Below are 41,789 nucleotides of genomic sequence, written 5' to 3'. Positions count from 1 at the left end.
TAGGGAAGCTCTGAACAAGTCTCCCCATATCGGCGACACTATCAGGATCTGATCGAGGTCGCGGTACATGACGCAGCTTGAGCTTCTCCGACGCCGAGCATGCCGGCAAGCGCAAGCGGACCCGCCGCGAGGTGTTCCTTGCGCAGATGGACTAGGTGGTGCCGTGGAGCGCGCTGCTATCGCAGATCCAGCCGCACTATCCGACGGCCGGCCGAGGCCGGCATCCGTATGCGCTGGAGACGATGCTGCGCATCCACTTCCTGCAGCATTGGTATGCGCTGAGCGACCCGGCGATGGAGGAGGCGCTGTATGAGATCGCCTCGATGCGGCAGTTCGCGCGGTTGTCGTTTCTGGAGGCGATCCCGGATGAGACGACGATCCTCAACTTCCGGCATCTGCTGGAACGACATGGAGTGGCGCCGAAGCTGCTTGAGGCGGTGAACCGTCACCTTCAGGGCAAGGGCTTGTTGCTGCGGCAGGGAACGATCCTGGACGCCACGATCATCGAGACGCCGAGTTCGACGAAGAACAGCAGCGGCACGCGCGACCCGGCGATGCACCAGACCAAGAAGGCCAGCAATGGTTCTTCGGGATGAAGGTGCACATCGGGGTGGATCGGGACCCGGGCTTGGTGCACACGGTGGTGTCGACCGCCGCCAACGTGGCCGATGTGACGCAGGCGGAGAAGCTGCTGCACGGCAAGGAACGCGAGGTCTACGCCGACGCGGGATACACCGGGGCGGACAAGCGCGAGGAACTGAAGGGCAAGCGCCTGTGCTGGAACATTGCCGAGCGGCGCAGCCGGATCAAGGCGCTACCGGAGGGCGAGTTGAAGACCCTGAGCGAATTCATCGAGCACATGGTGGCCAAGGTACGCGCGCGGGTGGAGCATCCCTTCCGGGTGATCAAGCTGCAGTTCGGCCACCGGAAGGTGCGCTATCGAGGGCTGGTCAAGAACGATGCGCAGTTGCCCGTGTTGTTTGCCTTGTCGAATCTGTGGATGGCGCGCGGGCGCTTGTTGACGATGACGGGGAAGATGCGTCCGAGGACTGGAAAGAAGGGAGTTTTTCAGCACATTCCGGCCTGAAATAGCCTGAATGAGGAGAAATATACGGATCCATCTGCCGGTCAACCAGCCGCGTCCGAAGGCGCTATGTGGATCGGCCGGTTGTTCAGAGTTTCCCTAGTCGCTCGTGTTCGAACCGGCGCATACGGTATCGACAGGTGAACCAAGACCTTGAGGCTGCAAGAATGGCGGCCAATCATGCAGCTACAGATGTTGCCGCCGGAGGCAATACTGTACGGGCTCATGTCAATGGCACGGGTGCCATGACCGGTCATGACCGCCTCCTTTTGCCCAATCCAATAGCCATCGAGATAGGAGTTCACACGCTGGCTTCACTGTAGCCGCTTTTGAGAATAAGCTAGGAACTTAGCGTGCGGCATGGCGTGGCCAATGTCAGATTTCCTTCAGAATCCCAAATCTTTCTCCGAATTTTCCAGCCTTGTGAGTGTCCAGCTTTCCAGCACGGCGGATAGTGCGGAGCTGGGCCAGTTCGATCACATTCGCTCTGTAATCATTGCTCGCGTCGAAGCTGTGGTATCGAATGTCAAGCAAGCGAAGCAGACCTTCGCTTGCGGTGAGCATGATCTTGCGTGGGTAATACTTACCGATGCAGCCATGGAAGCTCGCGCAATAGATGACGCCCTTCAAGCAGCGTGGATCGCTCCGCGCACCATGGCTGCACAGAGAGGGAGGAGAGCGACGACACGTGCTTTTGAAGAACGCAGGGCTACCGCCGCAGCTCAATTTCTCGGAAGCCCTGCAAGTTTCAGCACGCAAAGGGATGCGATAGTTCTGCTGGAGACTTTGATGGAAAAGCAGTCTCTAGCCGTCGGCCCCAATGCGCGAACCAAGCTTTACGCTGCGCACCCTGGCGTCAAGGAAAAGATTGCATCACTTCCGAGAGCACCAAAACTGAAATCCTAGGCCGAGCGCTTCTTCCAAGGAAGCTGGGAGCGTTGAAAGGCCCTACGCGAATCATAAGCCTGAATTCTGAAGTAATAGTCAACCTTGGTCATGTACGTCACAACGGTCTCAAAAAGCGCCGCATAAGTCGCTTCATCTTCACGGTAGAGCATTCCGATGGCGACCCTTCTATATCTCCGACTCTTTCGGGCGTTGCAATTGAAACCTACTCCTTGCCCATCCGTGATCTTGCTCACCCAATGTTTAACTAGTAAATAAGCAATAGCCGCATCATTCCTCACCTTTCTTCCATCAAAAAAAATCAGAAAGTGAGTATGAGGCCCCTTCTCGACGCCCAACTCCTGCTTCCATGCACACCAAAGGAACGCGTGCTTGAACGGGCCCGTCTTGAGATATCGCAAAAACTTTTCGCGGTCTTTAGCTATTTTTTCGTAGGAACATGCACTCTCATCGTAAAAGCTCCGATAAAATCCAAGGCTATTGCGATAGGAAAGATCAATGCGAACAGCGAGGATCCTACGGTATCGTTGGCGCAGTTCCGAGATATCCCTCCGTATGTTGGCAGCGTTTCTTTGCATGGTCCGACGCTCATTGTCCATTGCCCTGACGAAGCCGGCTTCTTTGGCACCTTCTCGAATCGACTGGATGACCGCATTGAGACAGATAACATCTTCCGGAAAAACGCGACCTCTTTGATCGGATAGCAATTGCAAATGCTTGGTGAAGAGATGCCAAACCGGGTTCAACTTATGCCCCTTAAAATGAGCTTCGACCTCGAATTCGTTGATCTTCAAGCAGCGGATGAACTTCTCGCCAAGCGGAGGCATTTGCAACCAAGCAAGTGACCCGCGGGTCCGAACCTCGAAAATCTCTCCTGTCGATGAAATGATGGAATTGATCGTATCTATCACCCTGATAAATTCTGTCGCAGTACGGGTGCGGTGCACCGGGATCGGCTTTTCTTTGTCCCAATTCTCTCCTTGTTCGACAATCGCGCTATAGACCGAATATTTAATTAACCTTGGTCGTCGCAATACTGAAGCTTGCTCTTTTTTGATATCGACCATCCACCTTTACCTCTGTAGCCAGCAATATGGCGCCTAGTGAAATGATCTGCCGTTCTTCTAACAACGTACGATCCCCTGGATAACGACGGCGAAACGCGTCAATATTACCAAGTATCATTCAACTTCTAACAAATCACTGCACTGCAAGTTATGTAAAGTTATTGATCCAAGATCTAGCGGCGATAGCTGACCCTCTTCAATAGCCAAGCTTCAACCTCATGCTCAAAGAACCCCACTGTTGCTTTGGATAGACGAATAGGTTCAGGGAGCGTCGGATCGTAATACGGCGACCTCGGATTCCTCATGGCGTAAAGAGTAGAGCGGCTGATTCCAAGTTTTTTCACCATCTCACTATGGCGAAGAATCTGAATTTTATTTTCCATGGAACGCGTCTTTGTGGCGAGCATTGAAGGTAAGTCAATTACCGACAGGCGGGAAACCCATCAGCCAAAATTCATTATTTATCTTTGGCAAACATGGAGGCTATCAGCGTTTGAAAACCTCGCATCGATTGGCGTGGACTCAACTTGACACGGCTGGACGTAACTTCACGCCCTCCACAAGCCCTTACTAGCGCTGCGTCTCAGCTGACCTGCGTAGTTGCTACTCTGTGAGCCTTCCCGCGCTGGCCAAGGCACGGGCCAAGCGCGGCACCAAGGCGGCTAGATTGAAGCGGCGGTTGAACCGATAGGCGTGCGCAGCTAGGTAGCGCGCCGTACTTCAGGAAGTCCAGCGCGTGGCTGGCATGAGTGTGTCCGCACTGCGGACCATGAAGCCGGCAGGCCATCTGGCTTGAATCAAGGCCTCGACACATTGCGCCTCGGAGCCGTATCGGCTCAGAAAAGCCGAAATCGAAAGCCCCGTCTGGACTGGATCCGATTGAACGTCATCGCCGTATCTCACTGAAGACCCTGCATTTATAAACCAAGGCAGCATCACCAGCTGAGACACAGCGCTAATCAGGCCAACAAGCGAGATAGAGGAATTCCCTGATCTCGCTATAAAGCGAATCCAGCCATCACTGGCTTCGCTTACACTCTGTTGGCGCTGGCGTTATTGCTTCTTAGTTTTCCGCTCCTCGTACAATGCTTCCTCTGCATCAAAATGAGCAGCACGGCTCATTTGCATTTCAGCCCCTTCGTCGTCCGAAGGAGTCTGGACAGGCTCCGCACTAACCTGGGATCTACGCGAATTTTCATGAGCGATCGCCGAATCGTTCGAGCCCGCCCACTGAGCCAGGGTAATAGCGTCCTCCCTGCGGTACTCCCTTATCAGTTCGCCGACGTTCTTCACTGAACAATTGTAAAAATTGATATCTACAGGACTGAGTGTTTGACGGACCATTGCGGCGTACTCGACCGGAGATGCCCGAAGCGCAGCCTCATATACCCGTTCCGCAGCCGCATTCACTTCGTCTTGTATCTCATCATTTCGATCGGATGCAATTCGCTTCATCAACGCACATGGCACTGGAGAGTCTCTGGCGATCAAGGCGTCAAGCTGACTTATGGCCAATCTTGTTTCTTCCATGTACTTGGTTTGGGCTATTCCTCTTTCTTTGGCGGCCTCAGCTTGCCTCTGCATTTCTTGCGCATGAGCCGTTTTGATGATGACATCATTGATTAGCAGCGCGGGGTTTGCTTTGCACCCCTCAGCAATTGCCTGTTCATATATCTTGCCTTGGGGATCACCCAAGTGAATCTCCACAAGATTGAAGCTAGCCTTTTGGATCGTAAGCTGCTGTGCAACTTGCTGCATTAAATCGTCAACTGGAATCTTTCCTGCGTTGTATGCGGCGCAGCTTGCATACCGAGGATGAAGTCCATTCATTTCGTAGTCCTCTTGAACCGCCAAGCGAAATACGTCAGCGATGGATGCAGCTCTATTTTCCATACACTTAGCAAGCATGCTTTTCAGGACTTCATTAGTCCGGGCCTTGTCCCGCATCAATACATTTCGAAAGTATAATTCAATATCTGTATTGCCTTTATAATTTGAATTGGCAACATTAAAGGCAACACCAAGGATGTTGGTTAGCTCGCCATATTCGCCCCTATTGCGGGCATCAGCTGCACTCGCACATGTCAATTTCGAGTCCAGATCAATAGCTGGTAGCTTACCAGCTGAGCAGGCGGACACCGTTATTAGTGCCGCAATAGCGGCGACCAGATTAAAATTAATACCACCCCTAAATTTTCTTTTATATAAAACCCCCACTGTACTTTCCTGAATTTCTTGTCGCTTTTCATTTAACCTCGCGATTCGCATTTTTTCAGTTCCATCTTGATGGCCAAATCGATAATTTCTAGCTTTTTTCATCGCCCCCGATGAGGTTTCACGCAAGTATTCAGTCAGCAAAAAAACTGATGCCAACACAATACTGACACTCCTTCTTTTCATTGGATTCCCCTTGTTAGTTTTACTGGTCACTGCGGAGTTCCTTGGCGCGAGAACCGCATCAGGCACCACCATTGCTAATCTTAGTATGTCGAATGGTGGTATTCAAACCGGGACCATCCTGCGATGGCTCGGGCAGCTCACGAAACTCGGTTAGTCACCGTCTTTGCCGGCAACGTCCGGCGATTGAGGAAGGAGCGTGGGCTGTCGCAGGAAGAACTTGCCGAGGCGGCCGGTGTCCACAGGACCTACATCGGCATGCTTGAGCGTGGCGAAAAGAATGTGACGATCTACAACATCGAGCGCATCGCGCTGGCGCTTCGGGTTCGTCCCGGATCACTTCTTGACTGAAGGCAATCCCGTGGCCGGCCCCTTGGGGCTCGGCCACTGTGCGTGAGACAGGACGAGTTGATGCCTGGGCTTTGCCGGTCCGGCCCCCAAAGCGGATGCCAGCCCTACAGCAATCCCCGGGCAGCCATCGAGACCGCCTGATCAGCTGCCGAGGCCTCGGCACGGCCGCTGGGGTGGTTGTGGGCCACCATGAGGGCTGCCGCGTTCAAGGCCAGCGCGCGCTGGACCACGATGCGTGGGTGCACCTCCGCCCCGTCCACCGAGCCGGAGAACAGCCCGCTCCACTGCGATGAGCCGGTGCCGTGTATCAAGAAAGGCCACCTCAAAATGCTCCCGAGCCTCGTTGCCCAGCCGCAACCGGAAGAATCGGCCGCACGTACCAGGATCGCTCATCAGCACGCAGGACCTACTGGCCCGGCTTTCAAGGATGCGCAGCGCGCGCGCGATCACCTTGTCCTGGCGAACACGGTCGGCTTCATCTTCTGGCGTGCCGGCCGATGGCGCTTGATCCATTGGTGTCGTCATCAGGCCACCAGCGTCATCACTTCGTCCCAGGCCCGTTGCTTGATCGCTGCCCCTTGACCGAACCAGGCCGCGTCGCGGCGGTGATCATCGCTGCGCGCGCGGCGATGGTGATCGATGAACTCGGTCACGCTGTTGAGCAAGCCCCAAGCCGTACCGCGACTTGAGGCCATCAGTGCACCGCGCCCACCGCCCTCGTACAGAGAGCGCACGTTAGCCAACGCTTGCTCGTTCACTACCGCGGCCTTGCCGTCAGGCGCGGCGTAGGTCAGCACCCGTCGCAGCAGCACTTCCACCGAGTCCGGATCCACCGGTCTCTCCACCAGTGCCTTCATCCTGGCCACGAACCCATCCCAGGACGAGACGGTGATGCCCAGCTGGCGCTTCACTACGTCCGGATCGAACTGGCTGCGGTGCGGCACCTTGATGGCTCCGGAGGCGTTGCCCAGTGCGATGGACAGGGTGTTGTTGCAGACCACCCGGACCGACGTGAACTGCGCCGTGGTCGCCAAAGTGCCGTCGCAGGCGGTAGCCAGCAGCAGGTAGCCATTTACCTTGTCCCGTCCTTTCAGCGTCGCGCTCTGCCCAGTCCGGGCCAGCGCCCAGAACTTGCGGCCCTCGCGCAGCACGCCAGCCGTTTCCAGTTCGAAGTCGTTGCTGGAGGTCAGGTCCCGATAAAACTCCAGGATCTGGCCCGGCTGCACGACCTGGAAGCGCTTGGACACCACCGACAGGGGCAAACGAGTATCCGAGCGGTAAAGCACCTTTTGCTCCGGGAAAGCATGGATCACGCCAAGGTTGTGGCTACCCGCAACGTAGCGCACCTCCGCCTCCTCTATCTTCCAGTCCATGCCCGCCTGCCGTTTCCATACGTCGATGGGCTGCCGCGGTGCCAGGCGGTTACCCAAGCCGTGCCAGGGTATTTCTCCGGCGTAGGCCATCGTTTCGATCAAGTGCATATCTGTCTCCTCGTTGTTGACGGCACAAACGCACAAGGCCCGGACGATGCCGGGCCTTGTGCGGGGTACCAGGGTGGGTTGAATCAGCCGAACGGATCGACCAGGTCACCACATCTGCTGCAGGCCGCGCTCGCCGTGCATTTCATGACGCCAGCAAGAACAGCCGTGGCCACGACCATCACGCAATAGATCAGTTCGACCTTGCTCCTCATGCTCATTTGCTCCTGCAAGGACGCTACCGGCGCAGCGTCATACGCGAAGCCGGCATCAACCAGCTTCAAGGAGGTGATATGGGTTTGAAATTTCGTCGAATCGCGATCTACGCAGGATCACCGAATATATTCAGCCAGGTAAACGTCACAGTTCTTGTTCAGCGAGGAATGGCCCACGTTTCCTTCAATGGTCAGCGCGACGAGCAAGCGGAACAGCAAGCCTTGCTCGACCAACAGTCGATTCACCGCATGCCTGAACTGATGCTCAAACCATCGCCGTCCACATCGGGTCTCGTCATCGGGTAGACCTAGAGCGTGTTATGAACTTTGAAGGATAGCGGCAGCGTTGCTGAGCATGAGGACGGTGAAGACGACGAAGTGCAGGCCGGCCAAGGTTTCCGGCAGGCGTTCGTAGTCACGTGCGAGCCGTCGAAATCGATTGACCCATCCGAAGCTGCGCTCGACGACCCAGCGCCGGGGAAGCAACACGAATCCGTTCTTGGCCTCGGGAAGTTTTACCACGTGCAGTTCGATTCCTTCTTCCCTGGCCGCTTGTGCCGGCTCCTCCCCGGTGTACCCTTGATCCACGAAGGCCAGTTTTACGGTTTCGCCCGTGACGTGCTGCACTTCCTGCACCAGCGATCGCACCTGAGCGCGCTCTTGCTCGTTGGCCGGCGTGACTTGCACAGCAAGCAAATGTCCGAGCGTGTCCACCGCCATGTGCACCTTGCTGCCCTTCTTGCGCTTGTAGGGCGCCTCTAAAAACCCCCCTCGCTTTGGCATCATAGCGGTCTCAAAAGATAGCCGAGGCCTCGCAATGATCAGCTTGTTTGCCGGACACGAGCGCGAGTCCAAGCGGCAGCAGATCGGCGATCCGTTGGTGTTGCTATCGCGGCATATCGACTTCGGGGCGATCGCCAAGGCGGTGGATGCGAAGCTGTCTCTGAACACCGGCACGCGCGGCGGCCGTCCGGCCTGGCCGACGGAGGTCATGGTCAAGCTGCTGCTGTTGCAGCAGCTGTACAACCTTTCCGACGATGCGCTGGAGTATCAGGTGCTGGATCGGCGCAGCTTCCAGCAGTTCCTCGGGCTGGAGCACAGCGGCAAGGTACCCGACGCCAAAACGATCTGGGTGTGGCGCGAACGGCTCAAGACCAAGGACCTGATGGGGGACATCAGCGCGGCGATCAGCCAGCAGCTGCAGCGGGCCGGGTTCATTGCCCGTGGCGGTCAGATCATCGATGCCAGCATCGTCAGCGCCCCGATCCAGCGCAACACGCGCGAGGAGAACGCGCAGATCAAGCAGGGAGGCGAGGTCGGCCCGGACTGGAGCGATGCCAAGCGCGCGCAGAAGGACGTGCAGGCGCGTTGGACCAGGAAGCATGGCGTGGCGTTCTACGGTTACAAGCTGCACGCCAGCACGGATCGGCGCTGGGGCTTCATCCGCCGCTACGACGTGAGCGCGGCCAACGTGCACGACAGCCGCCACTTCGAGCAGGTGCTGGACCCGGACAACACCGGTCGCACGGTATGGGCCGATAGCGGGTATGCCGACGCGGCGCGGGAAGCAGGCCTGAAACAGCGCGGCTACTACCCTGCGATCCAGCACCAGGGCCAGGCACGCAAGCCCTTGAGCGAGGCAGCAAAGCGCCGCAACCGTCGGATCGCCAAGGATCGTGTGTTTGGCGAACACCCGTTTGCGCGCCTAGCCCAACAAGGCGGCAAGTGCTTACGCAGTATCGGCTTGGCGCGGGCGAAGGTGGTGATCGGACTGAAGGTCGCCAGCCATAACCTGATGCGGCTGGCACGGCTGCAGGACCGGGCCATGGTGCCAGCGTGATCGAAGGAGGTGGCCGAACGGCCACCTCCCCCAATCGCCTACGCAAAGCCGATCTAGTGCTGCTCCCAGGCAGGTCGGATGAGCGAATGCGTGCTCATCTCAGCGACATGGCAGGTTGTTCGAGGTGCCCTGTAGCCGTCGTAACCGGCGCGCGGGCCACTCTCACAGGTGGATTGCAGCGTTCGCCCGTCCAGGATGACGGCGCTGGGCTGGCCTTTTTTCCCTTGAGACACACGCAAGATGGAGCGCAGGTCGTTGACCATGGCCTCAAAACACCCCGCTTGCAGCCAACGCTGGGTTTGTTGATAGACCGCCTCCCAAGGCGGGAAGTCGTTGGGTAGCAGGCGCCACGGTGCTCCGGCACGTGCCATCCATCGCAACGCATTGAACATCGCCCGTAACGCGTACTTGCGCTGCGGTGCTTGCTCGGTCATCAGGCTCAGGTATGGCGCGGCGAACGCCCACTCTTCGTCGGAAATGTCGGTCGGATACGGGCGCTTGCTTTGCATCCAGCTACGATAGCGGCATCGACTCAAAGTTCATAACACGCTCTAAGCATTTGCAAGTGAATGATGTGCTTAGCGTGCAATTCTCGGAATCGAGGTTATTAGAGGTGCCCTTATAACGTGAGAACGGAGGGGGCCTCAGCCTCCGTTCCCTGTTGAAAGCGTGCCAGCTCGTCTGGAAAACTTGGACAGATAGGTATAGATCACAGGCGTCGTGTAAACCGTAAGCAACTGCGACAGCATGAGCCCTCCCAGCACGCAGATGCCCAAAGGGCGGCGCAGCTCGGCGCCGGCGCCATGCCCGAAGGCCAAGGGAAGCGCGCCGAGCAGCGCCGCGAGTGTGGTCATCAGGATCGGGCGGAAACGAAGTACCGCTGCGCGCCTGATTGCGTCCTGCGGCGTCAGACCGTCCTCCCGCTCGGCGGCCAAGGCAAAGTCCACCATCATGATTCCGTTTTTCTTCACTATACCGATCAGAACGATCAATCCGATCATCGCTATCAAGGACAACTCCGTTCCCGTCAGCGCGAGGATACCGAGTCCACCAACACTCGCGGACGGTAATGTCGAGATGATCGTCAACGGATGGACAAGGCTTTCGTAGAAAATTCCCAGGACAATGTAAACCACAAGCAGCGCCGAACAAATGAGCAGGGGCTGATTGCTCATGGATGCGTTGAACGCCTGCGCCGTCCCCTGGAACATCCCGGTCAGCCCTTGTGGTCGCCGCAGTTCCTTCGCCTTCATCTCTATCGCCGACACCGCGTCTCCGATGGACGCGCTATCGGCTAGGTTGAAGGACACGGTAACGGCTGGGAACTGGCCATCCCTGTTGATCACCAAGGGCGCAGTGGCATCTTCGAGAGATGCGAAGCTCCGCAATGGCACCGGCTGCCCGCCCTCGGAATCGATATACACTGAATCCAGTGAATGTTCATCCAGGCGATATTCCGGATCCGCTTCCATCACGACGCGGTAAATATTCGAGCGCACCTCGAAACGTGCCACCTGCCGCTGTCCAAACGCGTCATAGAGCGTGTTATCCACGCTTGCTACGTCTACGCCAAGCGTCGCCATCCGCTGCCGGTCAAGCACTAGGCGTATCTGCGGTGCATCAGGCTCCATGTCACTGTTCACATCCCGGAGCTGCGGCAACGACTCGATCGCATGGATGAACGTTGGCGCCCAGCCACGCAGCACATCAATGTCTGGATGGCGAAGCGTGTACTGAAACTGCGTCTTGCTGACCCGCATCCCCAGTTGCACGTCCTGCCGGGCCTGTAGGTGAAGGGATACGTCTTGTTCCATGCCCTTCGCAACCTTCTTGAGCCTAGCCATGACCTCGTAAACGGATTCGCTCCGCTCCTGCAGCGGCAGTAGGTCCATCAGCAGCCGCCCGGCATTCGGAGTTGGATTGCCTTCCACGTAGAAGTAGACATTCCTGACTGCCGGGTCCTCCCGCATGCGTTCCGCCAGCTTGCGGGTACTGGCGACGAGGGCATCATGCGGCATGTCCAGCGGACCTTCGACGATTCCGTTGATCATTCCATTGTCCTGCTGCGGGAAGAACCCCTTTGGAATCCATAAATAAATGAACACGCTCAACAGAACACAGGCGATCGTCACCCCGAGCATGGTGCGCGGATGGCGAAGCGCAATTGAAAGCGATTTCTCGTACCCCGACTGCACCCAGGCGATTGCCCGCTGCGGCGCCTTCACGGTTGCGGCACTGCTGCGCGTGCCACGCGGCGCCAGCAGGTATGCACACAGCATAGGAGTCAGTGTCAGCGATACCAGCCCGGAAACGAGAACGGCGACCGAAGCCGTCACCGCAAATTCTCGAAACAATCGCCCAACCAGCCCGCCCATGAGCAGCAGAGGAATGAACACCGCCACTAGCGACAGCGTCATCGAGAAGATGGTAAACGCGATCTCCCGCGTTCCCTCGGCGGCGGCAGAGACCCCGTCGCGCCCTGCCTCGATGTAACGCAGCGCGTTTTCCACCACCACCACGGCATCGTCGACAACGAACCCGATAACCACGGTGATGGCCATCAACGATACATTGTTCAGTGTATAGCCCAACCCTGACATGACCGCGAAAGTGGCGAACACCGAAATGGGAATGGTCAACGCAGGGATGAAGGTCGCGCGCCAGTCACCCAGAAACGTCCAGATGACCAGCACGACCATCGCCACGGAAAGCAGGAGATCAAGCTGCAGGCTCCGGATGGACGACTTCACCGTACCAGTACGGTCACCCAGCGCCACAATGCGCACACCCGCGGGGAGGCCAGCCGATATCTGTGGAAGTTCTGCAAGAACTCGGTCTACCGTTGCGACGACGTTGTGTCCGGGTTGCTTCTGGAGCTCCACAGTCACCGCCGGATGGCCATTCACCCACCCAGCCACATGGCGGTCCTCTGCCGCCCACGCAATATGTGCGACATCGCCCAAGCTGACTTCCTGGCCATCCCGAAAGGACACGACGAGCGCCGCATAGGCAGCGGGATCGTCGAGCTGGTCGGTCGTTTCGATCATCAGGTTGCTCGCGGCCCCATCTAGCGCCCCCTTCGGGATATTGGACGTGGCGTTGGCGATGCTCCTGCGCACCTGCTCCAGTGTCACTCCAAGCCGAGCGATACGGTCCAGGTCCACGTCCACGCGCACGGCGGGCCTGCGCATGCCATGGAAGTAGATCTGGCCTACGCCCGCTACGCGGCTGAGTTCGGTTGCGACGTATCCTTCAGCTAGATCACCCAACTCCGTTCCAGGAACGGTGTCCGAGTAAAGCGCGACGGTCAGCAGGCGAGCATCGCTGGGGGCCGACTTCTCGAAGGTCGGCGGTTGCGGCATCTGCGACGGCAGGTCTGCCGCGGCCGAGCTCAGCGCGGCCTGTACATCCATGGCTACGCTGTCTACATCACGGTCGAGATCGAATTCGAGATCGATTAGCGTACTTCCAGGCTGACTGCTGGAGGTCACCGCCACCAGTCCGGGAATCCTCGACAGTGCACGCTCGAGGGGAACCGTCACTGACGATGCCATGGTCTGGGCGCTTGCACCAGGCATGCCCGCAGACACCGAAATGCCCGGCACTTCCACCTGGGGAACACTCGAGACCGGTAGGCCCGCGTAAGCCATGATGCCTACGCCCAACACCCCCGCAGCCAGCAGCGTAGTGGCGATACCGCGGGTGATGAATACATCCAGGAATTTCGAGGCGACCCGCATCAGGGGCGATCCGTTCCGGCGACGTCCGTGCCAACGATACGAACAACGTCTCCGTCGGTGACTTCGTGCATGCCGCTTGTAATGATTCGATCACCCACAGACAGGCCACGGGCCACGGCGCAACGGGACGCCGTGCACGCTCCTCTGGAAACACGCAGACGCTCCACTATGCCCTTGCCCGAAACGCGCAGCACCTCCCACCCAGCGTCACCACGCAGGAGCGAAGATACTGGCACGGTAGGGACGTCATGCAGCGGGGCCAGATGTAGCCTGACCTTGACGAACTGACCAGGCCAGAGCTGCTCATCAACGTTTTCGAATTCCGCGTCCAGGCGGATCATGCCCGTCGCTGGATTGATGCCGTTATCAATGGTACTCAAGTGGCCAACCGCCAGAGTCGTTGAGCTTGTGGCGTCAAGTACCTCAACCTTCATCGCGCCTTTCCCTTTCTGCTTCCGGATATCCGGCAGCTGGTCGGCGCGGACGGAAAACTCCACGCGGATGGGATGGATTTGATTGATGGTGACAAGTTCACGCTCCTCGTCATCCAACACGACGTTGCCGATATCGATCTTCTTCACACCCACACGGCCGGAAAGCGGCGACCGCACCAAGGTGTCGGACAGAGATGAGGCCGCCGCAGCAATGGTGGCGCGGTCGAAAGACACCTGTTGCACTGCACTCTCGGTCTTCGCCTCAAGCTCATCGACGGCTTGGCGGGAGACCAGCTGTGCGGGAGCCAACTCCCTCACGCGCGACAGCTCACGGCGGCGCTGTTCCAAGGTTGCCTGGTCGAGCGCTTCCTGTGCGCGGGCCTGGGCAAGCTGCGCGCGTAACCGCCTGTCATCGATGCGGAACAGGGGTTGTCCTGCCCGCACCTCCTCCCCCGCGGTGAATAGAATCTCTTCAATCCTTCCGCTCACCCGCGAACGCACGTGGATGGTATTGAACGCCACCGTGTTCCCTGGTGCTTCGATCGATGCAGGAATATCCGAAGCTACTGCTACCTGTATCTCGACCTCGGGAGGAGCGACAGGCGAGGCCGCCGCTGCGTCTGCTCTTTCCGTGCCGCGAAGTGCCCAAGCACCAATAGCCAATACCACGACTGTGCCTGCACCAAGGCACCATCGCCGCAACGAGCGCGCCTTGCTACGGGGGAGTGCGCTGCAGTGCGAACTATCCCCCTGGTTTCCCAGTTCGCTGCCGGCATTCATACAGCAACGTCTCTCATTCCCGAAGGTACTGCATAGCCATCGGCATGCACGTTCAGTGGCCGGGCAAGCCCGAGATGTTCGCGCAGGGTCGTGCCCTCGTATCGCGTCCGGAAAAGACCACGTCGCTGAAGTTCGGGAATGACCTGATCCACAAACTCGGACAAGCAGTCCGGAAGGTGTGGCGGCATGATGTTGAATCCATCCGCGGCCCCCGCTTCAACCCATGCGGCCATCTGATCGACAACGTCAGCAACCGTACCAAGAACAACACGATGGCCGCGTCCGCCGGCAACGGCCTTGTACAGCTGGCGAACCGTCAATCCTTCGCGTCGCGCTTGGTCATAAACCAGTTGCTGGCGACTCTTGCTGCCCTCGGTGGCCGCCAGTTCCGGCAGTCGCTCGTCCAGTGGGAGCAGGGAAGCATCGACGCCCAACCTATCGCTGAGCAGGCCCAGCCCCACTTTCTCGTCGATGAGGTCCTGCAGCTCCCCGTAGCGATCTTCTGCATGCGCCCGGCTCTGGCCGATGACAGGGAAAAGTCCGGGCAGGATCTTCATCGCATCCGGATCCCGCCCCTTCCCCGCGGCCTGCCGCTTCATCGACCCATACAGCTCCCTCGCCTGCTCCAGGGTTTGTTGGGCGGTGAACATCACCTCAGCGAAAGCGGCAGCGAAATCCTGTCCGTCCGCAGAGGATCCTGCCTGGACGATGACCGGATGCCCTTGCGGACTCCTTGCGACGTTGAGTGGACCATCGACTCGGAAGAACTCCCCGTGGTGTCCCAGGATATGGAGCTTGCGGGGATCGAAATACTGGCCACCGGCCTTGTCATACAGGAACGCGTCGTCTTCCCAGCTGTCCCACAGCCCCTGCACAACGCCCAGGAACTCGCGTGCGCGACGGTACCTCGTTGCATGCTCCAACTGTGTATCCAGGTTGAAGTTGCGTGCCTCGGCATCGCTGGCCGACGTCACCACGTTCCACCCAGCGCGCCCTTGACTGAGGAAGTCCAACGAGGCGAACTTACGAGCGACATTGAACGGCTCGTTGTATGTGGTGGACAACGTAGCAACCAAGCCGATCCGCTGCGTATGGACCGCCAGGGCAGACAGAAGCGTAATGGGCTCGAAATGGACCATGCGGCCCCACCGGCTAAGCTCATCGGCATCCTTGTAATGCGTACGGATCCCAGCGCCGTCGGAGAGGAACACCAAGTCGAACAGACCGCGCTCGGCGGTCTGTACGAGCTGGCGGTAGTAGTTGAAATCCAGCCCCCCGTCGGGCCTCGCCCGCGGGTGCCGCCAAGCGGCCACATGATGGCCTGGGGCAGGCAGGAAGGCACCTAGATGCATCATCGTCTTCCTTAGCATTGCAGCTTCTTCCTTAGTTGTTGAGCACGCGGATTGGAGTGCCTGCCAGCCAGGCCTCTATGTCTTCAACGGCTTGGCCGAAGTACGCGGCATAATTACGTTGGGTCACGTAGCCTAGGTGGGGCGAGGCCAGCACGTTGGGCAGAACCCGGAAGGGATCATCGGCAGGCAGCGGCTCATGGTCGTGCACATCCAAAGCCGCGCCGGCGATGCTTCGCGTCATCAATGCATCCAGTAATGCTTCGCGGTCCACCAAGCCGGCGCGCGATGTGTTGACCAGCAAGGCGTGGGGCTGCATTGCCGCCAGCTCTGGCCTCCCCACGATGCCGCGGGTACGCTCGCTCAGCACAAGGTGCAGCGTGACGAAGTCACTTTCCGCGAACAGCACTTCTTTGGATGAAGCAAGGATGGCGCCTTCGGCCGCGGCGCGCTTCTCGTCCAAATTCGGGCTCCAGGCCAGTACCTGCATACCAAAGGCTTTGGCAACGCGACACACGCGCTTGCCTATCTTGCCAAGGCCTAGGATGCCCAGCGTACGTCCTTCGAGATCAGCGCCCACCGAGCTCTGCCAAGGTCCGTTGCTGCGCATGGCATCGCGCTCCTCACCCAGGTGACGTGCCAGGGCCAACAGCAGAGCCCAGGTCAGCTCTGCCGGCGGTGCCGATTCACTCGCCGTGCCACATACCACAATTCCGCGTGCCGCTGCAGCAGCCTGGTCGATCGATGTGTTGCGCATGCCGCTGGTCACGATAAGCTTCAACTCAGGTAGCTGCTCCAATATGTGTGCGGGAAGCGGCGTGCGCTCTCGCATCACCACAACCATATTTGCATCACGCAGGGCACTGATCAGCTCCCCATCGTGCTCGACGTGATGGGACATGAATACCAAGTCCACGCTGTCGCCCAGCCGCTTCCAGCTGCCGTCCGCTTTCGCGGCGCCCTGGTAGTCGTCCAGCACAATGCACTTCAGTCTGCTCATTGGTTCATGTCCTGCGTGTTGAAGGAAGTAGGCACTAGCCCAAGCCCTGCGGCATCCGGGAACGCTACATATCCATTGGTGATGGTGATTCCCTGGTAAGGATCATTCTCCAGGCAGAGATGGCCATCAAGGTCGATCCAGTCCGCCATACCGCCCAACTGCGCCATGGCGGTGACGCCTACCGTGCTCTCCGGCTTGCAGCCAAGCATCACCTGCATTCCGCACGCGTGCGCCACGTTGATCAAGCCCATTGCATTCCTCAGGCCACCACACTTTATCAACTTGATGTTCACCGCATCGGCGCAACCTCGCAGTGCGAGTGCGTCCTGCGAGGTCGAGCAGGATTCGTCCGCGATGATCGTGATATCCACCCTGTCTTTGACGAACCGCATTCCGTCCAAATCACCTGCCGCGACGGGCTGCTCAATGGCACAGACCCCCATCCGGGACAGCCGTTCCGCACAACGCACGGCCTGTTCAGCTGACCATGCGCCGTTGGCATCGACCAGGATGTCTCCACCGTGCACGGCGTGGACTGCTTGGATGCGCCCATAGTCGGGGTCGGTTCCCACCTTCAGCTTGATCCGTGGCCATGCGCGGAGGCTGCCGGCGGCGCTCGCCGCGCGCTCTGGCGACATCATGCCGATGGATGAAAAGGTTGGCGGTAGCGGCTTGGCCGCCAGGCCCAGCATGGAACGCACAGGGAGTCCCGCTGCTTTTCCCATCAGATCGTGCAGGGCCATGTCGATGGCCGCGAGCACGGTCGGAACCTTGCTCAATGGACCGGAAATCTCATCCAGCAGCATCTGCAGCTGGAAAGGATCACGTCCCTTGAGCATTGCCGTCGCTACGGTAAGGCCGGCGTCAATCATGTCCAGACTTGTTCCATAGTCCTTGGCCGGGACGGCGACACCCACCGCTTCAAATCCCTGCCAGCAGATGTTTACCTTCCGGTGTTCGAGGACCGAACGAACGCCCTTGTGGGTCAGTACCGGCTCGACAAGTTTCAGTTTCAACGCTTCCCATGTTGCTTCCATGCCCCTACTCCTCCTGGATCGTCTGGATGGAAACGCGCGATGCCATCTTCTCAACGCGTGCGCGGGCTTCCTCCCTGCTGGTTCCTTGCGCGATGACATGTCCGGCGCGATCACGCGATGAGGCTACGGTGGAAATGCAGTCACCTACCGCCACGTCGATCCGCACCTCCACGCTGCCCGGCACGGCCATGGCCGCGTCCACGCCTTCGATGCAGGCCACTCGTCCCACTGGCGGCAGCAGGAAAGCGATCTCTGCGTACGCGGTGGGCAGTGGCGCCTGCGTCCATGCCGAAACCTGCCTGCAAGCCCATGCCATCGCTAGTCCCTTCAAGCTGAATCCAAAACAGCACTTGACCAGCTCATTGATGCGATCGCCGCCTACGCGGTTGTGTGACTCGATGATGCGCGGACCACGCGACGTCAACTTGATCTCGGTGTGGGTCGGACCGTTCCTCAAGCCCATCACATCCAAAAACCGCAGGACGAGCTCCGCTACGTCTTCCTTGGCCGCCCCGTCCAGCACCGAGGGCATGCGATGCCCTATTTCGACGAAGCGCGCATTGGTCATCTTGTCCGTCATCGCAAGGATGTGATGCGTCCCATCGAAGCTGAAGGCTTCGACGCTGATCTCCTGGCCTGACAGGAACTCCTCCATGAGCAGACGCGACGCGCCAGCAGTGCCAAGGGCATCCATTGCATCGCGCACATCCTGCGCTGTACTGACCAGGTAGATTCCCCGGCTTCCCGCGCCATCTGCGGGCTTGATGATTGACGCGCCATGCGATCCAAGAAAGGCGAGCGCATCCTCTTCGCCCTCCAACTGGCAAAACTGCACCGGGCTCACCCCAGCGTCGGCTAGCCTTCGACGCATAATCACCTTGTCCTTGAACGCCTCCACCGTTGCCACCGACTCACCCGCCATGCCAAGTGCTTCGTTGACCCAGGACGCTGGCACGAGGCCATCTTCGGTCAGTGAAATCACGGCATCCACAGGCATGGCCCCGTGCAGTGCCTTGGCTACCGGGATGATCAAGGAAGCGTTGGAATAATCAGCAATGAACGCCTGCTCCACGAAGGGCAGGAACCCTTGCTTGAACCCGCCATGGTTGTTGATGTTCAGCAGACGGATGCCAAGCGAGGCGGCGTCCTCCATCATCTCCTGGCCTTCGCGGCCACCTCCGATCAGCAACAAGCGCGGCGCGTTTCCAGCGTGCGGCGCAGAAGTAGCAGCCACCTCCCCGCTTTCCTCACGCATGGTGGCCAGCCTGCAGGGCTGGAACCTGCTCCATGAGGGCTGCCACAGTCATGCATGCTTGGCGCAGGGAAAAAGAGGTGAAGCCTTCTGGCCTGACCAGCGTGGAAGGCGGCGGCAATGGCGCACCATGGCCGACGCCACTGCGGGGCAGGAAGCGTCGCAGGAAATACGGCGATACCGATGGTCCGGTCGCCAGCCAGCGGGAAACTACATCTGACACCCCTGCCATGGCCTTCTCTGCAGGCAGCGCCCCGGCACGATCGCGCACCTTAGCAATCAAGTCAGCCACTGCCTCGCTGTCGCCCTCACTGGCTGCGGTCGGGCACAGCATGAAGATCGATGCGGGAATCAGTACGAACAGGACCGGGTCCAGATCCTGGAACCGACGAACCAGCATGTCCGCTGTCCTGCGCGCAATCTTCGCCCGCGAACTCCTAGCGAAATATCCATTCTGCACGGGGGGATACCCGGCCATGTCCCGCGCTCCCCAGTGGAAGTGCGGGTTGAACGAACAATCCGTGCGGTAGGATGCATCCAGGCACCGTGGGTAGTGAGTTCCCAGGAATGCCGCAATTAGTTGCACTGCTGGTGCTGCAACCACCGGCAGGTAGGCAGGATGCTGGGGCATGGCCGAGAAAAAGGCCTCGGGCTGAGCCACGGCACGAAACGGCAGCAGCGCGGTCTCTACCAGCTCCCCGGTACTCGCGTAGTAGTGCGGGCCCATCTTCCAGCCCGGACCATGACGGACGATGTCCTGCCTGGTCACGACGGCTGCTAGGTCCACTTGGCGATCGAATACCGATTGCAGGGCCACGCGTGGGTTGGGCTGTGCGGCGGCCTCCTCCACGCAAGCTTCCAGGATTCTGCGCAGCCGATCCTCGTGTGCTAGCAGAGCGTCTGCCTCCATGACAAAGTTGAACCGCGACAGGCGCTCCATCCGTTGCCGGTGCAAGCGGCTCAGCGGCAGCAGTTCATCCCCAACGGCCGCTTTGACCAGCGGCGTGAACAGGGAGGAGCTTCGGTTACGCTCGACGAAACGCTGGCCATCCCAGGTATGCAGGCGGCATGGCGATCGCTGGCCTTCTTCCACCAGCGATCCTGGAAGGTATACGACATCCCCCTGGTCCAGCGCTTCGTTTTCGGTCTGGTTGAAACCGTAGATGAGGGGATAGCCCAACCCTTCCGCGGCTGCGGCCCAGTTGAAATCTGGCGCTCCCGCCTGGCAGCGTGCAATGGCTTCCCAGTTACCCAGGTGTCCTGTACGCGGTGGCAGCAGGCATGGGTCGGACTGAATCACGTCCAGGAGATGTCCGATGGGTATCGTGGTCTGGCCCAAGTGGAGCCAGTCGAAGCCCGCCCTACGCTGCAACAGGGCATCAAGGCGTTCCGGGGAGAGTATCTGCTGCGCAGGTCCCTCACCGACCAAGCCTAATGCCTGGATTAGCTCGATGGGAGAGCGTGGCGTTCTAAGCGGAAGTGCAACCGTCATGGCGCTGCATCCGCCAGGACCATCGGCAACAACCTGCGCCGGTAGGAAACCAGGGCATCTCCTGCGGAAGCCTGCGAAAGCTGTTCAACCTGGGCAATCATGATGGTGTGGTCCGAGTACGGATGACGTCCGATTACGCGGCAAGAGAGTCGGATCAGCGCATCTGGCAGGACGGGGATCCCGTGTGGTCCGTGGACGAATCCGGCATCAAGGAACTTGTTCACGCTGCGCGTCGCGAACTTGCGAGCCAGCGGTTCATGGTGACCCTGCAGGATGTTGAGGACGATGCGCTGCGCCTGCTGGAATGCGCCATGGCAGGCCGCCTCATGCGACAGGCAGACAAGGACGGTGGCGGGAGACAAGGACACGGCGACGAAGGAACTCGCGGTGAAGCCGACCGGTCTCTGCTCCTGGTCCAACGTGGTAACGATCAGCACGCCGCATGGGACGTGCTGCAGCGCCTGTTTGACGCGATCCGGTTCCATCAGGTGCTTTCCAAGTCAGGTGTTGCAGGCGGGGAGTAAGACACTTCCATGAGACGGGAGAGGATCCGCGGCAGCAGGCCGCCATCGCGGAGGATGTCGACTTCATCGCTGGAATCCAGGCGGGTGATGGCATCCTGGTGCCGGATCTTCCCGCTGTTGGAGATGATTGTTACCCGCATGGGTGTGGCGATGCCGATGCTTTCCCCTGCCACCGGGCGTATTGCGATATACCCGGACCAGTCCATGTCCTCCTCTGGAGTGCACAACTGAACGGGAAGCACGCCCATGGCGATCAGGTTGGAGCGATGGATCCTTTCGAACGAGCGGGCCAGCACGGCTGTCACGCCCAGCAGCGCCGGTGCACGTGCCGCCCAGTCGCGCGAGGAGCCCACTCCATAGTTCTCACCGGCTACGATGACCATGGGGACGCCCGCCGCGGCGTACCTGCCGGCGATATCGAAAACGGTCCCCACTTGCTCCGAAGGCTGGTGGATTGTCATTCCACCCCGCCGCCCATCGGCCAGCAGGTGGTTGTGCAGTCGTGGGTTGGCAAAAGCGCCACGCACCATGACTTCGTGGTTGCTGCGCCGCGAACCATAGGAATTGAAGGCGGAAAAGGCAACTCCTCGCCCTGTCAGATAGGTTCCCGCGGGTGAGTCCGGTGCGATCATGCCTACCGGCGAAATGTGGTCGGTGGAGATGTCGTCACCCAGTACCAACAGCGCCCTTGCCCCCTCCACCACACTGCTGCCCTGCGGCCTATCGGCATCGAAGTACGGCGGGCGGCGCAGGTAATCCGACGCCTCCCGCCATGGGAACAAGCCTCCACGCTTCTGCAACGACTCCATCGGCGCCTGGCTGGCCGGAAAGGACGATGCCACCAGTACTGCCGTCTTCAATGCAGCTACCTCCTCATCCGATGGCCAGATCTGGCGCAGGAACACCGGCCCCTGTCTGCCCATGCCGAGCGCATCCTGTTCGACATCAAGGTCAAGCGTACCCGCGAGCGCAAATGCCACGACCAGCGCCGGTGACGCCAGGTAGTTCGCCTTAAGCAGCGGATGGATGCGACCGGGAAAATTCCGGTTCCCGCTGGACACGGATGCAGCCGCAATGCCGTACTGTTCGATGGCACGCGCCATCTCTCCATGGAGCTCACCGCCCCCCCCATTGCAGGTAGCGCATGCAAAGCCCACCACGTGGAAGCCCAAGGCCTCCATCGGCTCGATTAGTCCGGCGTCCCGCATGTAGCGCACCACGGCCTGCGAGCCGGGGGCGAAGCTCGTCTTCACGTGTGGACGTACGCGCAGGCCGCATGCCACGGCATTGCGGGCGAGCAGACCGGCGGTCAGCATTGCCGTGGGGTTGGCCGTATGGGTACAGGACGTGATCGCAGCCAGTGCGATGGCACCGTCGGCCAAGCCCACCGCCGGTGGCGCACCTGCAGAGCGGGGCAGCGATGCAGGCAGCGCCTTCAATGGCAGCCACTCGTGCGGATTGCTGGGTCCGGCAACGCAGCGCTCCACCGCATCCAGGTCGAACACCAACGTGCGGGGATAGCGTGCAGCCCCCCCCCCTCCATGGGCCCACAGCCCCTGGTGACGGTAGTAGCGCTCGACAAGCGCACAATGCGCCTTCGATCGCCCGGTGATTTCCAAGTAGGCAACGGTGCGTTCGTCAACGGCGAAGTACGCCCCCATCGCGCCGTACTCCGGTGCCATATTGGCGATGGTGCAGCGTTCCGGTACATCCAGCGAACGGACACCTTCACCGAAGAACTCAAGCAGGTCACCTACCACGCCCGCCTTGCGCAGATGGTTGGTCAACCCCAGCACGAGGTCGGCAGACGAGATGCCCGGACCGAGCGAACCGCGCAACGCTATCCCGACGATACGAGGAAACGGCATCCTGACCGGCATTCCTGCCATGAGCGCCTCCGCCTCCAGCCCGCCCACGCCCCAGCCGAGGATTCCCATCCCATTGGCCATGGTGGTATGGCTGTCCGTGCCGATCACTGAGTCCGGGTAGAGCACCGAGCGTCCTGCCTGGTCCTGCCGCACCACTAAGGTGGCCAACTGCTCCATGTTGATCTGGTGGACGATGCCCTGCCCCGAGGGAATCACGTTCACCCGGTCGAACGCGCCGGCCGCCCATGCCAGAAAATCATAACGCTCTTGATTACGCAGCATCTCCAGCTTCTGGTTAGCCGCGAGTGCGTCCCGGGTCCCGGCCGACTCAACGATGAGCGAATGGTCAACTACAATGTCGGTCTTCAGCACGGGGTTGACCACGCAAGGGTCCCTTCCCGCAGCCGCCAGTTCATCGCGAAGTGCCGCCAGGTCAGCTAGCGCCGGGATGCCCGTGTAGTCCTGCATGATCAGCCTTGCAGGCAGGAACGCAATTTCCAGTCCATGCGGTTGCCGGCCGCCTGCCAGCTCTACGGCCGCCTGCATCGCCGCACCAAACTGGTCGTTACGCAACAGGAACTCAATGAGCAGCAGGGCCGTGCATGGCAGCGCCGAAGCGACGAGGCCATGTCCAGCCAGAAACGCAGGTATATCCACCGCGGGTTCCGGCACCCCATCGGCGGCGGGCGGGGGTGGGGGCGGAGCCGGCTCCAGAAGCATGCTCATTAACCGCGCACCCCGATTTCGAGGCGACGGCCACGCTCGCCGGTGTACTTGAGCAGCGGACGAATGAGGACGTTGTTCTCCATCTGCTCCATGACCTGGGCAAGCCAGCCGGCCATGCGGGAGACCACGAAGAGCGGAACTGCCAAGTCGTCGGGCAGCCCCAGCTTTCGGTACAACAGGCCGGAATAGAGGTCGACGTTCGCCTCCACGCCATGCCGTGCATAGGGGCGCATGGCATCCACCACGGCCTGGATGGTCTCGAAGGCACTGGTATCGCCCGACTCGCGGCTGACGCGCCACGCCGCATCCCGAAGGTGGCGAACGCGTGGATCCTCCGTGCGGTAGACACGGTGCCCGAACCCCATGACAGGCTTCCCGCTAGCAAAGCACGCCTCGACGTACGCTGCAGCACGCTCCGGCCTGCCCACCTCGTCCACAAGTTTCATGACCTCCTCTGCGGCGCCTCCGTGGAGATTGCCGGAGAACGCGGCGATGGCGGCGGTGATGGCGGCATGTACCCCCGCCCTGCACCCGATCACAACACGCGCGGTAAAGGCCGAAGCATTCGAACTATGTTCTGCATGGACAATAAGGTCGCGGTCCATCATCGCCACTGAAAGATCATCGGGCATCCTGCCTGAAAGCATGTGCAGCAATGCTGCGGTAAATGGCGTACCCACGCCGGGAATGCGTAATTCCATCCCACGCCTCGCACAGTGGTGGGCAGCGACCAGCACCGGCACTTGTGCAAGCAATCGCAACCCAGCATCGCGCATGCCACGGGTGTCGTCGTCGGCCAACCGGTCTTGCATCGATCCGAGGAACGACACGCCAGTCCTAAGTGCCTCCATCGGGTGCACTGATGCCATGCTTCGCGCTAGGGCAATGGCCTCGGGTGGGGTCGCCATCCGGGCATCGGCCAACAGCCGACCCAACTCGTCATGCTGCTGCACCGTTGGCAGTTCACCCTCGACCAGCAGGTGACAGACATCCTCGAAGGATGCAGCACCGACCAGGTCATGCAGGCTGTAGCCTCGATACTCCAGATGGCCGGCCTCGCCATCGATGCGCGAGATCCGGCTGCGATCGAAGTAGATGCCGCTTAACCCGCGATGCACCGGTTCCTCCCCTGCCACCGAGGATTCCTTTCCATCATTGGGTACCGCCACCGACGCCTGTCCGCCTGCGTGGTGCTCAATGAAGTCGATGATCGACTGCACCGAGGACAGCTCAACCATCCGGTTGTCCGATATTTCCACGTCGAACGCCTTCTCCAGCGCCAGCATCAGCGCTGCATGGCGCAGCGAGTCCCACTGCTGGATAGACTGGTATTCCAGCCCCGCGTGTGCATGGCTGGCGTCGATCCCTAGTACCGACGCTACAACCGCACGCACTTCTTGCTCCCTTTCCACCCCACGGGTGTGTGCATCCCTCGGGAAGCCCCCTGTCGTTGCGCCATATACGTCCATTTTTTCAACCACTCCCTTGGCTATAGAAACCGAGCATGGCCACGCCGTAGTGGCGCGGGTGTGCCATTACAAAAGCAAGCAGGAAGAACACGATCCCGACCAGGCTGCTCGCTAGGAACGCCAGCGACAACGAAACGCCCTCTAAATGGGAGATGAGCGGCATCAGGCAACCGCCGACGGCGGCCAGGAACAGATTCCGAAATGAGGCGATCCGGCCCCTCAATGTCGCATCGCTGCGCACCTGGAGTGCCCCAAGAAGCACCACACAGGACACCGTGTTTGCCGCCCCCACGACGCCTAGCAGGAGCACCGCACTTGGGCGCGAGTCACACAGTGCAAGTGCGGCGAAGCACAGGCTCTGTACGCCAAGGCCGGCCATCACGCTGCCACGCTCACCCAACCGGCGCGCCAGTGCATCCACCCCAAAAGCCGTCAGCATCGCTCCCAACGCAAAGGCACCATCGAGCACCGAGAGCCAGTAGGCATCGCCTCCGAAACGGGCGGCGACCGTTGGCGCCAGCAGTAGGTTGACTAGGCTGACCAGGATGAAATCACCTGCGCACAAGAACACCAGCCAGCAGGTGGCGGCATTGGTGCGCAGGTTGGCCGCGGCCTCCAGCCAGCTTCGTACGATCCATCCCAGCGCCATGAACCACGAACCAGCCCTGTGCCGCACGCCGCGTGAGACCGGCTTGATTAGGAGCAGTACCAGCGCCGATAGCAGGAAGCCGGCTGCATTCAACCAGAGCGAGAACCGGATCCCGCCCGTGGCCAGCACCGGCCCTACCGCCGCTATGCCCAGCAACTGGCCCGCCTGCAGGCTGATGCTGTTGTGGCTGTTGAAGCGCACCAGTTGGGACTTGCCCACCACTTCCGGAATCAGGGCAAACTGCGCCGCCCGGTAGAAGGGCTTGGCTGCCTGCAGTACCAGTGACGTGGCCACAAGGAAAAGCGCTTGGCGTGAGCCACCAAGCACCATTCCGGTGGTGAACAAGGCCAACGAGCGCACGATGGTAGATGCGACGCAGCTCCAGCGGGGATCAGTTCGATCCACCCATGGGCCTGCTACCAGCTGGAATAGGAACGTGGCGATGAACTCGAGCACAATGACGATGCCATAGCTTGCCGCCGACCCTGTTTCGTCATAAAGGACCTTGCCGATGGTCAGCGTGTACATACCACTGCCAAAGTTGGTGATAAAGGTCGAGGCCAGCAGTACTCGCGCGCCAATGCTTGCCTGCGTCATGAGACGATGAAGTTGATCGCGGCGACAGCCTCCTGAGCCCTCAGCACGGCCTCTTCGGCCGTCGATGCCCTGGCCAGCACCGAAGCACCTCGTGAGAACGAATCATGCACGGCGCCTATCCGCTGGCCCGGCGCCACCATCGCGTCGGCACGCACAACCCCGGGCATGCTGATGGCTTGCTCCAGACCTTCAATACGGTCCAGGACACCCTCGCAGGAAGGGGACGTGAACTGTATCGATGCAAATGCCGAACCATCGAGCACAGGCACCTCGGGCAGTACGCTTTCCCCGGCTACCTGCCGCACCCACAGTTGGTAAGGGTCGGCGCCGCCCAGCAGCGCGATCATCTCAGCGATCCGGTCTCCCCCCAGTCGCGTGTGTGTCTCAATCACACGCGGCCCCTCCGCACACATCATGACTTCTGTATGTGAAGGCCCGCACTGCAGCCCAACGGCATCGAGCGTGGATTTGACCAGAGCGTGGATGCGCTGCCGCGCCCCCTCCTCGAAGATCGCAGGCAGGCAGTGCCCTGTCTCGATGCAGGTTTGCGGTGACTTGAACTTTCGCGTGATGCACATGATCCGGTGCACGCCGCCTTCCGAGAAGGCCTCCACGCTCCATTCTTCCCCTGCCAGGAATTTTTCGACCAGCACGGGTTGGCCCCCGGCCCACGCCCTGAACCAAGCGAGGGCCGCCGGAAGCTCCTCCAATGATTTAACTACAGACACGCCCAGGCTTCCCCGGGCAGAGAGCGGCTTGATGACGACAGGGCAGCCATGCTCGGCGGCAAATTCCCGGATCGACGCCTCATCGTCTGCTGCGACTATGCGGCTGGCTGTGTCGTCAATGCCCAGCGACCGAAGCCGCTCGCGCATGGCGAACTTGTCGTGCGTAGTGTGGATCACATCGCGACCATGGAAGGGCAGCGCCAGTCGTTCGGCCATATCCACTGCGATCTTCTCCGCCGTCTCGGTGAATCCCCCGATGGCGTCAATCGGATCGAATGTGTTGATCAACTGTCCGCACTGCAGCCACTCTTCCACGCTAGCATCCGGAGGCAGGACGATTACGCGCTGGTACCCAGAAAGATCCTCTGCTGTCCGCGAGGCGCCTCCGACCAAGATCAGGCTGAAACGCACGTCCAGCCCCCGGCTTCGAGCGAAGATTTCGCGCGAGCGCCCCACCATGAGAATATGCTTCATTCTGGAGTTCCTGCCGCTTCCTGGGTAACGTCTGCACGCAGGGCTTTCCGGTCGATCTTTCCATTGCTGTTCAGCGGCATGGTCGCGATGTGGACCACCCTTGAAGGCACCATGTAGCCGGGCACGCGTCTCCGCAGATCGAGCAGCACCTCGGCTACTTCTCTCCCTTCGGCCATCGTAACCACGGCCAGCAGCTGGTCGCCGCCCTCGGTGATCTCGTGGTACACAACTGCTTCGACACAACCGGCGTTGCGCAGTGCGGATTCAACGTCGCCAAGCTCCACTCGGTAACCGTTGATCTTCACCTGCTGGTCGGCACGGCCCCTGTACTGCAGCAATCCGGTCGCCGCGCAACTGACGATGTCACCGGTCCGGTAGAAGCGTCCCCCGGCGTCCTGCGCCGGCGGCACCGCCACGAACCGGGCAGTGTCCAACTCAGGTGCCCGCCAGTAACCGGAGAACATCTGGGGGCCACGTACGCACAGCTCTCCGGGCTTATCCCGCGCCACCAGTTGCCCCTGCGCATCAACAACCACCTGCTCCATCCCCGGGTACAGCGTGCCAAGGGGTACGATTTCGCCATCACCAACGCCGCCAATATCAGCCCAAGGATAGCGTGCGCACGCAATGGTCAACTCGGTGGGTCCGTACAGGTTTTCCAAACGTGAACACGGCGCCGCCCGTTGCCATGCTCTGGCCACGCCATAGGTGAGCGCTTCGCCGCAGAACAGACTTAAGCGAAGGCTGGGCATCTGCCCTTCGCGCAGTTTGTTTCTGCGCATCAACCCTATTGCCAATGAAGGCACCGAGAACCACACCGTGATGCCATTGCGCTCAATAGCCTCGGCCGGCGCCAGCAGTTCCAGCGGACGCAACACGCAAAGCGCAGCGCCATGGCTCCACGCCATGAACATGTCGAATACAGAAAGATCGAACGTAAGCTCGAACGTCTGGCTGAGGCGATCATTTGGACCAATCGCATAGATCGCCTGGCTTGTCTGCATGAAGCTGCAGACATTGCGATGGGAGATTGGCACCCCTTTCGGCTCCCCGGTGCTTCCAGACGTGAAAAGCAGGTAAGCGAGTGCCTCCCCGCTTTCCACCTGCGCCGGCACCGCCCCGCGATCCGGTGCCCCGCGATTGGCTGCATCCAGCTGGGTGCGGGGCACCAACCGTGGCTGGCCGTTCATCAGAAGGCAAATCTCGGCAACTAGAGCCGCGTCGCTGTCCTCGTACACCAGCACATCCAGCTCAGCAAGTTCGACCATTTTCGCCGTACGGCGCGCAGGGAACCGCCTGTTCAGTGGAACGAATGCACCACCTGCCCAGAGCGCCGCCAGGGTGCCGATGAAGCCGATCTCGTCGCGACCGGAAAGCACCCCGACACGCTGTACCTGGGAGCCGATCTTTCGATGAAGGGCGGCAGCCCAACTGCTGGCTTCGTACGCAAGCGCCGCGTAGCTCCACGTGCGCGCACCTACCACCAAGGCATCTCGCTCCGGAGCCCGTGCCACGCTGCGAAGGAAGCCTTCCAGCAGACCAGCGCCTGCATGCGCCTCCTGCCCTTCGTCTATCTCGTGTAGCTTGACAGTGTCTGTGCGGGACGCTGTTGCTCCGTAATGCTCAACCGAATCCATGTGCGTTGATGCTCATACCGCATTACCATGCCCTCGATTATTGTTGGTCGCTCCCGAGAGCGGCAATACCGCGATGCTGTGCAACGCACACACCTGTGCCCGCATGCAGTGCCTAACACAGCACCTAGCGAATGGTGTCGTGTTTATTCACAAATTTATGCGATGAACTCTACATACTGGGCCGTTACCATCATCCGAGCCTATGTCCGCCATGCCCACTTGCACGCGCCCCGTACCGGAAGTAGTATCAAAGGCAGTGAAATCGGGGCGCGCGCATCTTTGGTGACAGCCTCGATCCACGGGCTATCAAGGAAGGCGAGAACAGATGGAACAGATTGCCGATAGGATTCGTGCCGCCCGAACCCTCAAAGGAATGTCTCAACAAAGGCTTGCGGTTATCCTGGGCGTGCATCGCGCTACAGTGGCCCACTGGGAAAGAGATTCCGGATTCACCCCGACGCTGGATAACCTTAGAGAGCTGAGCCGAGCGTTGGATGTGCGGATCGACTGGCTTATCTGCGGCGACGTGGAGCAACCGACCAGTTCATCCGATGACATTTCCGATCAGGCGCATGCCACACCGCGCAGCCATCTTGAAAGCCGCCTGCTTCAGTTGTCCAAACACCTGCCCATGTCGTTTCTCGGCTCCATCATCAGCATGATGGAGAGCGTGGCGGGCTATCTCGGGTGACCTCAGGCGAGCCGGAAGCGAGGGAACGAGGGGTAGGAAAGGACTGCTCGGGCATGATGGAACATCCAGCGGCCTGAACACAGGGGACACCCAGCGTCTTCCGGCCAGGGCAGCAACTCTCCGGTCCGACCCGGTCAGCGCTCGCAGACCACGCTCACGACCATGCAGTTGTGCAAGTAGTCGCTTCAAAAATTGGCGCCGCCTTCTACCAGCACGTTCGGTAGTCCAAGTCGTAGGCGTGGCGCAGGCACGCGTAGCCCTTGTTGACCCCGTTCGCCGCGCAGCTTCAGCAGCGGGCGGTGCAGGCGCTTGAGGCTGCTCTGGAGCAGGCGGCCGAGCGATTCGATCGCTCGTTGACCGCTGCCGACCAGACGCTGCAGCAAGCCACCCAGCGCTACGCGCAAGCCCAGCAATCACTCGAAGCCACAGCGATGCGGCGCATGTGGATGGGGTCCATTGCCATGCTGGCGGCGGCCATCATGGGATTATGCGGCGTGAGGGTACGTCCTCTACAGCGCCAAGGCGACGCTGGCCGAGGCCGAACAGCGCCGCGCGAAGATCGCGTACCTGGATCGCGTGGCGGGCCGACCTGGTCCCCTGCGGCGAAGACAGGCTCTGCGCCGATATCGAGAAGAAGGGGCCGCGCTCCGGCGACCATGGCCAGTATCGGGTCATCACATTGCGCCAATCCAATCGGCGCTGAGCCAATCCACGGGTCCTGCTGTTACACCCGTCGCCTGGGGAAGCTTGTCAACCGCGCTGGAGCGCGAACCACGTACCGTGGTCTTGCCTGAACTGCAGGCGGACGTTCCCCAGCAGGGGAAAAGGAACAGTGTGATGGAGATTAAAGCAAAGGTCATGGCAATGGTCGTCTTCGCAGGGGTGGCCCTGTCCTTCCAGGCCCATGCGCAATCGTGCTGCCCATCGGGTGGGCATGGCGTGCCGGCGGCCACGGGGCTGGGGGAAAGCGCTCCCCGCGCGGCCAACCTCGCCACCGATTCGGCGTGGCGGATCTACGAGTTCCAACGCGACGGCGTCACCTATCTGCAGATCAACGACGCCACCGGCGTGGTCCGGGCTGCGGTCGGGCGCATCAACGAGACGTTGTGGGTGCTTCCCATGGGCAAGGACGTGACCCGTGTGTCGCTGTCGGCTACGCCTGCCGCCCCGGGGCGCGTGGTCTACCAGACTGGGGATTTCGTGGTCTGGTTGCGATCGGATGCGAAGGGCGATGCCTGGGTGGTCACTTCGCGAGATTGATCCCGACGCCGACGCGCTCGGAGACGAGAAAGCTCAAGGCCAACGCATGGCGGCGCCGACAGGTGCCGCCATGCGTCTTGAGCCGGACCGACAGTTCCCGATCGGACTCGGGATGTTCACGCCGCACCGCGTTGAGCACGGACGCATCAGCGGTGATGCGCACGACGATCCCCTGCATGCCCCGCACCCGCCATACCCGGGCCTGGATCAAGTGGGTTCGCGCAACGGGCAACGTTTCCACAGCATTGAGTACGCAGCGATAGGCCACCAGTTGCAGACCCAGCGAAAGCTGTCGGGGATCGCCTCGCATCCGCCAGCGGAATTCCGTGTTGCACAGGTTGGCGAAGCTGACCGAGCGCAGGGTGTGATACAAGCCATGCGTTTCGATGCCCAGCGGATAGAGGGCCGTGACGTACTCATCGAGCAGTTGCGCCTGGATCACCCCGGTGCGCGTCATCTGCATTGCCGCCGAGTGGTGTCCCTGGGAGCGCAGGTACTCCACAACATCCCTGCGCATCCGATTGATCTGCACGGTTAGATCGGTGTAGTCGACCACCCGCTTGCGCAGGGTGCGCTCTGCGGACAGGTAGCCGGCCTGTGCGAATTCTAGTGCCTGCTCCCGCACGCGCCCGAAATCGCGCACTTGCCGGTAGGCAGCAGAGAGGCGCGAGCCGAACGCAAACAGGCCGGTGGCGGTGACCGCGAGCAGGATCTGCACCGCGAAAGCCTGTGGGTCGTGCATGCCGACTTCGACGGCCTTGGGCAGCGACAGGGCCACCGCGACGTTCGCCAGTACCACGCCCAGTGCCGCACCGCGCCATCCATGGCGCAGGGTGAGCGCGATGGCGGGCACAACCAGCAACACCCTAAGTAACTGCCGCAGCACGGTGTCGCCGATGAGAGTGATAGCGACGAACAGAAGCGCCACCACCGCGACGGAAGCCAGGCATTCATGCAGCAGATGGGACGGCCGGCGCAAGGCTTCGTCGCGGCGCAGCCAAAGGAGCGCCGGTAGGACGAACATCAATGTGCCCAGGTAGTCGCCCAGCCAGTACCGGATCAGCGTGTCGATCGGCGCCGGCCCTGACGGGCCACCCAGCGCGGCATTGAGCGCCATGTTGCACAGCGTGCTCCATAAGGCGGTCACCAGCGCGAGTGGTAGCAGCCAGTGGTCCTTGCGCGTCAAATCGGGAATATGAAAGCGTGCCGTGACGGGAAGCAGCGAGACCGCGGGCATCAAGAGGAACGGGCTCAGGTATGCCCAGGTGGTGCTGGTACCCCAGTCATCAACCCTCGGCACGCGCAGCACCAGCAGGGCCGCGGCGTCACCCGCCAACAACCAGGGCCATCGCCGCGCGGGCAAGAACAGCAAGCTGGCAACGCGCAATCCCGCCGGCAGGTACCACTGATCCACGGAGCATCGCCAAGCCAGCAGGAACGCGGCGCAGTAGCCCACGCTCAGCAAGGCGCCTTTGGCAATGTCTTTTACAGCGGCCATTCGACCATCCGTGGCGTGTCAGAGCCACTGTACAAGCCGCGCGCGCTGCAGCAGTAGACATTTGGCAGTTACCCAAGGCCATCCGGTGGATCCTGGCTTGCAGGAGGTGGCCTCCACGGAACCAGAGCGGTTCACTAGACTCTTGGATAGGTTCTTACGGAAGCTGGCTGAGGCTTACATCGCTCCATTGGTTCTCAGCGTGTCTACAGAATAGGATTGGGGACCGGTCGCCACGTTGAGCCTCCATGGCACAATTGATTCGGAGATGGGGCAGTCAGGGAATTGGCAGGGGGCGAAGCGAGTGACTACCGTAACCAGCGAAGTCGGTTCAGCTGAAAAATTTTCTTTTCCTACAAGTGCGTGGGTGCGCTTGCTGAGGAGTTATGGGCCAACTTCGAGCAATCTTACGATGTTCGATGAGTACGTCATTGGCGCGATCGGGCGAGCGAAAGTCCAACCGATCCGTCTTTCCACTCCGATGCTCGACGACATGATTCGGCATATTGAGTCGAAGGTGGAGGGCTCGCTCTTGATCGCCGGCACAGCGGGCGATGGCAAGACCTACCACTGCCGGGCACTGTGGAACCACATCGGCGGTGACCCCAAAGTCTGGGCGGGCAAAGAGAACGTGAAGGAACATCGCCTAGCCGATAGTCGCCTAGCAGTGTTCATCAAGGATCTTTCCGAATTCAATGGCCAGGAGAGCGACCTGCCGCTGCAGCGCCTCGAAAGGTCGGTTCTGGAAGGCGACGACTCCGAAGTCGTAATCCTGGCGGCCAACCATGGCCAACTGCTCGATCGCCTGCGCGACCTAGGTAAACGGCAGGATCGCATGCATCCGCTCCGCAAGCCCTTGCAGGAGAGCTTCCTGCAAGCAGGGGCCGCGCCCGACCGCTTGGCTGTATTCGACCTCAGCCGCTCCACCAGCCGCAAGACGCTCGACGAAGTCGCCAAGGCAGTTGCCGGACATCCCGAATGGGAAAACTGCTCTCGCTGCTCCTTGAGGGCAGGTGGGAATGTCTGCCCGATCGACGAGAACCGCCGCCGCCTTCTCGGAGAAGCCGATAGCGGGCAGCTCGCGCGCCGGCTCGGCGACTTGGTCGAGATCGCCAGACTCAATGGGCTACATCTTCCGGTGCGCGATCTGCTAGCACTGTGCTCCAACATGGTCCTCGGTTACGCAGATGCAAAGTTGGCAAAAGAGAACCTGATGACTTGCGCGGACGTGCCCAAGATCCAAGAGGGCAACCACATCGGCAAGGCCAGCATCTACGCCAACGCATTCGGGGCCAACCTGCCTAAGCGACGGGCTTCTGATCGCCCCGTATTCAAGGCTATGGCGAGTTTCGGTGTGGGTGAGGAGACGACCAACGCGGCTGATGGTTTGCTGGTCTACGGTAAGGACGATTCGCGGTTGCAGGCCGACTTCGCGCGTCTAGTAGCCGTTGACCCGATCTATGGCGCGACGGCGGACTTCCGCGCGGCTCAGGACGCCTACTTGGAAGGCTATGAAGGCGCGCGCTTGGATGGCGGCTCCGCTGAGTTCATGGAGATGCTTGAGGACCAGCGTCGCCGGCTCTACTTCAGCCTGCCTGAATCCGAGCCCGGCTACCCCCGCTGGTCAATGACGGCCTTTCGCTTCGCTGGCGAGTATCTGGACATCATTGAGTCGCTCAAGGCCAAGAAGGCGGTGAACGACAACACTCGCGGGCGTATTGCGCGTGGCCTTAACCGGGTCATGACCGGCCTGCTCTTGGAGAACGTTGACCGCATCTTCATTGCCAGTTCCGGCGGATTCACGCAAAGCCGCGTGAGTGTGCTTTGCGATCATGAAACGCCATCGCGCAGGCAGGGTGGCGTAGGCATGGCCATCAAGTACAACGAGGATTCTGGCCGCCTTCAGCTCGACGTATCGCTCTCGCCAAGCCCTGGCAACTCAGTCGCCTTCGACCTCACGCCTATCCGGCATGAGTTTCTCGCGCGGGTGGCCGAGGGCGCGCTGCCAGCAAGCTTTTCCAATGAGTGCCTTGAAGACCTTCTGGCCTTCAAGACCAAGCTGCTGCGCAAGGCCGAGATCGTCCGTAGGGCTGGCTTTGCCGGCGACGACGACGAAGTCGGCGGGGAAGCATCCGCATTGACGCTGAATTTCATCGACATCGAGCCGGGAGGCCGTGGGTTCGCCCGCCCCGTGACCGTGAGGACTCCGGCATGAACGAGATCCTCAAACGGCCTGAGATCAAAAGCGTCGATTTTTGCGTCGACGAGAACATCTGGGGGCACCGTCTCTACGACGAGCAACTCCCTCATTTGACGGTGCTCGAATTTCTCGGCGCACTGGGCTCGAACCTCGACAAGCCGCTTCGCCCCCAAGAGGGCCTTGGTGGTGCCTTCAAGTTCCAGCCGCAGCGCCAAATCCGTCTCCGCGGCCTGCTTTTCAACAACCCCTACGTTGAGTCCATCTCCGAAAGCGCACAACCGGATGAGGAGAAATGGCGGCAGTGGTTCGGGCGCTTTGCCCATGGGGCAACGGGCAACGGTGACGGCGTTGACGACATGGCCTACCTACGCAATTCGTTCGCGAGCTTCGACGATTTCGCTAAGGCCGTGGAACTGCTGCGCTCCTCTTCCTTCGAGTCGCGCAGCAACAAGCGCTGGAGTTCAAAATTTGTCTTTCCCTTCGGCCCGGACGCCCTCTACGAGGACTTGGAGATCGACTCAAAGGGCAAAATGAGTAACGACCGGCGCTTCTTCGCGCGTACTGGCGAGCTGCTCTACCTGATGCTCACGCGGTCGAAGCGCGGCGCAGAACTGGGTGACTTGCTGGCTAAGCGCCTGTTCGACCGCGAGGCGCCGATGAACCGGCTCGCGCGAGCAATGCAAGGTACGTCACAGCGCGCGGATGAAGCCCGGCAGTCTGGCTATCTGCCTGAAGCCGCTAACCCGCGATTTGATCAAATTTGCAATGACTGGCTGTCGATTCTGGCGAGAGATATGCCGATCTATGACGCCTTGGAGCACCTGATCGTCATCTCGGGGCTCAACATGCTGCTCTACTTCCTTGAGCGGGCGAAGCGCGTAGCTGGCGACGATGATCCGATCGAGATCATCTGCGAGATTGTTTCCAAAGAGCGCACGAAGGTTCGCACGCTTTCCGGCGACAGCTACCAGCTCAACCAAGGCCTTCCCGCCAAGGCGGTGCGCGCCCATGTCGAGTCGATCCGCATGGATGCCGGCTGGACCGAGGCCGCCTCCAGTGAGTTCCCGGAAGCTGAGCGGGTGAGGCTCATGCGCGAGCGCTTCCAGTGGCCATCAGCCGATGGGGGCGACGACGAGGACTACTCGGGCGAGAGCCCCGAAACCTTAGTCGAAAAGCTCACCGAGCTTGCCCTTGCGCGGCATCAGCAGCACGTCGGCAAGATTCACGCTTCCTGGTCGCGGGCGATTGGCCTCAGCTCCCGCCGCCTCTCGCGGCGCACCCGCTACGCCCCCAACGATAGGCTTTTAAAGTCGATCGTGGTGGCCATCGTCGACGACCCTATGCAGTTCGACGAGTTCCTGACTGAGGCTAAAAAGCGCTATGGCCTCATCCTCGGCGACGCCGAAGGCGCGCGCTTGGTCGACGCGAAACTCGTAGACCAAGAGGAACTCAGTGAGAACCGGGACAACCTTGAAGCTCGGCTTGTGGGATTGGGCCTGGTCCGCAGGCTCTCCGATTCCTGCTCGTTTGTCGAAAATCCATTCGCGAAGGAAGCGGCCGCATGCTGACCGACCGCATTATTGGCCGCGTCGGCGCGGACATCTTAGCCAAGCGGGTTTCCAATCCCGGCCAGTCCGGCGATTCTGCCGCGTTGTTCCGGCTCGACAAGCTCTCGTCCAGCCAGATTGCGGCTGTGGCGCGAGCGATCCTCGCTAATCCTGACCTGCTGGCTCGCGTGGATCTCATGATCCCCGAGGCCTTGGTTGATGCCCAAAGCCTGCCGCCTGAGATCCTCATTCCGCATAACGCCGGCTACGTCCGCAACAACGCTGCGACCGTCAAGGCTGCAATCCTGACTGCTAACGGCAACGAGCACAACTTGGCCGACACGCTCGGCCACGTCATGGCCATCGGCGCCAAGGAGATGCGTGCCGACCCTGAATCCTGGGTCGAGGCTGCCTTGCACACCGGTGGGCTCGCGCCGGTGCCGGATGACCGCTCGGTGTTCCATGCGGCCTTGGGCGGATTGCTCGCCTCCTCTGAGCTCTCACTCGTCCAGCTTGGCGAGTTCTGCTCCGAAATTGTCGAGGCCATGTCTATCCGTGGGCTTGCCATCCGTGATGCCCTGGGCTTTGCAATGCCGCGTGCCGGTTTGCCCCGCGACACAGGGTTCTTCTCCAATGCAAAGAGCTTCGGACCGCTTCGCAAGCCCTGGCAGAAGGCCTTCGCCAAGCTCTTCACGCAGCGCGCGCCGCTGTTAAAGAAACTTCGCCAGAACGGCCAGCCGCTGGATTCCGACGAGCTAATTGAGCGCATTGAGGCCAATGCGGCTGAGATCACGGATGCCGCGCGCCTTGCGCTTGTTGCTTTCGTCAACGCTCCCGCGGGAGACCAGGAGGTGTCTTCCGCTCTGGCTCAGTTCGAGTGGGAGGCCGACGGCGTCTACCTCGCCTTCGACAAGCCCAAGGAGAAACAATTCGGATTGGCTGACTCGACCATCCGCTTCCTCGACCACGATTGCGACCAAGAGAATTCGCTCGACCTCGAGGGCCGCCAGCTCTTGGAAGATTTGAAGTCGCGCGAGCGGCGCTCCGACTTTAACGAAGACGATGAGGAGTTCTTCATCAAGTACCGCCGGCTACTTGAGCAAGATGCCAAGCTATGCGCGCGCTGGGAGAAGGCTCTCTATGGCAAGCCCATCGAATGCAACGACTTTTTCGATGGTTTCGCGCGCGTAGTGAACAGCCTACATGCGGGGCTGCGCGAGACCGAAGGCGAGCGCATCTTGCGCTTCACCGTGACCAAGGGTCGCAAGGAGTGGCGTGAGCGCTTCAATTACGACGCCGGCAGCTACTTCTCGGCGATGTATCGTGGCTTGAAGGAGCTCATGGGTTCCAAGGCCGATTGGAAGGTTGAGCGTCTCGGAAATGCGAGCCTCCCCGATCCGCTTTTCGATTATGAGGCCTTCTTTGCCAAGGAGAAGGAGCTCCGCAGCGACAAGAAAAACAAGATGCGGCCGAATTCATCGCTCTCGCGCATGGCCTTGCAGATCAAGTTCGATGTGGCGCTAATCCAGTTCTTCAATGGCAAAGAGAATGTGCTCGCCAGGACCCAGCTCTTGTGGAGCTACAAACCCACCTCGATTGGCCTGTCGATGGTCGCAGATATGCGCCGCCTTTTGGAGAAGGGGGCGGCCGGTTGCACAGAAGTCCCGCGCCGCCTAGTAAGCAAGAAGGGTGGGGTGCAAAATGTCTCGCTACTCGACACCGGCACGTTGGAGGCCACCTATTCCACCGACGCGGGTTCCTTGGTCCCAGCGGCCAGCAGGCTCCGCAGCCTGCGCCACGAGATAAAGGGCCGGATCAAGGACCTCGCGGAAGGCGGCTATCTAACTCCGCCGCAGCGCGACGAGGTCAAGGCATCCTGGGACAAGTTCGAGGAGGACTACATCAAGGCGATGGAGGACTTCGTCTCTATCGGCCTTCATGGCGAGGCCGTCATGCGCCAGGCGGAATCCTTCGGCGCCCTGATGGCGACCCTTATGTCCCAAGCGCGCGGCGACGTGTGCCGCTCGCGTCTGGTCTCCGAGATTCTTTCGGTAGGCACGGCCCGCGTGGCTGGCGACAACCCCGCGCTGATCATCCCGCCATGGCATCCGGAGCGCATGAAGGCGTTGGCAGTGAAGTCCCGACGTGTCGCCGGATTTGCCACCCACTTGCTCTCCAGCGGCAACATCCTCTATGGAGACCGCGAAATCTTCATGCGCGAGTTCTCCGACGAGATCGCCCATCCGTTCTATCCGGAGATCGCTGTCCTCAACCGGGCCGGCGCGCCGACGCTGGTGTCTGAGAGCAGCACGGTCAACGGCTATAGCCTCTTGGAATCGCCCACGCGGGGCAATCAGGATGCAATGACCGATGTGGACCCAGCTGCCGCTGCCAAGCAAGTACGAGAGCTCTTGGAGCGCTACGTTGGCTTGCAGCCTCATGAGGCATCGAACCTGAGCGTCGTACTTTACAACGCCGATGCGGCCGAGCTGCCGCTGGCTACCGTGCGGGAGCTCTCGTCGATTCAGGAGGACGGGAAGCTTCAATGCAGCGTGTCGGTGCGTCACTCGGATCCGGCAAAGCTGCGCAGCGTCTACGGTGAGCTGGTCAACAAGGCCGGAGACGATCCGGACTTGCCCGTAGTCAGTGAGACCAGCGACAACTTCATCTCCAGGTTACGCATTTCGGTAACGCCGATCTCGGCCACGCCGAGCGAGAGCGCCCAGGGGTTCAAGGCCTTCGATGTAGCTTTCCTGCATGACGTGGTCTCGCGGGCGGCGCAGTCCGAATGGCTTTCTGTCGCCTGGACGAACGATCGGCCGAATTTGGAGCACGCTCCCTCGCGCTGGTCCTACCGCAGTGTCTCGGGCGAGAATGAACTGAAATCCACTACCTTCTTGGCCTGCCCTTGGCAGACGGCCTCGGGCTGGGCCTATGTGTCCGCAGTGGCTGCCGTGTGCCGCCAGCTTGATGCATTGCCTGGCGAACGCTTCCTGCCAGCCCGGCGCATCTCGCTGCAAAGCCCCGCGCTGGCCAGCATGATCAAGGACGCCCATGACTTGGCCGAGTGGGTCGCCACTTATGACGAGCTGCTCGACAAACGCCAACTTCAGCACAACGACATCACCGTCGTCCGCTATCGCCGCGGCTCCACTAACGGCCGCAATATGATCGTAAGCTCGACCTCCGAACTGCGTCTGCTAGGCGTACTAGTGCGCCGCCGCTTGGACGAGCTGAATTTGCAACTCGATGCTTCCGAGGTCCAGGCCGCCGCTGACAAGGCCAAGCGCGATGCGCTATCGGTCTCCGGCGATATCGTTTTGCGCGCAGCCAAGCGCGGCGTATCCGCAGGCGAAATGATCGGCCTGGTGCTTAGCCGCTATTTGCTCGCAGAGGAGTTCAGAGCCGCCGCTGGCGGGGGTCAGATATTGACGGCGTACTTCCTGCTCGACGACTACGCAAGCTGGCTCTCGCAGCCAGAGAGCCGTATCGCCGACATCCTTGCGCTCAATGTCGAGGAACGGGAGGAGCGCGTTCGCGTAGTGATCTCAATCGTCGAATCCAAATATGTCGCCGCCGACGGCTTGGCCAAGGCGCGCCGCGACTCCAAGGACCAGCTCCTGACCACTCTCGGCATGTTCCGCGAGGCGCTTTTCGGCGACCCCGGCCGGCTTGACCGGGACGTGTGGTTAGCCCGCCTGGCCGATATGCTCATTGACGCCGACATCCCGCCAGGCATGACGGGTCTGATGGAGCGCGCGCGCTCGAAGCTTCGTGAGGGTGATGTAGATATCTCGCTGCGGGGCTACTCCCACGTCTACGTTCACACCTCGGACGCCGGCTCGGTTTCCGCCTCCGACCAGGAGCTTTTGGAGGATTCCGACGGCGTGAAATCCTGGCAAGAGGTCTTCGATCGGTCCGATCTGCGAAAGCTCGCCGAGGCCTATGCCAAAGGCGCCGGCGGACTCGACGCCCGCGCTGCGCTGGGACCCCACCAGCCCTGGGATGGGCATGACTTCAAAAGGCCTGCCCCGCGCGTGCCATGGCTCGCCGCCATGGGCCAACTAGCTAGCGGGGTCGGCGTGCTGCTGGAAGAGGCTCCAGAGCAAGCCACCGCCGCGTCTCCGGGCACTAGCCTGGCGCAAGAGCCTTCGCCGCCTGCGCAAATCCTGGCCAAAGCCGACACCGTGCCGCCGGCTTCGGCCCCAAGCCCTGCGCTGACCGCCAACCTTGGCGCCGCTTTCTCAGGACTGGTTGCCTCCAAGTTCGCGGGCGGCGCGCAGTCCGACGTTGAGCGGGAGGACTGGGCTCAGGAAGTCACCAAGAAGCTCAAGGCCGCGCTTAACAGTTACGGGCTACAGGCGGCCATTTTGGGGACGCGTCTGACCCCCAATGGTTGCTTGGTGCGCCTAGCTGGCTCCGACCGGCTGCGCGTCGAAGACATTGAGAACAAGCGCACCCAGCTTCTGACCACGCACGCGATCAATCTCGTCACTGTCCAGCCCAAGCCCGGCGAGATTGTGGTGACGGTCGCCGGCTCCAAACGCCAGTCCGTGTCGCTCTGGGAGCTGTGGTCTCGCCGTGAGCTCAACCGCAACGTCGCCGGCATCAATACGTCATTCCTCTTGGGCCTCCAAGAGATCAACGGCGCACTGCTGTATCTGAACCTTGGCTCGGAGTTTGGCGGGCTCTCGTCTCACGAGCCGCATTCGCTGGTGGCAGGTGCAACCGGTAGCGGCAAATCGGTGCTGATTCAGGCGCTGATCTTGGACATCGCCGCAACTAACCCGAAGGACTTGGCGCAGCTTATCTTGATAGATCCCAAGATGGGCGTCGACTACGCGCCCTTGGCGGACTTGCCGCACATGCGCGACGAGATCGTGACGACAAAGGAGAAAGCGGCGGAAGTTCTCAAGACTTTAGTGCAGGAGATGGAAGAACGTTATCGCCTATTCGCCAAGGCTCGTGCACGTGACTTGCCGACCTACAATGCGAAAGTCTCGGCCGACGAACGTTTGCCCATGGTCTTCCTGATCCATGACGAGTTCGCGGACTGGATGCTCGACGATGGGTACAAGTCTGCAGTGGGCGCTGCTGTACAGCGACTCGGCGTCAAAGCGCGCGCTGCGGGGATCCACTTAATTTTTGCAGCGCAGCGTCCCGACAAGGATGTCATGCCAATGCAGTTGCGCGAAAACCTCGGCAACCGCCTTATTCTCAAGGTTTCTAGCGAGGCCACCTCCAAGATCGCGTTGGATCGACCAGGTGCTGAACTCCTTCTCGGCCGTGGACACCTGGCTGCGAAGCTTAATGGCGAGCAGGGCCTGGTCTACGCACAAGCCCCCTTTCTGTCCGACGACGAGATCACCGCGGCTGTGATGGCGATTTCGCTCGACAACCCGCAAAGATCAGCGCATGGCACCATCTGATACTCAAGAGGCACCGTCGATCCCTGGATCTTCGCAAGGGGCTGCGACGACGCGGCTCGTTGAACACTTGGCT

Annotated in this window: 31 protein-coding genes and 5 pseudogenes; 12 read left to right on the top strand and 24 right to left on the bottom strand. The window is 60.6% G+C overall.

The window, feature by feature from the left end:
* Positions 1–77: 77 nt before the first annotated feature.
* Positions 78–1,087: pseudogene (locus XBLMG947_RS18525) on the top strand (IS5 family transposase).
* 369 nt (positions 1,088–1,456) lie between these two features.
* The gene (locus XBLMG947_RS22890; protein ID WP_139074431.1) at positions 1,457–1,990 is read left to right on the top strand and encodes a hypothetical protein; all 534 of its coding nucleotides are present in this window, start codon (positions 1,457–1,459) and stop codon (positions 1,988–1,990) included.
* Here XBLMG947_RS22890 and XBLMG947_RS18515 read toward each other — a convergent pair.
* Both XBLMG947_RS18515 and XBLMG947_RS24185 read right to left on the bottom strand, forming a co-directional pair.
* A complete protein-coding gene (locus tag XBLMG947_RS18515) occupies positions 1,987–3,057 on the bottom strand; it encodes a YagK/YfjJ domain-containing protein (RefSeq protein ID WP_083993250.1) in 1,071 nt (356 codons plus the stop codon). The genes XBLMG947_RS22890 and XBLMG947_RS18515 overlap by 4 nt on opposite strands.
* Positions 3,058–3,230: 173 nt before the next feature.
* On the bottom strand, positions 3,231–3,440 hold the full coding sequence (locus XBLMG947_RS24185; protein WP_167352048.1) for a helix-turn-helix transcriptional regulator: 210 nt from the start codon (positions 3,438–3,440) through the stop codon (positions 3,231–3,233).
* Here XBLMG947_RS24185 and XBLMG947_RS23400 point away from each other — a divergent pair.
* On the top strand, positions 3,439–3,588 hold the full coding sequence (locus tag XBLMG947_RS23400) for a hypothetical protein (RefSeq protein WP_209437488.1): 150 nt from the start codon (positions 3,439–3,441) through the stop codon (positions 3,586–3,588). The two genes, XBLMG947_RS24185 and XBLMG947_RS23400, sit on opposite strands and share 2 nt — an antisense overlap.
* Before the next feature lie 72 nt (positions 3,589–3,660).
* On the opposite strand, the pseudogene XBLMG947_RS24180 reads toward XBLMG947_RS23400, so the two are convergent.
* Positions 3,661–3,796, bottom strand: a pseudogene (locus XBLMG947_RS24180) (IS1595 family transposase); the annotation flags it as partial.
* 314 nt (positions 3,797–4,110) lie between these two features.
* Positions 4,111–5,487, bottom strand: a complete 1,377-nt coding sequence (locus XBLMG947_RS22880) for a hypothetical protein (protein ID WP_139074430.1) — start codon at positions 5,485–5,487, stop codon at positions 4,111–4,113.
* A 93-nt stretch (positions 5,488–5,580) separates the two neighbouring features.
* On the opposite strand from XBLMG947_RS22880, the gene XBLMG947_RS18505 reads away from it, so the two are divergent.
* Positions 5,581–5,805 (top strand): helix-turn-helix domain-containing protein, encoded by a 225-nt coding sequence (locus XBLMG947_RS18505; protein ID WP_053834173.1) that lies wholly within the window; start codon positions 5,581–5,583, stop codon positions 5,803–5,805.
* 104 nt (positions 5,806–5,909) lie between these two features.
* On the opposite strand, the gene XBLMG947_RS24175 is transcribed toward XBLMG947_RS18505, so the two are convergent.
* The 3 genes from XBLMG947_RS24175 to XBLMG947_RS18490 form a co-directional block, all read right to left on the bottom strand.
* Positions 5,910–6,035 carry a JAB domain-containing protein gene (locus tag XBLMG947_RS24175; RefSeq protein ID WP_425479322.1) on the bottom strand — a complete coding sequence of 42 codons (126 nt, stop codon included), beginning with the start codon at positions 6,033–6,035 and terminating at the stop codon, positions 5,910–5,912.
* A 294-nt stretch (positions 6,036–6,329) separates the two neighbouring features.
* Positions 6,330–7,286, bottom strand: a complete 957-nt coding sequence (locus XBLMG947_RS18495; protein WP_065470043.1) for a DUF932 domain-containing protein — start codon at positions 7,284–7,286, stop codon at positions 6,330–6,332.
* Positions 7,287–7,369: 83 nt separating this feature from the next.
* Positions 7,370–7,567, bottom strand: coding sequence for a hypothetical protein (locus XBLMG947_RS18490; RefSeq protein ID WP_065470042.1), 198 nt, complete (start codon positions 7,565–7,567; stop codon positions 7,370–7,372).
* Between the two features lie 9 nt (positions 7,568–7,576).
* On the opposite strand from XBLMG947_RS18490, the gene XBLMG947_RS18485 reads away from it, so the two are divergent.
* Complete coding sequence (locus XBLMG947_RS18485) at positions 7,577–7,804, top strand: hypothetical protein (protein ID WP_065470041.1); 228 nt, start codon at positions 7,577–7,579, stop codon at positions 7,802–7,804.
* 12 nt (positions 7,805–7,816) lie between these two features.
* Here the strand turns inward: XBLMG947_RS18485 and XBLMG947_RS18480 are convergent.
* Positions 7,817–8,245 (bottom strand): annotated as a pseudogene (locus XBLMG947_RS18480) (transposase); the annotation flags it as partial.
* 70 nt (positions 8,246–8,315) lie between these two features.
* Here XBLMG947_RS18480 and XBLMG947_RS18475 point away from each other — a divergent pair.
* On the top strand, positions 8,316–9,338 hold the full coding sequence (locus tag XBLMG947_RS18475; RefSeq protein ID WP_065470040.1) for an IS5 family transposase: 1,023 nt from the start codon (positions 8,316–8,318) through the stop codon (positions 9,336–9,338).
* Positions 9,339–9,397: 59 nt separating this feature from the next.
* Here the strand turns inward: XBLMG947_RS18475 and XBLMG947_RS18470 are convergent.
* The 14 genes and pseudogenes from XBLMG947_RS18470 to XBLMG947_RS18400 all read right to left on the bottom strand — a co-directional run.
* Positions 9,398–9,847: pseudogene (locus XBLMG947_RS18470) on the bottom strand (transposase); the annotation flags it as partial.
* 135 nt (positions 9,848–9,982) lie between these two features.
* Positions 9,983–13,078, bottom strand: coding sequence for an efflux RND transporter permease subunit (locus XBLMG947_RS18465; RefSeq protein WP_065470039.1), 3,096 nt, complete (start codon positions 13,076–13,078; stop codon positions 9,983–9,985).
* Positions 13,078–14,292, bottom strand: coding sequence for an efflux RND transporter periplasmic adaptor subunit (locus XBLMG947_RS18460; RefSeq protein ID WP_083993248.1), 1,215 nt, complete (start codon positions 14,290–14,292; stop codon positions 13,078–13,080). The genes XBLMG947_RS18465 and XBLMG947_RS18460 overlap by 1 nt, the downstream gene beginning before the upstream one ends.
* Entirely contained in the window at positions 14,289–15,662 is a 1,374-nt protein-coding gene (locus XBLMG947_RS18455) for an LLM class flavin-dependent oxidoreductase (protein WP_065470037.1), read from the bottom strand. Before XBLMG947_RS18455 ends, XBLMG947_RS18460 begins: the two co-directional genes overlap by 4 nt.
* Before the next feature lie 13 nt (positions 15,663–15,675).
* Positions 15,676–16,641 carry a D-2-hydroxyacid dehydrogenase family protein gene (locus tag XBLMG947_RS18450; RefSeq protein WP_065470036.1) on the bottom strand — a complete coding sequence of 322 codons (966 nt, stop codon included), beginning with the start codon at positions 16,639–16,641 and terminating at the stop codon, positions 15,676–15,678.
* Complete coding sequence (locus XBLMG947_RS18445; protein ID WP_065470035.1) at positions 16,638–17,678, bottom strand: dipeptide epimerase; 1,041 nt, start codon at positions 17,676–17,678, stop codon at positions 16,638–16,640. The genes XBLMG947_RS18450 and XBLMG947_RS18445 overlap by 4 nt, the downstream gene beginning before the upstream one ends.
* A gap of 4 nt (positions 17,679–17,682) precedes the next feature.
* A complete protein-coding gene (locus XBLMG947_RS18440) occupies positions 17,683–18,933 on the bottom strand; it encodes an ATP-grasp domain-containing protein (RefSeq protein ID WP_065470034.1) in 1,251 nt (416 codons plus the stop codon).
* Positions 18,926–20,422 carry a DUF6025 family protein gene (locus XBLMG947_RS18435; protein WP_219819467.1) on the bottom strand — a complete coding sequence of 499 codons (1,497 nt, stop codon included), beginning with the start codon at positions 20,420–20,422 and terminating at the stop codon, positions 18,926–18,928. Before XBLMG947_RS18435 ends, XBLMG947_RS18440 begins: the two co-directional genes overlap by 8 nt.
* The gene (locus XBLMG947_RS18425) at positions 20,419–20,907 is read right to left on the bottom strand and encodes a flavin reductase family protein (protein ID WP_065470031.1); all 489 of its coding nucleotides are present in this window, start codon (positions 20,905–20,907) and stop codon (positions 20,419–20,421) included. Before XBLMG947_RS18425 ends, XBLMG947_RS18435 begins: the two co-directional genes overlap by 4 nt.
* Positions 20,907–23,540 (bottom strand): aconitate hydratase, encoded by a 2,634-nt coding sequence (gene acnA, locus XBLMG947_RS18420; RefSeq protein WP_065470030.1) that lies wholly within the window; start codon positions 23,538–23,540, stop codon positions 20,907–20,909. The genes XBLMG947_RS18425 and acnA overlap by 1 nt, the downstream gene beginning before the upstream one ends.
* Entirely contained in the window at positions 23,540–24,934 is a 1,395-nt protein-coding gene (locus XBLMG947_RS18415) for a citrate/2-methylcitrate synthase (RefSeq protein WP_209437487.1), read from the bottom strand. Before XBLMG947_RS18415 ends, acnA begins: the two co-directional genes overlap by 1 nt.
* Positions 24,935–25,013: 79 nt before the next feature.
* Positions 25,014–26,255: an MFS transporter gene (locus XBLMG947_RS18410; RefSeq protein ID WP_065470029.1), complete on the bottom strand. Its 1,242-nt coding sequence runs from the start codon at positions 26,253–26,255 to the stop codon at positions 25,014–25,016.
* Positions 26,252–27,457, bottom strand: a complete 1,206-nt coding sequence (locus tag XBLMG947_RS18405; protein ID WP_065470028.1) for an ATP-grasp domain-containing protein — start codon at positions 27,455–27,457, stop codon at positions 26,252–26,254. The genes XBLMG947_RS18410 and XBLMG947_RS18405 overlap by 4 nt, the downstream gene beginning before the upstream one ends.
* Positions 27,454–29,094, bottom strand: coding sequence for an amino acid adenylation domain-containing protein (locus XBLMG947_RS18400; RefSeq protein WP_083993245.1), 1,641 nt, complete (start codon positions 29,092–29,094; stop codon positions 27,454–27,456). The genes XBLMG947_RS18405 and XBLMG947_RS18400 overlap by 4 nt, the downstream gene beginning before the upstream one ends.
* Before the next feature lie 325 nt (positions 29,095–29,419).
* Between XBLMG947_RS18400 and XBLMG947_RS18395 the strand changes: the two genes are divergently transcribed.
* The gene (locus XBLMG947_RS18395; RefSeq protein WP_065470027.1) at positions 29,420–29,785 is read left to right on the top strand and encodes a helix-turn-helix domain-containing protein; all 366 of its coding nucleotides are present in this window, start codon (positions 29,420–29,422) and stop codon (positions 29,783–29,785) included.
* A gap of 185 nt (positions 29,786–29,970) precedes the next feature.
* On the opposite strand, the gene XBLMG947_RS23275 is transcribed toward XBLMG947_RS18395, so the two are convergent.
* A complete protein-coding gene (locus tag XBLMG947_RS23275; RefSeq protein ID WP_167352045.1) occupies positions 29,971–30,168 on the bottom strand; it encodes a hypothetical protein in 198 nt (65 codons plus the stop codon).
* Between XBLMG947_RS23275 and XBLMG947_RS24170 the strand changes: the two are divergent.
* Both XBLMG947_RS24170 and XBLMG947_RS18385 read left to right on the top strand, forming a co-directional pair.
* Positions 30,076–30,488: pseudogene (locus tag XBLMG947_RS24170) on the top strand (hypothetical protein); the annotation flags it as partial. The gene XBLMG947_RS23275 and the pseudogene XBLMG947_RS24170 overlap by 93 nt on opposite strands.
* 134 nt (positions 30,489–30,622) lie before the next feature.
* Positions 30,623–31,045 carry a hypothetical protein gene (locus tag XBLMG947_RS18385; protein ID WP_065470047.1) on the top strand — a complete coding sequence of 141 codons (423 nt, stop codon included), beginning with the start codon at positions 30,623–30,625 and terminating at the stop codon, positions 31,043–31,045.
* Here the strand turns inward: XBLMG947_RS18385 and XBLMG947_RS18380 are convergent.
* Positions 31,029–32,543 carry an MASE1 domain-containing protein gene (locus tag XBLMG947_RS18380; protein ID WP_083993244.1) on the bottom strand — a complete coding sequence of 505 codons (1,515 nt, stop codon included), beginning with the start codon at positions 32,541–32,543 and terminating at the stop codon, positions 31,029–31,031. The genes XBLMG947_RS18385 and XBLMG947_RS18380 overlap by 17 nt on opposite strands.
* A gap of 409 nt (positions 32,544–32,952) precedes the next feature.
* Here XBLMG947_RS18380 and XBLMG947_RS18375 point away from each other — a divergent pair, with 409 nt between their 5' ends.
* From XBLMG947_RS18375 to XBLMG947_RS18365, 3 genes are read left to right on the top strand one after another with little or no spacing between them, the layout of a single operon-like run.
* Positions 32,953–34,755 carry a DEAD/DEAH box helicase family protein gene (locus XBLMG947_RS18375; protein ID WP_065470025.1) on the top strand — a complete coding sequence of 601 codons (1,803 nt, stop codon included), beginning with the start codon at positions 32,953–32,955 and terminating at the stop codon, positions 34,753–34,755.
* Positions 34,752–36,308, top strand: a complete 1,557-nt coding sequence (locus XBLMG947_RS18370) for a hypothetical protein (RefSeq protein WP_065470024.1) — start codon at positions 34,752–34,754, stop codon at positions 36,306–36,308. Before XBLMG947_RS18375 ends, XBLMG947_RS18370 begins: the two co-directional genes overlap by 4 nt.
* Positions 36,302–41,716, top strand: coding sequence for an FtsK/SpoIIIE domain-containing protein (locus tag XBLMG947_RS18365; protein ID WP_065470023.1), 5,415 nt, complete (start codon positions 36,302–36,304; stop codon positions 41,714–41,716). The genes XBLMG947_RS18370 and XBLMG947_RS18365 overlap by 7 nt, the downstream gene beginning before the upstream one ends.
* The last annotated feature ends 73 nt before the right edge of the window (positions 41,717–41,789 follow it).

It is taken from the genome of Xanthomonas bromi (genome assembly GCF_900092025.1).
GTDB lineage: Bacteria > Pseudomonadota > Gammaproteobacteria > Xanthomonadales > Xanthomonadaceae > Xanthomonas > Xanthomonas bromi.
This window is presented reverse-complemented; position numbering and strand designations above follow the sequence as displayed.

Coding starts and splice junctions, on each gene's coding strand:
- XBLMG947_RS18425 (WP_065470031.1), bottom strand. CDS start 20,907: ATGGAACCGGATCGCGTCAAACAGGCGCTGCAGCACGTCCCATGCGGC.
- XBLMG947_RS22890 (WP_139074431.1), top strand. CDS start 1,457: ATGTCAGATTTCCTTCAGAATCCCAAATCTTTCTCCGAATTTTCCAGC.
- XBLMG947_RS18385 (WP_065470047.1), top strand. CDS start 30,623: ATGGAGATTAAAGCAAAGGTCATGGCAATGGTCGTCTTCGCAGGGGTG.
- XBLMG947_RS18375 (WP_065470025.1), top strand. CDS start 32,953: ATGTTCGATGAGTACGTCATTGGCGCGATCGGGCGAGCGAAAGTCCAA.
- XBLMG947_RS18440 (WP_065470034.1), bottom strand. CDS start 18,933: ATGCGTGAGGAAAGCGGGGAGGTGGCTGCTACTTCTGCGCCGCACGCT.
- XBLMG947_RS18475 (WP_065470040.1), top strand. CDS start 8,316: ATGATCAGCTTGTTTGCCGGACACGAGCGCGAGTCCAAGCGGCAGCAG.
- XBLMG947_RS18400 (WP_083993245.1), bottom strand. CDS start 29,094: ATGGATTCGGTTGAGCATTACGGAGCAACAGCGTCCCGCACAGACACT.
- XBLMG947_RS18460 (WP_083993248.1), bottom strand. CDS start 14,292: ATGAATGCCGGCAGCGAACTGGGAAACCAGGGGGATAGTTCGCACTGC.
- XBLMG947_RS18495 (WP_065470043.1), bottom strand. CDS start 7,286: ATGCACTTGATCGAAACGATGGCCTACGCCGGAGAAATACCCTGGCAC.
- XBLMG947_RS18395 (WP_065470027.1), top strand. CDS start 29,420: ATGGAACAGATTGCCGATAGGATTCGTGCCGCCCGAACCCTCAAAGGA.
- XBLMG947_RS23400 (WP_209437488.1), top strand. CDS start 3,439: ATGGAACGCGTCTTTGTGGCGAGCATTGAAGGTAAGTCAATTACCGAC.
- XBLMG947_RS18455 (WP_065470037.1), bottom strand. CDS start 15,662: ATGCTAAGGAAGACGATGATGCATCTAGGTGCCTTCCTGCCTGCCCCA.
- acnA (WP_065470030.1), bottom strand. CDS start 23,540: ATGAGCATGCTTCTGGAGCCGGCTCCGCCCCCACCCCCGCCCGCCGCC.
- XBLMG947_RS18370 (WP_065470024.1), top strand. CDS start 34,752: ATGAACGAGATCCTCAAACGGCCTGAGATCAAAAGCGTCGATTTTTGC.
- XBLMG947_RS18380 (WP_083993244.1), bottom strand. CDS start 32,543: ATGGCCGCTGTAAAAGACATTGCCAAAGGCGCCTTGCTGAGCGTGGGC.
- XBLMG947_RS24185 (WP_167352048.1), bottom strand. CDS start 3,440: ATGGAAAATAAAATTCAGATTCTTCGCCATAGTGAGATGGTGAAAAAA.
- XBLMG947_RS18515 (WP_083993250.1), bottom strand. CDS start 3,057: ATGGTCGATATCAAAAAAGAGCAAGCTTCAGTATTGCGACGACCAAGG.
- XBLMG947_RS18505 (WP_053834173.1), top strand. CDS start 5,581: ATGGCTCGGGCAGCTCACGAAACTCGGTTAGTCACCGTCTTTGCCGGC.
- XBLMG947_RS18485 (WP_065470041.1), top strand. CDS start 7,577: ATGGGTTTGAAATTTCGTCGAATCGCGATCTACGCAGGATCACCGAAT.
- XBLMG947_RS18450 (WP_065470036.1), bottom strand. CDS start 16,641: ATGAGCAGACTGAAGTGCATTGTGCTGGACGACTACCAGGGCGCCGCG.
- XBLMG947_RS18435 (WP_219819467.1), bottom strand. CDS start 20,422: ATGACGGTTGCACTTCCGCTTAGAACGCCACGCTCTCCCATCGAGCTA.
- XBLMG947_RS18365 (WP_065470023.1), top strand. CDS start 36,302: ATGCTGACCGACCGCATTATTGGCCGCGTCGGCGCGGACATCTTAGCC.
- XBLMG947_RS18445 (WP_065470035.1), bottom strand. CDS start 17,678: ATGGAAGCAACATGGGAAGCGTTGAAACTGAAACTTGTCGAGCCGGTA.
- XBLMG947_RS18410 (WP_065470029.1), bottom strand. CDS start 26,255: ATGACGCAGGCAAGCATTGGCGCGCGAGTACTGCTGGCCTCGACCTTT.
- XBLMG947_RS18405 (WP_065470028.1), bottom strand. CDS start 27,457: ATGAAGCATATTCTCATGGTGGGGCGCTCGCGCGAAATCTTCGCTCGA.
- XBLMG947_RS18465 (WP_065470039.1), bottom strand. CDS start 13,078: ATGCGGGTCGCCTCGAAATTCCTGGATGTATTCATCACCCGCGGTATC.